Annotated in this window: 56 protein-coding genes and 1 pseudogene (1 of these 57 running past the window's edge); 26 read left to right on the top strand and 31 right to left on the bottom strand. The window is 66.2% G+C overall.

Annotated features, from left to right (window positions below):
• The 3 genes from ACAW63_RS22005 to ccoN form a co-directional block, all read right to left on the bottom strand.
• On the bottom strand, window positions 1-313 hold the 5' portion of the coding sequence (locus ACAW63_RS22005) for a CBS domain-containing protein (protein WP_371228762.1). The gene continues 827 nt to the left of window position 1, outside the view; only the first 313 of its 1,140 coding nucleotides appear in the window; the start codon lies at window positions 311-313; its stop codon lies beyond the left edge, outside the window.
• A 93-nt stretch (window positions 314-406) separates the two neighbouring features.
• Entirely contained in the window at window positions 407-613 is a 207-nt protein-coding gene (locus tag ACAW63_RS22000) for a hypothetical protein (RefSeq protein WP_371228760.1), read from the bottom strand.
• An 11-nt stretch (window positions 614-624) separates the two neighbouring features.
• Window positions 625-2,058, bottom strand: coding sequence for a cytochrome-c oxidase, cbb3-type subunit I (gene ccoN, locus ACAW63_RS21995; RefSeq protein WP_371228757.1), 1,434 nt, complete (start codon window positions 2,056-2,058; stop codon window positions 625-627).
• A 374-nt stretch (window positions 2,059-2,432) separates the two neighbouring features.
• Between ccoN and ACAW63_RS21990 the strand changes: the two genes are divergently transcribed.
• Both ACAW63_RS21990 and ACAW63_RS21985 read left to right on the top strand, forming a co-directional pair.
• A complete protein-coding gene (locus ACAW63_RS21990) occupies window positions 2,433-2,825 on the top strand; it encodes a DUF6306 domain-containing protein (RefSeq protein WP_371228754.1) in 393 nt (130 codons plus the stop codon).
• Between the two features lie 48 nt (window positions 2,826-2,873).
• Window positions 2,874-3,296 (top strand): hypothetical protein, encoded by a 423-nt coding sequence (locus tag ACAW63_RS21985; RefSeq protein WP_371228751.1) that lies wholly within the window; start codon window positions 2,874-2,876, stop codon window positions 3,294-3,296.
• Window positions 3,297-3,405: 109 nt separating this feature from the next.
• Here ACAW63_RS21985 and ACAW63_RS21980 read toward each other — a convergent pair whose 3' ends face one another.
• From ACAW63_RS21980 to ACAW63_RS21955, 6 genes and pseudogenes are all read right to left on the bottom strand, one after another.
• On the bottom strand, window positions 3,406-3,663 hold the full coding sequence (locus tag ACAW63_RS21980) for a bacteriocin immunity protein (RefSeq protein ID WP_371228748.1): 258 nt from the start codon (window positions 3,661-3,663) through the stop codon (window positions 3,406-3,408).
• 69 nt (window positions 3,664-3,732) lie between these two features.
• The gene (locus tag ACAW63_RS21975) at window positions 3,733-3,963 is read right to left on the bottom strand and encodes a hypothetical protein (protein ID WP_371228746.1); all 231 of its coding nucleotides are present in this window, start codon (window positions 3,961-3,963) and stop codon (window positions 3,733-3,735) included.
• Window positions 3,964-4,505: 542 nt separating this feature from the next.
• Window positions 4,506-4,760 carry a bacteriocin immunity protein gene (locus ACAW63_RS21970; protein WP_371228743.1) on the bottom strand — a complete coding sequence of 85 codons (255 nt, stop codon included), beginning with the start codon at window positions 4,758-4,760 and terminating at the stop codon, window positions 4,506-4,508.
• Window positions 4,761-4,765: 5 nt separating this feature from the next.
• Window positions 4,766-5,104, bottom strand: coding sequence for an HNH endonuclease signature motif containing protein (locus ACAW63_RS21965; RefSeq protein ID WP_371228741.1), 339 nt, complete (start codon window positions 5,102-5,104; stop codon window positions 4,766-4,768).
• Window positions 5,105-5,223: 119 nt separating this feature from the next.
• Window positions 5,224-5,538 (bottom strand): annotated as a pseudogene (locus tag ACAW63_RS21960) (S-type pyocin domain-containing protein); the annotation flags it as partial.
• A gap of 904 nt (window positions 5,539-6,442) precedes the next feature.
• Window positions 6,443-7,351, bottom strand: a complete 909-nt coding sequence (locus tag ACAW63_RS21955; RefSeq protein WP_371234751.1) for a LysR substrate-binding domain-containing protein — start codon at window positions 7,349-7,351, stop codon at window positions 6,443-6,445.
• Window positions 7,352-7,475: 124 nt separating this feature from the next.
• Between ACAW63_RS21955 and ACAW63_RS21950 the strand changes: the two genes are divergently transcribed.
• Window positions 7,476-8,426: a DMT family transporter gene (locus tag ACAW63_RS21950; RefSeq protein ID WP_275611325.1), complete on the top strand. Its 951-nt coding sequence runs from the start codon at window positions 7,476-7,478 to the stop codon at window positions 8,424-8,426.
• Window position 8,427: 1 nt separating this feature from the next.
• Here ACAW63_RS21950 and ACAW63_RS21945 read toward each other — a convergent pair whose 3' ends face one another.
• Window positions 8,428-9,126 carry an MOSC domain-containing protein gene (locus tag ACAW63_RS21945; protein ID WP_331318667.1) on the bottom strand — a complete coding sequence of 233 codons (699 nt, stop codon included), beginning with the start codon at window positions 9,124-9,126 and terminating at the stop codon, window positions 8,428-8,430.
• 124 nt (window positions 9,127-9,250) lie between these two features.
• On the opposite strand from ACAW63_RS21945, the gene ACAW63_RS21940 reads away from it, so the two are divergent.
• Window positions 9,251-9,490, top strand: a complete 240-nt coding sequence (locus tag ACAW63_RS21940) for a cytoplasmic protein (RefSeq protein WP_331318665.1) — start codon at window positions 9,251-9,253, stop codon at window positions 9,488-9,490.
• A 250-nt stretch (window positions 9,491-9,740) separates the two neighbouring features.
• Here ACAW63_RS21940 and ACAW63_RS21935 read toward each other — a convergent pair whose 3' ends face one another.
• Window positions 9,741-10,742: a zinc-dependent alcohol dehydrogenase family protein gene (locus ACAW63_RS21935; RefSeq protein ID WP_371228738.1), complete on the bottom strand. Its 1,002-nt coding sequence runs from the start codon at window positions 10,740-10,742 to the stop codon at window positions 9,741-9,743.
• A 105-nt stretch (window positions 10,743-10,847) separates the two neighbouring features.
• Here ACAW63_RS21935 and ACAW63_RS21930 point away from each other — a divergent pair, with 105 nt between their 5' ends.
• A complete protein-coding gene (locus ACAW63_RS21930) occupies window positions 10,848-11,762 on the top strand; it encodes a LysR family transcriptional regulator (RefSeq protein WP_371228735.1) in 915 nt (304 codons plus the stop codon).
• Between the two features lie 10 nt (window positions 11,763-11,772).
• On the opposite strand, the gene ACAW63_RS21925 is transcribed toward ACAW63_RS21930, so the two are convergent.
• Both ACAW63_RS21925 and ACAW63_RS21920 read right to left on the bottom strand, forming a co-directional pair.
• Window positions 11,773-12,633, bottom strand: coding sequence for a hypothetical protein (locus ACAW63_RS21925; RefSeq protein WP_371228732.1), 861 nt, complete (start codon window positions 12,631-12,633; stop codon window positions 11,773-11,775).
• A 545-nt stretch (window positions 12,634-13,178) separates the two neighbouring features.
• A complete protein-coding gene (locus ACAW63_RS21920) occupies window positions 13,179-14,189 on the bottom strand; it encodes an ABC transporter substrate-binding protein (RefSeq protein WP_371228729.1) in 1,011 nt (336 codons plus the stop codon).
• A 249-nt stretch (window positions 14,190-14,438) separates the two neighbouring features.
• Between ACAW63_RS21920 and ACAW63_RS21915 the strand changes: the two genes are divergently transcribed.
• The 5 genes from ACAW63_RS21915 (at window position 14,439) to ACAW63_RS21895 (ending at window position 20,958) form a co-directional block, all read left to right on the top strand.
• Window positions 14,439-15,890 (top strand): amino acid permease, encoded by a 1,452-nt coding sequence (locus tag ACAW63_RS21915; protein WP_371228727.1) that lies wholly within the window; start codon window positions 14,439-14,441, stop codon window positions 15,888-15,890.
• A gap of 235 nt (window positions 15,891-16,125) precedes the next feature.
• Window positions 16,126-16,899, top strand: coding sequence for a trehalose-phosphatase (gene otsB, locus ACAW63_RS21910; RefSeq protein WP_371228725.1), 774 nt, complete (start codon window positions 16,126-16,128; stop codon window positions 16,897-16,899).
• Complete coding sequence (locus tag ACAW63_RS21905; protein ID WP_371228723.1) at window positions 16,899-18,698, top strand: glycoside hydrolase family 15 protein; 1,800 nt, start codon at window positions 16,899-16,901, stop codon at window positions 18,696-18,698. Before otsB ends, ACAW63_RS21905 begins: the two co-directional genes overlap by 1 nt.
• Window positions 18,680-20,092: an alpha,alpha-trehalose-phosphate synthase (UDP-forming) gene (gene otsA, locus ACAW63_RS21900; RefSeq protein WP_371228720.1), complete on the top strand. Its 1,413-nt coding sequence runs from the start codon at window positions 18,680-18,682 to the stop codon at window positions 20,090-20,092. The genes ACAW63_RS21905 and otsA overlap by 19 nt, the downstream gene beginning before the upstream one ends.
• Window positions 20,093-20,748: 656 nt before the next feature.
• Window positions 20,749-20,958, top strand: a complete 210-nt coding sequence (locus ACAW63_RS21895; RefSeq protein WP_015477564.1) for a cold-shock protein — start codon at window positions 20,749-20,751, stop codon at window positions 20,956-20,958.
• A 77-nt stretch (window positions 20,959-21,035) separates the two neighbouring features.
• On the opposite strand, the gene ACAW63_RS21890 is transcribed toward ACAW63_RS21895, so the two are convergent.
• The 5 genes from ACAW63_RS21890 to ACAW63_RS21870 form a co-directional block, all read right to left on the bottom strand.
• On the bottom strand, window positions 21,036-21,347 hold the full coding sequence (locus ACAW63_RS21890; RefSeq protein ID WP_371228717.1) for a cupin domain-containing protein: 312 nt from the start codon (window positions 21,345-21,347) through the stop codon (window positions 21,036-21,038).
• 83 nt (window positions 21,348-21,430) lie between these two features.
• Window positions 21,431-22,471, bottom strand: a complete 1,041-nt coding sequence (locus ACAW63_RS21885) for an alpha/beta fold hydrolase (RefSeq protein WP_371228714.1) — start codon at window positions 22,469-22,471, stop codon at window positions 21,431-21,433.
• Between the two features lie 140 nt (window positions 22,472-22,611).
• Complete coding sequence (locus ACAW63_RS21880) at window positions 22,612-22,842, bottom strand: DUF2798 domain-containing protein (RefSeq protein ID WP_371228712.1); 231 nt, start codon at window positions 22,840-22,842, stop codon at window positions 22,612-22,614.
• Window positions 22,839-23,429, bottom strand: coding sequence for a flavodoxin family protein (locus tag ACAW63_RS21875; protein WP_371228709.1), 591 nt, complete (start codon window positions 23,427-23,429; stop codon window positions 22,839-22,841). The genes ACAW63_RS21880 and ACAW63_RS21875 overlap by 4 nt, the downstream gene beginning before the upstream one ends.
• A 296-nt stretch (window positions 23,430-23,725) precedes the next feature.
• Window positions 23,726-24,586, bottom strand: coding sequence for a LysR substrate-binding domain-containing protein (locus tag ACAW63_RS21870; RefSeq protein ID WP_331318651.1), 861 nt, complete (start codon window positions 24,584-24,586; stop codon window positions 23,726-23,728).
• 133 nt (window positions 24,587-24,719) lie between these two features.
• On the opposite strand from ACAW63_RS21870, the gene ACAW63_RS21865 reads away from it, so the two are divergent.
• The 4 genes from ACAW63_RS21865 to ACAW63_RS21850 are packed head-to-tail and all read left to right on the top strand — an operon-like array spanning window position 24,720 to window position 28,887.
• Window positions 24,720-25,772 carry an agmatine/peptidylarginine deiminase gene (locus ACAW63_RS21865; protein ID WP_371228706.1) on the top strand — a complete coding sequence of 351 codons (1,053 nt, stop codon included), beginning with the start codon at window positions 24,720-24,722 and terminating at the stop codon, window positions 25,770-25,772.
• The gene (aguB, locus tag ACAW63_RS21860; RefSeq protein WP_371228704.1) at window positions 25,772-26,680 is read left to right on the top strand and encodes an N-carbamoylputrescine amidase; all 909 of its coding nucleotides are present in this window, start codon (window positions 25,772-25,774) and stop codon (window positions 26,678-26,680) included. Before ACAW63_RS21865 ends, aguB begins: the two co-directional genes overlap by 1 nt.
• Before the next feature lie 2 nt (window positions 26,681-26,682).
• On the top strand, window positions 26,683-27,777 hold the full coding sequence (locus ACAW63_RS21855) for an extracellular solute-binding protein (protein WP_371228701.1): 1,095 nt from the start codon (window positions 26,683-26,685) through the stop codon (window positions 27,775-27,777).
• A 9-nt stretch (window positions 27,778-27,786) separates the two neighbouring features.
• Window positions 27,787-28,887, top strand: a complete 1,101-nt coding sequence (locus ACAW63_RS21850) for an agmatine/peptidylarginine deiminase (RefSeq protein ID WP_371228698.1) — start codon at window positions 27,787-27,789, stop codon at window positions 28,885-28,887.
• 177 nt (window positions 28,888-29,064) lie between these two features.
• Here the strand turns inward: ACAW63_RS21850 and ACAW63_RS21845 are convergent, their stop codons facing one another.
• From ACAW63_RS21845 to ACAW63_RS21835, 3 genes are all read right to left on the bottom strand, one after another.
• Complete coding sequence (locus ACAW63_RS21845; RefSeq protein ID WP_371228695.1) at window positions 29,065-29,823, bottom strand: NAD-dependent deacetylase; 759 nt, start codon at window positions 29,821-29,823, stop codon at window positions 29,065-29,067.
• Entirely contained in the window at window positions 29,820-31,343 is a 1,524-nt protein-coding gene (locus ACAW63_RS21840) for a diguanylate cyclase (RefSeq protein WP_371228692.1), read from the bottom strand. Before ACAW63_RS21840 ends, ACAW63_RS21845 begins: the two co-directional genes overlap by 4 nt.
• A gap of 112 nt (window positions 31,344-31,455) precedes the next feature.
• Window positions 31,456-32,649 (bottom strand): GGDEF domain-containing protein, encoded by a 1,194-nt coding sequence (locus tag ACAW63_RS21835; RefSeq protein WP_371228690.1) that lies wholly within the window; start codon window positions 32,647-32,649, stop codon window positions 31,456-31,458.
• Between the two features lie 202 nt (window positions 32,650-32,851).
• On the opposite strand from ACAW63_RS21835, the gene ACAW63_RS21830 reads away from it, so the two are divergent.
• Window positions 32,852-33,472: an FMN-binding negative transcriptional regulator gene (locus ACAW63_RS21830; RefSeq protein WP_371234748.1), complete on the top strand. Its 621-nt coding sequence runs from the start codon at window positions 32,852-32,854 to the stop codon at window positions 33,470-33,472.
• A 284-nt stretch (window positions 33,473-33,756) separates the two neighbouring features.
• On the opposite strand, the gene ACAW63_RS21825 is transcribed toward ACAW63_RS21830, so the two are convergent.
• The 3 genes from ACAW63_RS21825 to ACAW63_RS21815 all read right to left on the bottom strand — a co-directional run bounded on the left by ACAW63_RS21825 (window position 33,757) and on the right by ACAW63_RS21815 (window position 37,305).
• Complete coding sequence (locus ACAW63_RS21825) at window positions 33,757-34,158, bottom strand: hypothetical protein (RefSeq protein ID WP_371228688.1); 402 nt, start codon at window positions 34,156-34,158, stop codon at window positions 33,757-33,759.
• A 138-nt stretch (window positions 34,159-34,296) separates the two neighbouring features.
• Complete coding sequence (locus ACAW63_RS21820) at window positions 34,297-36,300, bottom strand: U32 family peptidase (RefSeq protein WP_371228685.1); 2,004 nt, start codon at window positions 36,298-36,300, stop codon at window positions 34,297-34,299.
• Window positions 36,301-36,417: 117 nt separating this feature from the next.
• Window positions 36,418-37,305 (bottom strand): alpha/beta fold hydrolase, encoded by an 888-nt coding sequence (locus ACAW63_RS21815; RefSeq protein ID WP_371228682.1) that lies wholly within the window; start codon window positions 37,303-37,305, stop codon window positions 36,418-36,420.
• 198 nt (window positions 37,306-37,503) lie between these two features.
• Between ACAW63_RS21815 and ACAW63_RS21810 the strand changes: the two genes are divergently transcribed.
• From ACAW63_RS21810 to ACAW63_RS21785, 6 genes are all read left to right on the top strand, one after another.
• Window positions 37,504-38,079, top strand: coding sequence for an ABATE domain-containing protein (locus tag ACAW63_RS21810; RefSeq protein ID WP_371228680.1), 576 nt, complete (start codon window positions 37,504-37,506; stop codon window positions 38,077-38,079).
• Between the two features lie 358 nt (window positions 38,080-38,437).
• Complete coding sequence (locus ACAW63_RS21805) at window positions 38,438-39,454, top strand: alpha/beta hydrolase (RefSeq protein WP_371228677.1); 1,017 nt, start codon at window positions 38,438-38,440, stop codon at window positions 39,452-39,454.
• A gap of 227 nt (window positions 39,455-39,681) precedes the next feature.
• A complete protein-coding gene (locus ACAW63_RS21800; protein WP_371228675.1) occupies window positions 39,682-40,338 on the top strand; it encodes a hydrolase in 657 nt (218 codons plus the stop codon).
• 64 nt (window positions 40,339-40,402) lie between these two features.
• Window positions 40,403-40,957 (top strand): antibiotic biosynthesis monooxygenase, encoded by a 555-nt coding sequence (locus ACAW63_RS21795; protein ID WP_371228673.1) that lies wholly within the window; start codon window positions 40,403-40,405, stop codon window positions 40,955-40,957.
• A 19-nt stretch (window positions 40,958-40,976) separates the two neighbouring features.
• On the top strand, window positions 40,977-42,815 hold the full coding sequence (locus tag ACAW63_RS21790; protein ID WP_371228671.1) for an amidohydrolase: 1,839 nt from the start codon (window positions 40,977-40,979) through the stop codon (window positions 42,813-42,815).
• Window positions 42,816-42,871: 56 nt separating this feature from the next.
• On the top strand, window positions 42,872-44,152 hold the full coding sequence (locus ACAW63_RS21785) for an OprD family porin (protein ID WP_371228669.1): 1,281 nt from the start codon (window positions 42,872-42,874) through the stop codon (window positions 44,150-44,152).
• 8 nt (window positions 44,153-44,160) lie between these two features.
• Here the strand turns inward: ACAW63_RS21785 and ACAW63_RS21780 are convergent, their stop codons facing one another.
• The 3 genes from ACAW63_RS21780 to ACAW63_RS21770 form a co-directional block, all read right to left on the bottom strand.
• Window positions 44,161-45,087 carry a LysR family transcriptional regulator gene (locus ACAW63_RS21780; protein ID WP_371228666.1) on the bottom strand — a complete coding sequence of 309 codons (927 nt, stop codon included), beginning with the start codon at window positions 45,085-45,087 and terminating at the stop codon, window positions 44,161-44,163.
• Between the two features lie 28 nt (window positions 45,088-45,115).
• Entirely contained in the window at window positions 45,116-45,643 is a 528-nt protein-coding gene (locus ACAW63_RS21775; RefSeq protein WP_371228663.1) for a cysteine hydrolase family protein, read from the bottom strand.
• A gap of 175 nt (window positions 45,644-45,818) precedes the next feature.
• Complete coding sequence (locus ACAW63_RS21770; protein WP_371228660.1) at window positions 45,819-46,577, bottom strand: SDR family NAD(P)-dependent oxidoreductase; 759 nt, start codon at window positions 46,575-46,577, stop codon at window positions 45,819-45,821.
• 116 nt (window positions 46,578-46,693) lie between these two features.
• Between ACAW63_RS21770 and ACAW63_RS21765 the strand changes: the two genes are divergently transcribed.
• Window positions 46,694-47,617 carry a LysR substrate-binding domain-containing protein gene (locus tag ACAW63_RS21765; RefSeq protein WP_371228658.1) on the top strand — a complete coding sequence of 308 codons (924 nt, stop codon included), beginning with the start codon at window positions 46,694-46,696 and terminating at the stop codon, window positions 47,615-47,617.
• Here ACAW63_RS21765 and ACAW63_RS21760 read toward each other — a convergent pair.
• Window positions 47,614-48,255: an HD domain-containing protein gene (locus ACAW63_RS21760; RefSeq protein WP_371228656.1), complete on the bottom strand. Its 642-nt coding sequence runs from the start codon at window positions 48,253-48,255 to the stop codon at window positions 47,614-47,616. The two genes, ACAW63_RS21765 and ACAW63_RS21760, sit on opposite strands and share 4 nt — an antisense overlap.
• A 259-nt stretch (window positions 48,256-48,514) precedes the next feature.
• Between ACAW63_RS21760 and ACAW63_RS21755 the strand changes: the two genes are divergently transcribed.
• From ACAW63_RS21755 to ACAW63_RS21740, 4 genes are all read left to right on the top strand, one after another.
• Entirely contained in the window at window positions 48,515-49,015 is a 501-nt protein-coding gene (locus ACAW63_RS21755) for a VOC family protein (protein ID WP_371228653.1), read from the top strand.
• A 234-nt stretch (window positions 49,016-49,249) separates the two neighbouring features.
• The gene (locus ACAW63_RS21750) at window positions 49,250-51,919 is read left to right on the top strand and encodes a peptidase C1 (RefSeq protein WP_371228651.1); all 2,670 of its coding nucleotides are present in this window, start codon (window positions 49,250-49,252) and stop codon (window positions 51,917-51,919) included.
• Window positions 51,920-51,955: 36 nt separating this feature from the next.
• The gene (locus ACAW63_RS21745) at window positions 51,956-52,117 is read left to right on the top strand and encodes a hypothetical protein (RefSeq protein WP_371228649.1); all 162 of its coding nucleotides are present in this window, start codon (window positions 51,956-51,958) and stop codon (window positions 52,115-52,117) included.
• A gap of 27 nt (window positions 52,118-52,144) precedes the next feature.
• Entirely contained in the window at window positions 52,145-52,534 is a 390-nt protein-coding gene (locus tag ACAW63_RS21740) for a VOC family protein (RefSeq protein ID WP_371228646.1), read from the top strand.
• A 13-nt stretch (window positions 52,535-52,547) separates the two neighbouring features.
• On the opposite strand, the gene ACAW63_RS21735 is transcribed toward ACAW63_RS21740, so the two are convergent.
• The 3 genes from ACAW63_RS21735 to ACAW63_RS21725 all read right to left on the bottom strand — a co-directional run bounded on the left by ACAW63_RS21735 (window position 52,548) and on the right by ACAW63_RS21725 (window position 54,710).
• Window positions 52,548-53,216: a TIGR04211 family SH3 domain-containing protein gene (locus tag ACAW63_RS21735; protein WP_371228643.1), complete on the bottom strand. Its 669-nt coding sequence runs from the start codon at window positions 53,214-53,216 to the stop codon at window positions 52,548-52,550.
• Window positions 53,217-53,462: 246 nt separating this feature from the next.
• Entirely contained in the window at window positions 53,463-53,975 is a 513-nt protein-coding gene (locus tag ACAW63_RS21730) for a thioredoxin family protein (RefSeq protein WP_371228641.1), read from the bottom strand.
• A gap of 72 nt (window positions 53,976-54,047) precedes the next feature.
• A complete protein-coding gene (locus ACAW63_RS21725) occupies window positions 54,048-54,710 on the bottom strand; it encodes a glutathione S-transferase family protein (RefSeq protein ID WP_371228638.1) in 663 nt (220 codons plus the stop codon).
• Between the last annotated feature and the right edge of the window lie 79 nt (window positions 54,711-54,789).

Raw genomic sequence — 54,789 nt, 5'->3', positions numbered from 1 at the left:
TGACCACCCCGGCGGGCAGCCACAGACCGATCAGCAGCGCCATCAGCGAGGCGCACAGGTAGCTGCCGATCACCGACCAGGGCTGGGCCAGGGCGCCGGAGGAGACGGCGAACAGCAGGATCGCCGAAGCCGCCCAGGGGCCGGCGAAATGCAGCGCTACCGAGGAGCCGAACAGCAGACCGCAGGTGACGGCGCTGAGCAGGAACGCCAGGCTGGCGCCGATTGATGCGCGCAGCCATTCGTGGGGACGGGTGTGGGGGATGTCGGGAAGGTACGCGGCGGCGCGCTGCCGCCAGCCGGTCAGGGCGGGCATTGGAAGAAGGTCCGGAAAAAAACGGGCTCTTGCGGCAAGAGCCCTGCAAAGTGCCGCGAACGGCACGCGGGAGGCCCCATCCCTGGGGGGGGGTCAGGCCTGCAGGCGATCCAGCGGGCCGGGTTCGGGCAGCGGCGCAACGATCCGCTCGCAGCGCCGGCCAGTGGCGGCGGTCATGCGTCGGGCGGCTTCCGGATCGTCGGCGAAGGGCAGCAGAGCGGCCTGCTCGAAAGTCTCGCCGCGGCAGGCACGCCAGCACGCCACGGCACAGGCCAGCAGACCAAGGAGCGTCAGCAGCATCGTCGTACTCCTCAGGCCGTGGCCGGCATGCCCTGGCGCACCGGCTTGCCACCGCGTACGGTCAGCCAGGTGTTCCAGGCCATCAGCAACATGCCGCTGGCGAAAGTGGCGCCGCCGATCAGCCGCACGATGTAGCCCGGATGACTGGCCTGCAGGGCCTCGACGAAGGCGTAGGTGAGCGTGCCGTCCTCGTTCACCGCGCGCCACATCAGGCCCTGGGTGATGCCGTTGACCCACATCGAGGCGATGTACAGCACGGTGCCGATGGTGGCCATCCAGAAGTGCGCGTTGATCAGCCCGACGCTGTGCATCTGCTCGCGGCCGTAGAGTTTCGGGATCATGTGGTAGAGCGCGCCGATGGAGATCATCGCCACCCAACCCAGGGCGCCGGCGTGGACGTGGCCGATGGTCCAGTCGGTGTAGTGCGACAGCGAGTTCACCGTCTTGATCGCCATCATCGGCCCCTCGAAGGTGGACATGCCGTAGAAGGCCAGCGACACCACGAGGAAGCGCAGGATCGGGTCGGTGCGCAACTTATGCCAGGCGCCGGACAGGGTCATCATGCCGTTGATCATGCCGCCCCAGCTCGGCGCCAGGAGGATCAGCGACATCACCATGCCCAGCGATTGCGCCCAGTCCGGCAGCGCGGTGTAGTGCAGGTGGTGCGGGCCGGCCCAGATGTACAGGGTGATGATCGCCCAGAAGTGCACGATGGACAGGCGATAGGAATAGATCGGCCGCTCGGCCTGCTTGGGCACGTAGTAGTACATCATGCCGAGGAAGCCCACCGAGAGGATGAAGCCCACCACGCTGTGGCCGTACCACCACTGGATCATCGCGTCGGTGGCGCCCGAGTAGATCGGGTAGGACTTGAGCAGCGTCACCGGCACCGCCAGGTGATTGACCACGTGGACCATCCCGGTAACCACGATGAAGGCGCCGTAGAACCAGTTGCCCACGTAGATGTGGCGCACCTTGCGCCGGGCGATGGTGCCGAAGAACAGGTAGGCGTACACCAGCCAGAGCACCGTGACCCAGAGGGCGATGGGCCACTCCATCTCGGCGTATTCCTTGGAGGTGGTGATGCCCAGCGGGTAGCTCACCAGCATCGCCACCAGGCTCGCCTGCCAGCCCCAGAACAGCAGGTTGGCCAGGCCGTCGGAGATGATCCGCACCCGGCAGGTGCGCTGCACCACGTAGAAGGAAGTGGCGAACAGCGCGCTGCCGCCGAAGGCGAAGATCACCAGGTTGGTGTGGATCGGCCGGATGCGCCCGAAGCTGGTCCAGGGCATGTCCAGGCTCAGTTGCGGCCACACTAGCTGGGCGGCGATGAATACGCCCATGAGCATGCCGAGGATGCCCCAGCCCAGGGTGGTAAGGGTGAACCGGCGAACGATGTCGTAGTTGTAGGTCGTTTCTTGATCGGGGGGTATCGCGCTGTCCATCTGGATTCCGTCGTACTTCGGTTGGCTGACGGCTCCCTGTCCGCCGAAGGGGTACCAGCGGACGGGCGAGCGTCGTGGGAGGCAATTCGCCGCAGGGGAGCCGAAACAGTCTGAACAGACGGGATGGATGCAACAAACGAATAATAATGCAGCCTAAGTGCAGTATTTTTGATATCAACGACCGCGCCTGCCACGCAAGCGCTCTGGCGCGCCTTGCTCAGGATCAAGGGTGGCGTGCGTGGCGGCGGAAATGACGAGGTAGTGCACGCGGCGGATGCATTCGAAAAAGTGCTGCGTCAGTGCAATTCAATTCATTTAAATCCACGCCTGCGGGAGGTCTAGCATGGGCCTTCGCGATCACCGAGGGACCTCCCATGTCCGCCTTCACCATCGACCTCATCGACTGGCTGCAAACCCTGATGCGCGCCGAGCGCGCCGGCGCGCGGGTCATGCTCGACAGCCTGCGGCAGACCGACGAGCCCGCCGTGCGCCGCCGCCTGGAACACCTGCACCAGGGCGAGGCGGAAAGCTGCCGGCGCCTGCGTACCTGCCTGGAGCGCCTGGGCGCGCAGCCGGACAGCGGCATCGGCGACTTCCATGCCAGCGCCATGGCCATCGACGATCTGGCGCTGCGTTTCGACTTCATCGGACGTGGCCAGCGCTGGGTCGCCCGGCAGATCCGCCAGCGCCTGCCGGAGATCGAAGCGCCCTGGCTGCGCGAGGAGCTGCTGGTGGTGCTGCGACTGCACGAGGAGGGCGAAGCCTGAGCGACGGTGGCGTATCCTGGCCCCTCGTTGACCAAGGAACGCTTGCCCATGGACGAGATGACCCGGATTCGCTTTGCCGAGATAGACCAGCATGTGCCCGCTGCGCCCGGCCTCTATGAAATCCATACCCTGGATGGCCAGGCGCTGAAGGTCGGCATTGGCAAGAACCTGCGCAAGCGCCTGGCCCAGCACTACCGTTCCCGCCAGAGCCGCCTGGTACTGAAGGTGGGCGGGGACTGGAGTAATCCCCGGGATGTCGAAAGCAAGCAGTCGATCCTCGCCAAGCACCTGTTCTTCGCCGAAGTGGAGGGCTACGACCTCAAGAGCGAGGCGGGACGGCGGGCCTTTCTCGAAGAGCGCTGCTACATCCTCTTCCGCACCACCGCCACGCGGGAGGAGGCGCGCGAGTTGGAGAGGCGCAAGGAAGCGAGCGGCGGCTTCCGCTTCGTCGGACTGACCGACTCAGCCTGAGGCCGCACCCACCGACGCCAGCAGCCAGACCAGGATGGCCAAGGCTTGCAACACGTCCTCAAAGTGGTTTGCGGCCCCCTCTGAGAATCACCTTGGTTCTTGGAGCGAATCAACCAGCCTTGAACGCTGGCAATCCGTTGGCTGCGCGCCACTCCTTCACTGTACGGGTGATACCTTCCGCCGAATTGTCAGCCCCGTCCTCTGGGTAATAGATAAGGTCTGCTCCATCCGGATGCCCCGTGACCTCGCAAAACTGTTCCAGCAGTTCCCCTAACACATCATCTGATGCGCTCTTGTTGGCCTTACGAATCTCCTCCACAAACTGCACGAACTGTTGTTCGGTGTAATCGGTTATCGTCTTGCTCATGTTTTGCCTGTGAAGATCAATATGTTTCTTGGGAACGACGAATCGCAGGCTATCTAGGTCGTATGCATATTACACATTGCATGTCAGCTGAAAGATATGGTCATTATCGTAGAACGATCTTTCGGCCAACTTTTCAATGGCTTCAATCTGTGAAAAATCAAGATCGTAACCTTCATCGCCACGCTGCAAAAATGACCAACCCATAATTGCTGCCAACTTCTCGTCACAACCCTCAGGAAGCTCAATCTCGAAAGCAAGAAGTTCAGTGCTTTTATCAAAGGCTTCAACGATATATTTCATGGCTCTACCTCGCGACTGCTATCCGCATCTTTAGTTTGCCCAACTGCTTAATGAATACACTGGCAAGATATACGCCTGCGCCAGGACTAACGCCAAAGCCTACCGATGGAATCGCATTCACTGCCAAGGCCGCAACGGCCCAGTCGAATAGTTGAAACCCATCACCGCATAACACAAGCCCGTCATCTGGCGTAATGCTTTTAACTTAATTATTTATTGGGCAATCGCGAACTTTGATAAACCTAAATCAGGTACTCTGATATCGGCTTTTGTTCCTTTTTCAGAGCCACAGAGGGAGCAATACACTCAAAATTTCCGCTTGAAGCTACCTGCGAGCAAAAAAGCCGCGATCCTGGTGAGGGAGTCGCGGAATTTTTCTTAAGTGAACAGCATTACGCCAGATGGCGGGGGTTTCTCTTCCAGCACTCAGACCTCAATCACCGAGAATCCTGGCCGCAAGCCCACGATGACCAAGCCTTGCAACACGCCCCCAAAGTGGTTTGCTGCCATCCCTTGAAAATCACCTTGGCTCTTGGAGCGAATCAGCCAGCCTTGAACCCAGGCACCCCATGGGCAGCACACCACACCTTGATAGTTGCTGTAACACCCTCTGGTGAGTCATCAGCACCGCTTTCGGGGTAATACAGCAGGTCCGAGCCGGCGGGATGAGGCACGATGAGATTGAAATGCTCAACCATCGTTCCTCGCTCATCTTCCGTTCCCGCATTCAAAATTGCATTGATGAAGGCGATGAAATCACGCTCTGTGTAATCAGACAGGTTGCTTTTCAGATTCATTAGCTTCATTTCCCTCGGTGGAGATCAATGTGGTGCTGTGGCGTTACAGCTCTCAAATTATCTAGGTCATAAACAGCGCCACCATCTTTGATTTGCTCGACATGGTGAAGCTCGAAAGAAATTCGCTTCCCTGCATGCGTACGTCTAGGGGCGCTGGGAGCCAAGCCACGCCTCATATCAGCGAGGTTGTGTGTGTTGAACTGTTCGGCAAGCTCTGCGTCGTTCGCAACAGCTTTCCAGAATGCCGCCCTAAAAGAATCGAAACTATTGAAGCTCTTGCCTCGCAACTCGTCAGCAATCCGAGTTGGAACAGGGACACCAAGCCCCTCACCAGCTCCAGCCATATACCAGACACATACTCGCCGGCTCCTGTCACCGTGCCGGGATCATGCCGGACATTCATCACGATGTAGAGCGGTGCAATCCCGGACCCAGCCGGGAACACCAGGATGAAGTCCCGATACTCTGGCGGATAGATCGGGTTGACGATGATCTTATCCGTCTGCTCTGTCGGCGGGAAAATCCAGATATGCGGAGCCTGTGGGGCTGCCTCCAGGGCAGGGATGCCGAGCGTGTCCGAGGGGGGGGCCGCAGGTATCCAGGTCAGCCCAATCCCATCGCCCAGGTCGGCAACCATTTGATTACCAACGGCGGCGAACTGGACCACAGGAATCATTTCCCAATCGCTGCGCAACTGGGTGTTGTAGCCGTAGCCTTTCAACGTGCCGTCAGGTTGCTCTTCAACACGGATACGGACACGTGTCCGCCCTCGTTCCATCGAACGAAGCTGATCTTCCGTGTAGAGCGCCCCATCACCGAGGCTGGACGGCCAGAGCATCGCCACAACACCAAGAAGCGTGCCGCCGACAACCCCACCACTGAGGAGGCTGCTGCCAACAGCGCGACCACCCGCTTCGGCAGCTATACGCCCGCCAGCCGGTGTGCCCCCGCAGAGCCCGCCACAAGACGCACCTGCACCAGGGCCTGCAAGCCCGCGCAGGGCCAGCGAGCCGAACCCTGCGGGAATGTTTCCACTGATCCTTCTGAGCGGTAGTTCTCCGCTGCCATCGACTTCACGGCCACCCAGCAGGACAAGGTTGCCATAGTCCTTGGCCGTGTCGATGGGGAAGGCCCCCTGTCTGTTGGCGTAGTCAATTTCCCTGTCGGGGAGTTTGCAGCACTTGGCAAAGACGATTCCGATCGGCGCTGGCGCAGGTGGAGTCTTCTTCAGTTCAGGAAGGGGATCAGGTCGTGCGGGCTCTTCACCTCGGTACAGCTCTGGGGGAGGGTTTGGGCGTGCCAGAAGGTTGCGCCCCGGGATAGGTCCTGGACCTCGATTGATCCTGCTCATCGGCCATCCTTGTTTGATTGGCGAGTAGCCGATGAACCTACCGTGAATGAAAAGCACTCCACTATAGGGTTTGTCTGAAACTAGAGGCGGTATCCCGACAAGCGATAGAAGCTAAACGCCATGGTAGGGGGCAACGGATCGACGGCATCCTACGCCGCCACATTGCTCTATGAACCTGGCAGGGCTTCGATAGGATCAACGTGCTGCAGGTGTGGGCGATCTGATCGGCCAGGTGGCGCAGATGAATACACAACTGGCAGACCTGACGTGCAAACGGCGCTGCGCTTGCGCGAGGAGGGCGAAGGCTGAGGTCAGCCAGCCCAGCGTCGACTCAGCCTGAGGCCGCACCCACCGACGCCAGCAGCCAGTCATGGAACAGCTGCGCCGATGGCGACAACTGGCGGTGCCGCAGCGACACCAGGTACTCGCCGCGCTCGGTCACCAGCGCGTGGTCGGTCACCCGCTGCATCTCGCCCTTGGCCACCGCCTCGTCGGCCATGAAGCTCCACGCCAGGCCGATGCCCATGCCCTGCTGCACGGCGCGATAGGCGAGGGTGAGCTGGTTGAACACCGGGTCGCTCTCCGCCGGCTGGTAGTCCTTGCCGAAGTGGCCGAACCAGTCGTGCCAGTCCAGGCAGCTCCAGGCCGAGGTGTCGAGTTGCACCAGGGGCGCGGCGGCCAGTTGCTCCAGCGTACGGATGGCGGAGACGTCGAGGTCTGGGCGCGCCACCGGGTAGACGATCTCCGGCAGCACGAACTGGCTGTTCAGCGTGGTCCAGTCGCCGGCGCCGTAGAGGATGCCGAGGTCGAAGTCCACCAGGCTGGCCTCGTCCATCTCGTTGATCGCGTGCACGTGCACGGCGATGCCCGGATGCGCCTTGTTGAACTCGATCAGCTTGGGGAACAGCCAGAACTGCGCCAGCGCGTGGGTCGCCAGCACCGACACGGCGTTGCTCTGGTGCACGTTGCGGATGCGCCGCACGCTGTGCTGCAGGCGGTCGAGCAGCATGTCCACGGTGCCCAGCAGCTCGGCGCCGGCGGCGGTGAGGGTGACACCGCGCGGCTTGCGCTCGAACAGCGGCACCTTGAGGCTCTCCTCCAGCGCGCGCATCTGCTTGCTCACCGCGCTCTGGGTGAGGAACAGCTCGGTGGCGGCCAGGGTGAAGCTGCCGCAGCGGCCGACAGCCTCGAAGGTGATCAGGGTTTCCAGTGGCGGCAGGGTACGCAGATAACGGCTGATGATGGTTCTCCGGGAAATCTTGTGACATTCCTGCTGGGAATGTCTCGGTGCGGATTTATCCTTGGTCAGACGCTAGCACAGGCGCTACCGTGGCGGCATTTCCGACTGACAGAGGTAAAGGGTGATGAAGCGCGGGGTGGTCTATGCAGGCATGGCGGGTGCTATCTGGGGCGGGGTGATCCTCGCGCCGTCGCTCGTGCCGGAATTCAACCCGCTGCTGATCAGTTCCGTGCGCTTCGCCCTGTACGGCGCCATTTCCCTGCTGATCGCGCTGCCGGTCGCCGTCGGCCTGTTTCGCCGGATCAGCCGCGAGGACCTGTCGATGCTGGTACGCCTGTCCCTGGCCGGCAACCTGCTGTACTTCGCGCTGCTCTCGGCGGCGGTGCAGTTCGCCGGGGTGGCGGCGGCCTCGCTGATCAACGGCATCATGCCGCTGGCGATCAGCTATTGCAGCCGTTCCGAGCACGACTCGCTGCCGCTGTCGCGGATGAAATTCCCGCTGGCGCTGGTGGCCCTGGGCATCCTCTGCATCAACCTCGACCCCACCGCGCTGATGGCCTCCGGGAGCACGCCGGGCGAGCGCATCCTCGGTATCGTCTGCGGTTTCTGCGGAGTGGCCTGCTGGTCCTGGTACGCCACGGCGAACGCGCGCTACCTGAAGGCCAGCCACTTCAACAGCCACGAATGGTCGACGCTGATCGGCGTGGTCACCGGCGTCATGGCCATCGTGCTGGCCGGCGTGGGCGTGCTGATTGCCCCGCAGGCGGTACCCACCGGCATCGCAGCGGAGCGCTGGATGGCCTTCCTCTGGGTGTCGCTGTTCCTCGCCGTATTCGGCTCCTGGGTGGCCAACGGCCTGTGGAACGCCGCGACCCGTCGCCTGCCGATGAGCCTGGGCGGCCAGTTGATCGTCTTCGAGACGCTGTTCGCCTGCGCTTACGCCTACCTGCACCAGCAGCGCCTGCCGAGCCCGGTGGAGGCGCTGGCCATCGTCCTGCTGACCGGTGGCGTGCTCTGGGCCATCGGCCTGCACCGTGCGCCGGCCGAGGCTCCGGCACGCGCCGTCGAGTCCTGATTCAGGCCTTCGGGCTGCCTTCGAGGCGCGGGCTCCAGTCCTCCACCGCGCCGTTCTCCAGGCGCCGCGACAGGGTGCGGCGCCAGTTCGGCGGCAGCGGCAGTTCCAGGCAGTCGCGCAGGATTTCGGCGTCCACGCGCTTGTCGAAGAGCACGGCGGAGAGTCGCTGCAACGACCAGTCGCCATGGCGCCGCTCTACCAGTTCCAGAGGTGCGCCAGCGGCGATCACCCCTTCCTCCAGCACCCGGTAATACCAGCCGGTGCGTCCGGACTCCTGCACCCGCAGGGCCATCTGTGGCAACTCGAAACGGTCGTTGAGTTTCCAGCACGGCATGCGCCCCTGGGACACCTCCAGCAGCGCCGTGCCGGCGCGCACCCGGTCGCCCAGGCAGAGGTCCGCCTCGGTCCAGCCGTGGGTGCTGAAGTTCTCGCCAAAGGCGCCGGGGCGTGTCAGCAGCGGGTGTTCGCCCAGCTCGGCGATCCACTGTGCGTAGTGCTCGCGGGGGTAGTGGTGGATGGCCTTCTCCACGCCACCGTGCACGCGCAGGTCGCCTTGCTCGTCGCTCTCCAGGCCCAGGCTGGTGACCGCCAGCGAACCCTGGCGCGGCGCCTTGGCGATGGCGCTGCGCGAGCCGGGACGGGTGAAGGGCTCGGCGCGGCCGGTGAGGAGGGTGTCGAGGGAAATACTGGGCAGGCTCATGGACGCTCCCGGTTATGGTATCGATCAAAAACTACCTGGACAAAATCGTTCAGATGGGTAGCCTTCGTCAAGGTATCGACTCGATACAAAGTGTCGCATCCAATGATTCCACCAAGGAGATCCCATGCAGAAGTACCGCCTCACCATCCAGCGACACGGTCAGTTGCTCGGCCATTTCGACTCCGACCTGCCCTGGGCGCGCGACGCCGTGCGTGCCATCGCGGACGCGCTAGGTGGACAGGGCTTCGTTCTTGAGTTGCAGGTTGCCGACGGCGAGCGCCGTCTGCTGGAAAGCTCTCCGGCCGGTATCAAGCTGCTGGCCTGCGAGCCGCTGTATCGGCCGATGGTTCTGGAGAATTTGTAGCAGCGAGCCTGCTCGCGAACCTTGGACGCGCCGGCGTTGCCGGCGAATCGCGGACGGAGTCCGCTCCTACAGGAAAAGCCATGCAACCTAGGAGCGGACTCCGTCCGCGATGCCTTCAGCTACCTGGCCACCCTGAGCTGACGCGGCACGCCGAATGCGCCCGGCGTGCCGCCCACCGGAACGGCCGCGGGGCCTCTAGTTAACGGGCACCCTGGCTCCGCTTCATCCTGCGCAGCGGGGTGTGCGATGGCTACAGGGTGACCACGACCTTGCCGAACTGCTGGTTCGATTCCAGGTAGCGGTAGGCCTCGACGATCTCGTCGAACCCGAAGCGGCGGGCGATGACCGGCCGCAGCGAGCCGTCGGCCAACCCCTCGACGATGAAGTCCTTGGCCGCCTGCAGGCGCGCCGGGTCTTCCAGCACTTCGTAGACGCGGTAGCCGCGCAGCACCAGCGAGCGGCTCAGCACCTCGAACAGCGGGAAGGGCGTCGGCTCGGGGCTCAGCCCGCCGTACTCGATGAGCATGCCGCCCTCGGCCATGGCGGCGGTCAGCGGCTCGAAGATCGGCCCACCCACCGGGTCGAACACCACTCGCGCGCCGACTTTGCCGGTGATCTCGAACAGCCGCGCGCGCAGGTCTTCCTCGTCGCTGGCGATCACCTCGGCGGCGCCCGATTGCAGCAGCGCATCGCGTTTCGCCGAACTGCGGGTTACCGCGATCGGCACCGCGCCAACGCGCCGGGCAATCTGGATGGCGGCCAGGCCGACGCTGCTGGAGGCAGCGGTGATCACGACGAAGTCACCGGCGCGCAACCCGGCGACCTGCACCAGCGCGCCGTAGGCGGTGAGGTACTGCATCCAGGTGGCGGCGGCATCGCTCCAGGTCTGCCCCGGCGGGTTCTTCACCAGGCGCGACTGCGGTACTACCAGGTGCTCGGCGTGGGTTGGCTGCTCCTGCATCGACGTGGGAGGCAGCACGCTCACCGCATCCCCTGCAGCGAAGCCGTGAACCTTGCTGCCCACCGCCTCGACGATGCCTGTGGCCTCCAGGCCGAGGCCGGAGGGCAGTCGCGGGCTTTCGATGTAACGGTCCGTGCGCAGCAGCACCTCGGCACGGTTCAGCCCCAGGGCCTTGACCCGGATGCTCACCTCGTCCGGGCCGGGTTGGCGAATTTCCAGCGGTTCGATGCGCAGGACGTCCGGCCCGCCGATCTGGTGGAAGCGAACGGCCCGTGTGGTGACTTTTTCCATGTGAGGCTCCTATACGAAAGTGATTCGACGTAAAGCCACTATCCGGCATGGAAAAAAGGCGATAAATGGCCTATGGAAATGTTGAGTCGAAATCAGGAGTTACGAATGGATCGTCTGACCAGTATGTCGGTGTTCGTTCGCGCGGTGGACCTCGGGTCCTTCGCGGCCGTGGCCGATGCCCTGGAAATGTCCGCCCCCATGGTGGGCAAGCATGTGCGCTTTCTCGAAGAGCGCCTGGGTGTCCGCTTGCTGCAGCGCAGCACGCGCCGGCAGAGCCTCACCGAGGCCGGGCGGATTTACTACGAGCGCTGTCGTGCGTTGCTCGCCGATGCCGAGGCGGCGGACATCCTCGCCGCCGGCGAGGTGGCCGAGCCGCGTGGCCGGCTGCGGGTGGCCATGCCGGTGCATTTCGGCCGGCGCTGCGTAGCGCCGGTCCTGCTGGAACTGGCACAGCGTTATCCGCACCTGGAACTGGACCTGCGCTTCAGCGACCGCCTGACCGACCTGGCGGATGAACAGATCGACCTGGCCATCCGTACCGGCGAACCGGAGCCACGGGCCGGGGTGATTGCCCGCCGTATCGGCCGGCAACGCATGGTGGTATGCGCCGCACCGGCATACCTGGCGCAACACGGCAGGCCCGCAGGCATCGCGGAACTGGCTGAGCACCACCTGCTGGTCTATCACCGCTCCGGGCGAATCAACCCGTGGCTGTTCCCCTGCGAAGGGCTGGCGCCGGTGGAGTTTGCGCCGAACTCGCGGCTGCGTTTCGACGACCTGGCGGCCATCGCCGATGCTGCGGTTCGCGGCATGGGGTTGGCGTGGTTGCCGTATTGGCTGGTGGGCGAAGCCATTATGGCCGGCGAGCTGGAAGAACTTCTTCCGCAGCAGCCTGGCTTCCTCTACGGCGTCCACGCCACCTGGCTGCAGACCACTCAGTTGCCGCGCAAAGTCCGTCTGGCCATCGATGCGCTGGTTGAGGTAATCCCCGGCCTGGTGATGCCGGGGCTTGCGGAGTAGGGCGGCTGCGTCATTTCGCCGGCGCGAGCCGCAGCACGCGGTTGCGCCCGCCCTCGGCGAGCAGGTAGCCACCCTTGCCGTCGGCGACCAGGGCCTGGGGCGCCTTGAGGAACGACAGCACGGTCTGCGGCTCGCCCTTGCCGTCCCACAGCAGCAGGCGCGCGCGGTGGGTGGAGTCTTCGCTGATCCAGATGCCGCGTGCATCGCACATGACGAAGGTGGGTTTGTTCAGGCCGCCGAGGATTTCCGGGTCGTTGCCGTCATCGCTGAGCTGACGGAGCTTGCCCTGGTTCTTCTGGGTGTAGAGCAGGCGGCCGTCGCTGCAGCGGGTGATCGATTCGGCTTCGTCGAGGCGGTCGCGCACCACGCTCAGTTCGCCGTCGCTCCAGCGGTAGCGCAGCAGTCGGCCGCTGTCGTGGCGGTCCTCGATGGCGTAGAGGAAGTCGCCGTCGTCCCACAACCCCTGCACCGAGTTGCCCTGGAACAGCGTGCTGAGCTTGCCCTCCCGCAGCATCTGCACGGGCTTGTCGTCCGCTTCCTGGCTGAACACCCAGCCGCCGTGGGCGGCGATCAGGCCGTCCGGTTTGGACAGGCCATCGATCACCACCTTGCGCTCGCCGCTGGGAGTGATGCGCAGGATGTTGCCCTGGCCGTCCTTCAGCTCCTGGCTGACCAGCAGGCCGCCGTCGGGCAGGGGCACGATGGAAGCGGCCTTCTTCACTTCGCGCTGTACTACTTCGACGCTCCAGCCATCGGCAGCCCGGACCGGGTAGAAGCTCTGCCAGAGGAAGAATCCGGCAGCAGCGGCGAGAGTCAGGGCGGTGGCGCAGAGGGCGAGGCGCAGGGCGGGGCGGCGGGCGGAGTCGGTCATGGAGGGGCGGTCGAATCGCTGTTGTGGGGAGGGCGCTGGGGATTGCCTGCCAGCCGGTACGAGCGTGCATGGTAGCCACTGTCAACGGCCATGGGATAGTGGAACCACCACAGCGGGGGAAACGGTTCGATGCTCGTACGGAAGTCCGATGCGGGAGGAGGGGGAAGGCAAATTGATAGCAATGACCTACGGTTGGTAGGTCCTTTGCTGAGGGCAACCCAAACGGCTGGTGCGGACAGGATGTCGGCAACAGCCGTTTTCCTTTATGCGCGGTGTCCGTCGGCCTGGTAGACCACCGGGGCGCTCATGGCGCGACCGCCGTGGATCCCGCTTGGCGGGCTGGCAAGCCGCGCAGCAGCCTGGACAGCCGTGGCATAGCCTCCGGCAGCTCGGCGTAGCGCCGCGGCTGCAGCGCGTGGCGCCGAGGCCGCGCGCCGCTTCGCGTACGGCGGGGCCGATCTGGTGCAGGCCGTCGCCCTGGTTCGGCACCAGGAGGTGGCTCACCGGCCCGGCGATGGAATAAAGGCCTTGCGGGAACGCCGGACTCATAGGGCGGCCTCGACCCTGGCGCGCTGCTCGGCCGGCAGCCAGCCCTGCCACACCTGCGGGTTGGCCTTGAGGAAGTCCCGTGCGGCGTCACGCGGCGGCTGGCGCGTCTCGCTCATCTTCGCCAGGGCGGCGTTGAGCAGGTCGATGGGGATGTCGACCTTCTCGAACAGCGCCACCAGCTCCGGGTACTGCTGGTGGAAGGGCGCGGAGACGCCCACCGACAGCTTTGCCGGCAGCGAGCGGCTGCCGCGTGGATTGGGGTTGTCGGGGTCGGACAGGGTCTTCCAGGCTTCGGCGTCGAACGGCGGCTCCTCCAGGCGCAGCAGCTTGTAGCGGCCCATCAGCGGGGTCGGCGACCAGTAGTAGAACAGCACCGGCTTGCCACGGCGGATCGACGAGGCGATCTCGGCGTCCATCGCCGCGCCCGAGCCGCTGCGGAAGTTCACGTAGCTGTTCCCCAGGCCATAGGCCTTGAGCTTCTGCGAATTGACGATTTCCGAGGTCCAGCCGGTGGGGCTGTTGAGGAAGCGTCCCTTGTCCGGCGATTCGGGGTCGCGGAACACCTCGTGGTAGCGCGGCAGGTCGGCCACCGAGCGCAGGTCCGGCGCCAGCGCGGCGATGCCCCGCGCCGGGTCGCCGTGGACCACGTAGTCCGGCACCCACCAGCCTTCGTCGGCGTGCTTCACGATATCGCCCAGGCCATAGACCCTGTGTTCGGCCTCGGCCTTGACCCAGGCGGGACTGCGCCCGGCCCATTCCTCGCCGATGACCTGGATGTCGTTGCGCGCCAGCGCCGCCTCCAGGGTCACGGTGCTGCCGGGCAGGGTGTCGGTGGGGTAGCCGTAACCCTTTTCCACCAGCAGGCGCAGCATCTCGGTGATCAGGCTGCCGCTCTCCCAGGTCAGTTCGCCAAAGTGGATCGGTTTGCGCTCCTCGGCGGTGACGCCCTGGCCCAGCAGGCCGAGGGCGAGCAGCGCGGTGCCCAGCCAGCGTGTGATCGTGTGCATGTGCGGGTCCTTGTCGTGCTCAGAAGTCAGTTGTCAGCCTTCTAGCGTAGATGGTCCGTCCCGACCCGACCGGCGAGGACCTCCAGCGCGGCCTCGCTCCGAAGGCTGCGTCAATGGACGGAATGCGCCCTCGAAAAAGTTCGAGGCTTGCATCGGCCTGCGCCTGCCTCAGATCAGCCTGACGCCTTCTCCCGGGGATTAGAACGGAATCAACGACCCGGCAGGGCCAGTTTCGGAAGGAGTCGAATCATGAAACATCTACCTCACGTGGAGGGCGGCGCGGGCGACGGCAAGGTCGGACTGTTTGGCCTCACTTCACTGATCGTCGGCAGCGCCATCGGTTCGGGCATCTTCGCCTTGCCCGCTACGCTCACGGGCGGCGCTGGCGCCCTCGGCATTCTCTGCGGTTGGGCCATCGTGGCCTTCGGGATGCTCTCGCTGGTCTCGGTCTACCGCAACCTCACACTGCGCCAGCCCAGCATCGATGACGGCATCTACGGTTGGTCAAAGGCCGGCTTCGGGCATATCGCAGGCTTCATCGGCGCCTACGGTCACGGTGCCGGCGACGCCATCGGCAACGCTTCCTACCTGGTGGTGATCTTCAGTGCCCTGGGCGCCTTCGGAGTGTTTTCCTACTTCGGCGATGGCACCACCTGGCCTGCGATCTTCGCTGCTTCCGCACTGCTGTGGGTGATCAACGCGCTGGTGCTGCGCGGAGTGAAAACCAGCACCATGGTTAACAACATCGCCACCGTGGCCAAGGTGGTGCCCATTGTGCTGTTCATCGGCCTGGCTCTCTACCACTTCGACAGCCGTGTGTTCATGACCGACTTCCGAGGCCAGAGCCACGGTACCTCGATCTTCGAGCAGAGCAAGACGGTGCTGCTGGCTGCCATGTGGACGCTGATCGGCCTGGAGTCGGGCACCATCTACGCTACCCGCGCACGCAAGCTGTCCGACGTGGCCAAGGCGTCCACCCTCGGTGCGATCATCGTCTCGCTGCTGCTGGTGGGTACCTCGGTACTGGCGCTGGGCATCCTGCCCGCCGCACAGATCACCCAGCTGCACCAGCCGTCCATGGCCGGCCTGATGGCTGCGATGGTCGGGCCCTGGGGCGGTACCTTGATCAACCTCTGCCTGATCGTCTCGGTGGTCGGCGCACTGATCGCCTGGGTCGCCCTGAGCGCCGAGGAAGTGATGCTCTCCGGCCGTGGCAAGAGCGCCACCGGCTGGCTCGGTCGGCTCAACGCCAATGGCGCGCCGCGCAATGCCATGTGGCTCACCACCGGTATTGCCCAGGCGATGATGCTGGTCGCCGGCTTCAGCCATGCGGGTTACCTCGCGCTGCTGTCGTTCTCCACTTCGCTGGCGCTGATTCCTTACCTGCTGTCGTCGATGTACTCGTTCAAGAGCGCCTGCATCGGCCGTGGCTATGAGGGTGACCAGGCCCATGGCCGCTATTGGGAAATGGCGCTGTCGGCCTTCGCCGTGTGTTTCGTGCTGTTCATGCTCTATGGCGCCGGCCTGAAATACGTGCTGCTGGCCGCAGTGGTCTGGGCCGTGGGCCTGCCGCTGTTCATCCTCGGCAAGCGCGAGCAGCGGGAAAAACTCAGCGCCGTGGAATGGATCCTCTGCCTCGTCGTGATCGCCATGGCCGTGGCCGGCCTGCTCGGTCTGTGGAGCGGTCACCTGGTCCTCTGACGTATCGCCAAAGCCTCGGCCCAGGCTGGCCGGGGCAGCTTCAAGGCCGCCCCAGGGCGGCCTTCTGCCATGCACCGTTCGGGCCATTTCCGGTCGACCCCCTGGTTCATGCGTGTTACGGTCCATTGACTCCTTCAACCGTCCGTTGTGGCTTCGCAGGCGCAACGGCACGAGCTGCAACCGGAGAAAATGGCTTATGTCACGTCCCCTGCAACGAGGACCTGTCGACACGGCCATGACCCCGCTCAGCGAGGTCTCAGCCACTGCGCTACTGCAACTCTGGCTTGGCCAGCACACGCAGACCGCCGTGTTCCTGGATGTCGACGGAACCCTTCTGGACATCGCCGAAACCCCCGACGCGGTGCACGTCTCGCCCGGGCTGGTCGATGCGCTCAGCGAGCTGCATCGACGCCTCGACGGTGCCCTGGCCCTGATCAGTGGGCGCCCGGTCGAAGAGCTCGACCGGCTCTTTCATCCTCTGCGCCTGCCCGCCAGCGGCGGTCACGGCGCCCACTGGCGCGAAACCGGCGACAGCCCGTTGCGCCGTACCACCAAGGACCTGTCCGCCTGCGTGCGCGTGCAGCTCAACGCGCTGGCCTGCGCCCACGCCGGCGTACTGGCCGAAGACAAGGGCAGCAGCTTCGCCCTGCATTACCGCGCCGCGCCCGACAGCGCGGCGGCACTGCTCAAGGCACTGGAGGCGCTGCTCGATGCGCCACACGGCGCGGGACTGCGCCTGCTGGGGGGCAAGCAGGTCTACGAAATCGTCACCGAAGGCGTGGACAAGGCCGGCGCCGTCCAGCGCCTGATGACCACACCGGCCTTCGCCGGGCGCCGTCCACTGTTCATCGGCGACGACCTCACCGACCAACCCGCCCTGGCCCTGATGCCCAGCCTGCAAGGGCTGGGGCTCTCGGTCGGGCGCATGCTGCCGGGGGCGAGTGCCGTCTTCGCCGATGCGGCGGCGGTTCGTACTGCACTTATCACGGCGGCCGGAGGAAACGATTGATGACTGAACGGCACGAAGGAGCACTGGAACTGGGCCTGATCGGCAACTGCCGCGTGGCTGCCCTGGTGAATCCACAAGGGCGGCTGGTGTGGTGGTGCTACCCCAACTTCGATGGCGACCCGGCGTTCTCCCGGCTGCTGGCCGGTGATGAGGAAAAGGGCTTCGCCGACGTGCTGCTCGACGGCCAGGTCAGCCATACGTCCGAGTACCAGCGCAACACCGCAATTATCACCACAATTCTGCGTGACGACAGCGGCGGAGCAGTGCGCATCACCGACTTCGCCCCACGCTTTCTGCAGTACGGCCGGGTGTTCCGCCCGGCCCAGCTGTGCCGGCTGATCGAACCGCTGGAAGGGCTGCCCAAGGTCACCCTGCGCGTGCGCCCGACCCATGGCTATGGCAAGCCGCGCCGCAGCGTGGCGGGCTCCAGCCACATCCGCTACCTGGACGGCGACGAGCCGATCCGCCTGACCACGGACGCGCCGTTGTCCTACCTGCTCAACGAAACCCGCTTCGCCCTGCGCCACCCGTTGAGCATGGTGATCGGCATGGACGAGCCGCTGGACAACGCCCCCGGCGACGTCGTCCGCGAATTCCTCAAGCGTACCCAGGGGCACTGGCACGACTGGGTGCGAGGCCTGGCAATCTCCTTCGAGTGGCAGCAGGTGGTGATCCGCTCGGCCATCACCCTCAAACTGTGCAACTTCGAGGAGACCGGCGCGATCATCGCCGCCGCCACCACCTCCATCCCCGAGGCGCCCGGTTCCCAGCGCAACTGGGACTACCGCTACTGCTGGCTGCGCGATGCGTACTTCGTGATCCTCGCCCTCAATCGCCTGGGCGCCACGCGCACCATGGAGGGCTACATCGACTTCATCACCACCGTGGCCAGCGGCGACGCCGAACTCAAGCCGCTGTACGGGATCATCCCCGACATGGACCTGACCGAGCGCGACGAGCCGAACCTGGCCGGTTTCCTCGGCCACGCCCCGGTGCGCGTCGGCAACCAGGCGGTGGAGCAGAACCAGCACGATGTGTTCGGCTCCGTGGTGCTCGCGGTACTGCAGAGCTTCGTCGACGACCGCCTGCCCAGCCCGAGCAGCGACGGCATGCTGCAACTGCTCGAGTCCCTCGCCGACAAGGCCGTGCACGCTGCCTTCGAGCCCGATGCGGGCATCTGGGAATACCGTGGCCGGCAGCGCATCCACACCCATTCCGCGCTGCTCTGCTGGGTCGCCTGCGACCGCGTCGGACGCATCGCCCGACGCCTGGGCCGGGCCGAGGCGGGCGCGGCCTGGATGGAGAAGGCCGGCAACCTGCGCGAGCGCATCCTCGCCGAGGCCTGGAGCGAGAAGAAGCAATGCTTCACCGGCGCCTTCGGTCATGACGACCTCGACGCCAGCGTGCTGCTGATGAACGAACTGGGCATCATCGAAGCCGACGACCCGCGCTTCATCGCCACCGTCGAATGCATCGGCCGCGAACTCAACGTCAACGGCCACCTGCTGCGCTACGCCGCGCCGGATGACTTCGGCGTGCCGGAAACCGCCTTCCTGGTGGTCAAGTTCTGGTACCTCGACGCGCTCGCGGCCATCGGTCGCCGCGACGAGGCCCGTGCGTTGTTCGAGGAACTGATCGCCGCGCGCAACCGCTACGGCCTGCTCTCCGAAGACCTGCATCCGCACACGGGCGAGCTCTGGGGCAACATCCCGCAGACCTACTCCATGGCTGGTCTGATCAACTCAGCCATGCGTCTGTCCATCGGCTGGGAGGAAGGTCTATGCCGCGCCTCGTGGTGATTTCCAACCGGGTCATGGTGCCCGATGAACACCACCCGGCCGCACCCGGTGGCCTCGCCGTCGCGGTGGAGGCCGCCATGCGCGAGCGCGAAGGCATCTGGTTCGGCTGGAGCGGACAGGTTGCCGAAGAACCGGGCCCGCTGACCATCATCGAACGTGGCAACCTCACCTACATGCTGACCGACCTGCCCCCGCAGGACTTCGATGAGTACTACAACGGTTTCGCCAACCGCGTGCTCTGGCCCATCCTGCACTACCGCGTCGACCTCGCCGAATTCAGCGAAGCCGACTTCGGCGGCTACCGGCGCGTCAACGAGTTCTTCGCCGAGCGCCTGAGCCCGCTGCTGGAGCCGGACGACGTGCTCTGGGTGCATGACTATCACCTCATTCCGCTCGCCCTGGCCTTGCGCGCCCGCGGCCACGCCAACCGCATCGGTTTCTTCCTGCACATCCCCATGCCGCCGGCTGATCTGCTCACCGCGCTCCCGCATCATGCCGAGCTGATCCGCGCGCTCACCGAATACAACCTCATCGGCTTCCAGACCGAAAACGACGCCAGCAACTTCGCCCGCTACCTCACCCGCGTAGTCGGCGCCGCCACACCCGACGGTCGCCGCTATCACCTGGAGGATCAGCACTTTCGCGTTGGCGTGTTCCCGGTGGGTGTGGACGCCGACGGCTTCCGCCAGCTGGCCGAGGAAGCCTCGCACAGCGAGGCCGCCGACGAATTGCGCGAAAGCCTGGGTGGCCGCGCGCTGATGGTCGGGGTGGACCGTCTCGACTATTCCAAGGGCATCGTCAATCGACTGGACGGTTACGAACGCTTCCTGGAACGCTACCCGGAGTGGCACAACGGCGTGACCTGCCTGCAGATATCCCCCGGAAGCCGCCAGGGCATCCCCGAATACGCTGATATCGACGCCGCCGTCAGCGCGCGGGTAGGGCACATCAACGGTCGCTTTGGCGCCGTGTCCTGGGTGCCGCTGCGCTACGTGGCACGCAATCACCGCCGTGAGGACGTCGCCATGGTCATGCGCCACGCCCGCATCGGTCTGGTGACGCCCTTGCGCGACGGCATGAACCTGGTGGCCAAGGAGTTCGTCGCCGCGCAGGACCCGGACGACCCTGGCGTGCTGATCCTCTCCCAGTTCGCCGGCGCCGCCGCCGAGCTGGGTGGCGCGCTGATCATCAACCCCCACGACCGCGATGCCCTGGCCGACGCCATCGACACCGCCCTGCGCATGCCCCTGAGCGAACGCCGGGCGCGGCATCGGGACATGTACGCGGTGTTGCAGGCCAATGACATACGGTTCTGGGGGCCGAGCTTCATCGATGCGCTGACCAGGCCGGGGAGGGCGCTGAACTGGTTGTCGAACCATTACCTCGGGCATTGAGGTGGGGTGATTGGCCGGTAGGAGCACGGTCGTGCCTGCGATTTTCCCTCTCCCCGGCCCTGGCTGCGCGCCCCGCTCCGAAGGGAGAGGGAGCTGCCCGTGCCGGCTGACGTCAAGGTTTCATCCTGCGCCGTACGGTCCCCTCTCCCGCTTGCGGGAGAGGGTTAGGGAGAGGGGCTTTCGGGCTCGTAGGAGCGGATTGCTCGCGAACCGCACTTTGTCGTTCGCGGACTTGGGGTTCGTGCGCCGAAGCGACACTGGACACCCAAACAAAGATCAAAAGCATCGCCGGCAGAGTCCGCTCCTGCGAAAGCCCCTCCCCGAGGGAGCGGGCCAGGCCTTCGAACCTCCGGCAAAACAATCGAAAATCCACCACTCGACAGGCGTAAAAGCCCCTAAAACCGGGCCTTTGCCCATGCCCGAACCCCGTTCAGAACCCTCGACCGCCCGTCAAATACCCCCACAGGAGTGAAAAAAAGCTACCAATTCCCTGCGCCCCATGTATTCTGCTCGCGCTGCCTGCCCGGTAAAGCGCCGCGACTTGATGTTCTGTCTACACGATGTTCCATCTCCTCGGCACCTCTTCACTACGCATTCAGCTCATGGTCGGTCGGTATTCGGCTGGCCTTTAGCAATCTATATCTGGAGACAACATCATGTCCGATCGTCAAAACGGCACCGTCAAGTGGTTCAACGCTGAGAAGGGCTTCGGCTTCATCACCCCGGAAAGCGGCCCGGACGTATTCGTTCACTTCCGTCAGATCGAAGGCAACGGCTACAAGTCCCTCGACGAAGGCCAGAAGGTCAGCTTCATCGTGACCGCCGGCCAGAAAGGCCCGCAGGCCGAGCAAGTTCGCGCCGTCTAATCGACGCCACTTGTGGAAAAAGCCCCGCTGATGCGGGGCTTTTTCATTTCTGCGGCCGGACCCCGTCGGGGGCTGGATCAGACACTGCCTTCGCTTTCGATCACCAGGATGCGCGCCTCGCCCCGGGGATGGGCCACATGCTCGGTACCGATCGAGGCGTAGAAGATATCTCCGCTCTCCAGCATGACCCGATGTTCGCCATCCTCGTCGCGGTAATGCATCTCCACCTGACCGTCGAGCACCGCAAACACCTCTTCGCCGTCGTTGATGTGCCACTTGTAGGGCTGGTCGGTCCAGTGCAGGCGGGTGGTGATTCCATTCATGTTGGCGATGTCCAGCGCGCCCCAGGGGCGGTTCGCCGTGAAGCACTTGCTGCGAATGATCTTCAAGGTGGTGTGACTCCATCGATTGTTTGCCGATGCTACGTGAGTGGGCGGCAGGACGGTACATCAGAAGAGTCGATCTCTCGCGGCTACCAGGCCGCCACCTCCACCACCGCCTTGACGAATGCTTCCGGCGCTTCCTGCGGCAGGTTGTGCCCGATCCCTCCGGTCAATGTCCGGTGCTCGTACTTGCCGGTGAACTTCGCCGCATAAGCCTTGGGCGGCGGGTGGAAGGCGCCGTTGGCGTCACCTTCCAGGGTGATGGTAGGCACGCCGATGGGCGGAGCTTTGGCGAGTTTCTGTTCCAGTTCGTCGTATTGCGGCTCACCCTCGGCCAGGGCCTGGCGCCAGCGGTAGTTGTGCAGGGTAATGGCGACGTGGTCGGGATTTTCGAAGGCCTTGGCGCTGCGCTCGAAGGTGGCGTCGTCGAAGTTCCACTTCGGCGAGGCCTGTTTCCAGATGAGTCGGGTGAAGTCGTGGGTGTTCTTCGCGTAGCCGGCGGCGCCGCGTTCGGTGGCGAAGTAGAACTGGTACCACCAGAGGAATTCGGCTTCCGGCGGCAAGGGCTGCTTGCCGGCCTGCTGGTTGCCGATCAGGTAGCCGCTCACGGCCACCAGTGCCTTGCAGCGTTCCGGCCAGAGGGCGGCGATGATGTCGGCGGTGCGCGCGCCCCAGTCGAAGCCGGCGAGCACGGCCTTGTCGATCTTCAGCGCGTCCATCAGGGCGATGATGTCGCTGGCTACCGCCGCCGGTTGGCCGTTGCGCAGGGTCTTGTCGGAGAGGAAGCGCGTGCTGCCGTAGCCGCGCAGCCAGGGCACTATGACCCGGAAGCCATGGGCCGCCAGTGCCGGGGCCACGTCGACGAAGCTGTAGATGTCGTAGGGCCAGCCGTGCAGCAGGATGACCACCGGTCCGTCCGCCGGTCCGTCCTCGGCGTAGCCGACGCTGAGCAGGCCGGCGTCGATCTGTTTGAGCGCCTTGAATTGGGTATGTCCGCCGGCCTTGGTCGCCGGCGCGGTCTTGCTCGGTTCGCTGGTGGCTTGCGCCACATTGGGCAGTTGCGACGCCGCCAGTGCCACGGCAGCCAGGCGCATCAGGTGGCGGCGGCTGCTATCGAAGTGTTCCGACATGATTCATCCCCGGGTTGGAGTGGGCCCGGATAAGCGTAGGCGAGCCGACGGAACCGGGCGTATTTGGTGATCCCTGCACCCGGTGCCGCCCGCTGTCGTTGCGACTGGAGATGATGGGTATCGCTACGCTCCACGCCATCCTACGGACCGGGCTGAACCAGCTTCTCCACCAGCCGTCGTGTCAGCGGGGCGATGACCAGCACCAGCGGGAGGGCCACGCACCAGCTGGTGAACCAGGCGCCCAGCCACAGCCGGGCGAAGCCGGGGGCAAGGCCGATGGCGCGGAAGGTGGAGAGGCCGGAGACCAGCAGGGTCATCACGCCGGAGAGGATCAGGGCGAACAGCAACGGACTGTAGCGGCGGGCGATCATGCGTGGGCCTCCTGCGTGGCTTCCAGGTGCGGCTGGTGCAGGCGGGCGAGGGTTTCGGCGAAGTGCTGGCCGAACATCCGCGCGGTCTTCAGGTCGCCGGGGGCGAAGTCCTGGGCGGTCTTGTCGGCCTGGGCCATCAGCCCGGACCAGGAGCCGAGGCGGTTGGCGGCCTCGTCATGGGGCACGCCCAGGTGCTGCTCGGGGAGGATCGGATTGCCGGCCCAGAGCATGCCGTGCTGCATGCAGAAGGTGAACAGCGAGATCAGCGTGGACTGCTTGTCGCCCGCCGGCAGCGCCGAGACGGTGAAGCCGGCGGCGAGGCGGCCGCGCAGTTTCTGCTGGCGCCAGAGCGGGCCGGTGGCGTCCATCAGGGCCTTCAGCGGCGTCGAAACGCCGCCCAGGTAGGTGGGGCAGCCGAGGATCAGGCCGTGATAGGCGAGCAGGGCCTCCGGGCGCTCGATCAGGTCCTGGGCCTTGAGCAGGTGGACTTCGCAGCCGGGCACGAGGCGGGCGCCGCTGGCGATGGTCTGGGCGATCCGCTCGGTGCGGCCGCTGGCGCTGTGGTAGAGGATGGCGAGGGTCTTCATGGTTTCTCCGTGGGCTCACGCAAGGGGAAGGGCGCGTCCGGGGTGCTCGGAGCGGGCTTGGTGTAACCCTACGAGTTCAAGTGAACTTGAGGTCAAGGGGAGAATTGCGGGGGACGTCGAGGTGGGGGAAAGGTTTGATCGTTTGGGATTGGGGCGTGCCCTCACCCTAACCCTCTCCCGGAGGGAGAGGGGACCGTGAGGTGCAGGATGAGACAGTGGCGTCAACCGGGGTGGACTGCTCCCTCTCCCTCTGGGAGAGGGCTGGGGTGAGGGGCTCTTGATCTACCCGCTCAACCTCAAACCAACCCCAACGCCCCCTCCAGCCACGCGCAGAACTGCCCAGCCTGCGTGGTCCGCTCACTCTGCTGGTGCACCAGCAATGACCAGTTCGGCCCGCGCACGGTCTGCTCGCACAGCGGCGTCAGCAGGTCGCTCTTCCGCGCATCGCCCGCCAGCAACTGGCTGACCAGCGCGATACCCAGACCCTGGCTGGCGGCATCCAGCAGCAAACCGGGGTCGGAGAAGTTCAGCCCCGCGCTGCGCTGGCCGATGTCGGCGCCGCCCTGTAGTTGCCAATGCGCCCAGTCCATTTCCCGCTCGCCGTGCAGGGTGGTGCGCGCGGTCTGTGGCTGGTCGAGCAGGCGCGGATGGCAGGCGGGGTAGAGGCGGTCTTCCAGCAGCACGCGGAAGCGGCATTCGGCCTGGGCCGTGAGGTCGTCGCGCACGGCGATGTCGATGGTCTGGGTGGCCATGTCCGGGGTTTCGCTGGTGGTCAGCAGCCACAGGTCGATCTGCGGATGGCGCGCGTGGAAGTCGCCCAGGCGCGGCACCAGCCAGTGGCGGGCGAAGGCCGGGGTGGTGTTGACCACCAGCTGGTTGGGCTTGCGGTACTGGTCCAGGCGACGGATGCCCACGGCCAGTTGTTGCAGCAGCGACTGGGTGGTGCTGAGCAGGTCGAAGCCGGCGTCGGTGAGGGCGACCTTGCGCCCGGAGCGGTAGAACAGCGGTTGCTCGACGAAGCTTTCCAGGCTGCGGATTTGCTGGCTGATGGCGGATTGGGTGAGGTGCAGTTCCTCCGCCGCCTTGTGGAAGCTGCCCAGCCGGGCCGCGGCTTCGAAGCCGCGCAGGGTGTTCAGGGGAGGCCAGTGTTTGAGCATGATCGATAAGTTCTACTGATCAGATTTACGCAAAATCTATCGTTTGTTGTCGCGGATTCACAGGCCTAGGATGGTTTCAGGCGCCGCTGAACCCTTTTCCTTCGATAAAAATTCCTAACCAAAGGCTTTGTGTATGCATCTCAACGATATGCAGAACGGCTGGCGCATGCCTGCCGAATGGGTACCTCACGCGGCGACCTGGATGGCGTTCCCGCATAACCGCCCGCTCTGGGAGGGCGGCTGGCGGGTGACCCTGGAGCAGGTGCAGGAAGACTTCGCACGGGTGGCCAATGCCATTGCCCGCTTCGAGCCGGTGAAGCTGGTGGTCGACCCCTCCGCCGTGGCTCGCGCCGCCGAGCTGTGCGGGCCGAACGTCGAGCTGGTGTCGCTGCCCATCGACGACAGCTGGTGCCGCGACTCCGGGCCGACCTTCGTCTGCCATCCGCAACACGGCGTGGCTGGGGTGAGCTGGCGCTTCAACGCCTGGGGCGGCAAGTCGGTGCACACGCTGGACGAGGGCCTGGGCCGCCGCGTGCTCAATCACCTGGAGCTGGACTGCTTCGGCACGCCGCTGTCCAACGAGGGCGGCGCGATCCATGTGGATGGCGAGGGCACGCTGATCACCACCGAATCGGTACTGCTCAACCCCAACCGCAACCCCGGCGTGAGCAAGCGCGAGATGGAGGAAATCTTCGCCCGCCTGCTGGGCGTGAGCAAGACCATCTGGCTGCCGGGCGACCCGCAGTACGTCACCGGCGACATGACCGACGGCCACGTCGATGGCGTCTGCGCCTTCGTCCGTCCCGGCGTGCTGCTGGTGGATGCCACCCGCGATGCCTCCAGCGCTTACGCCGAGGTGGCGAAGGAGAACCGCCGCGCCCTGGAGCTGGCCACCGATGCCAAGGGCCGTTCCTTCGAGTTGATCGAACTGTTCGAAGCCAGCGCGGCGGTGGATCCGGAGGCGGAAGTCTTCTGCGCCTCCTACACCAACTTCTACCTGGCCAATGGCGCGGTGATCATGCCGGCCTACGGCATCGCCGCCGACGACGAAGCCGCCGCCACCCTGGCCCGCGCCTTCCCCGGCCGCGAGGTGGTGCCGGTGCGCATCAACCACCTGGCCCACGGCGGCGGCGGGGTGCACTGCATCACCCAGCAGCAGCCGGCCTGGCCGCTGGAGGGCGTGTGATGAGCAGGCTGAGCGTTGCGGTGCTGCAGTTCTCCTGCAGCTGGGACCTGCCGGCCAACCTCGACGAGGCCGAACGCCGCGTGCGCGAGGCGGCCGCTGCCGGGGCGCAGCTGATCCTGCTGCCTGAGCTGTTCGCCACGCCGTACTTCTGCATCGAGCAGGACCACGACCACCTGGCGCTGGCCCAGCCCTACGAGGACAGCCCGATCCTGCGGCGCTTCGCCAGGCTAGCTGCGGAACTCGAAGTCGTGCTGCCGCTGAGCTGGTTCGAGCGCGCCGGCAACGCCTACTTCAACTCGCTGACTGTGGCCGACGCCGACGGCCGCCTGCTCGGGGTGTACCGCAAGACGCACATCCCTAACGCCATCGGTTACCAGGAGAAGGAGTACTTCAGCCCCGGCGATACCGGTTTCCGTGTCTGGGATACCGCCGTCGGCCGCATCGGCGTGGGCATCTGCTGGGACCAGTGGTTCCCCGAGACGGCGCGCTGCCTGGCGCTGCAAGGTGCGGAGCTGCTGCTGTTCCCCACCGCCATCGGTTCCGAGCCGGGGGCTGCGCATCTGGATTCCCGCGACCACTGGCAGACCGCCCAGCGCGGCCACGCCGCCGCCAACCTGCTGCCGGTGCTGGCGGCCAACCGTATCGGCGAGGAAGTGGCGCCGAGCGATGAACGACTGCGCATGCGCTTCTACGGCTCGTCCTTCATCACCGACCACAAGGGTGCGCTGGTTGCCGAAGCCGGGCGCAACGAGGCGGCGGTGCTGGTGCGTGAACTGGACCTGGGCCTGGCGCGCGAGGAGCGCCTGACCTGGGGCGTGTTCCGCGACCGTCGCCCGGAAATGTACGGCCCGCTGCTCGGCCTCGACGGCCGGCACCTTCATTCACGCTGGCAAGGCCAGGGAGTCTGACCATGAAATCGATGCTGATCGGCGCGCTGGGCCTGTCCCTGGCCTGCGCCCTGCAACCCGCGGCGGCGGAGGAAAAGGTCCTGCGCCTGTTCAACTGGGCGGACTACTTCGCCCCCGACACCCTGACCGGTTTTACCCAGGAGACCGGGATCAAGGTGATCTACGACGTGATGGACGGCAGCGAGACGCTGGAGGCCAAGATGATGGCCGGGCACAGCGGCTATGACCTGGTCTTCCCCGGCGACACCGTGGCCGAACGGTTGATGCGCGCCGGCGCGCTGCAGAAGCTGGATGCCAGCAAGCTCCAGCACCTGGGCGATATCGAGCCGGGCCTGCAGAACCTGCAGACCCGCTATCCGTACTCGCGGCATGCGGTGGTGCCCTACACCTGGGGCAGCATCGGCCTGACCTTCAACCGCGCCAAGATCGACCAGCGCATGGCCGACGCGCCGGTGAACAGCCTCGACCTGCTGTTCAAGCCGGAGCTGGCCAAGCGCTTCGCCGACTGCGGCATCTCGCTGATCGACTCGCCGGACGAGGTGCTCGCCGTGGTGCTCAACTACCTTGGTCGCGATCCGCGCAGCGGCAAGCCCCAGGACTTGGCGGACGCGCTGGCGGTGCTCAACGGTATTCGCCCGTACATCCGCAAGTTCCAGTCGCAGCCGGTCACCCAGCTGGTCAATGGCGACCTGTGTCTGTCGCTGGGCTACAGCGGCGATGTCATCCAGTCGCAGCGCGCCGCCGACGAGGCCGGCAAGAAGGAGCGCTTCGAGTACCGCGTGCCGCGCGAGGGCACCTCGGTGTGGATGGACACCATGGCGATCCCCGTCGACGCGCCGCACCCGGAGTACGCCTACGCACTGATCAACTACCTGATGCGCCCGCAGGTGATGGCGGCGATCAGCAACGCCACCGGCTACCCGACGTCCAACGCCAAGGCGCGGACGATGGTTGACGCCAGCATGCGCAACAATCCGGACATCTATCTTGATGAGAAGGCCTATGCGCGGCTGTTCCCCGGCAAGGACATCCCGCAGCGCGACATGCGTGCGCGGATGCGTACCTGGACAAGCTTCAAGACCGGCACCGGCAGCTAAGGAGAGAACATGTTGACTCGCAGGAACCTGCTTGGCGCTGGCATGACGCTGGCGACGGGGCTCGGCTTGGGGCTGGGGCGGGTCGCCCTGGCCACGGAGCGCTGGTACATGCCCGACGAGCACCGCAAGCAGGAGCGGGTGTTCGTTGCCTACGCCGCGAGTGCCGATGTCTGGGAGGACTTCGCGCCCGCGGTGAACGCCACGGTGGCGCGGCTGGCCCGCGCCATTGCCGAGTTCCAGCCGGTGACGGTGCTCTGCCGGCCGGCGCAGCTGGCCGAGGCGAAGCGCGCGTGCGCGGCGGAGGGCGTCGATTTCATGGCCATGCCGCTGGATGACATCTGGGTTCGTGACTACGGCGGCTGCTACCTGGTGAACGACGCCGGTGGGCTGGCCCTGGCCGACTTCAACTTCAACGGCTGGGGCGGCAAGCAGCACGCCCGGCGCGACGGCGAAGTGGCGGCGACCCTGGCCGAGGAGCTGGAAGCGCGGCATATCGTCAGCGCGCTGTGTGGCGAGGGCGGCGGCATCGAGGTGGACGGCCATGGCACGGCCATCCTCACCGAGAGCTGCTGGGTCAACGACAACCGCAATCCCGGCTGGACGCGTCCGCGCATCGAGGCGGAGCTGAAGCAACGCCTGGGGCTGCGCAAGATCATCTGGCTGCCGGGCATCCGCGGCAAGGACATCACCGACGCCCACGTGGACTTCTATGCGCGCTTCGTCGAGCCGGGCGTGGTTGTGGTCAACCTGGACAACGACCCGCAGTCCTACGACTACGCGGTGACCCGTCGCCACCTGGACATCCTCAAGGGTGCCACCGACGCCGATGGCCGGCCGCTGAAGCTGCACAGTCTGCCGCCGCCAACGAAGCCCAAGCCCAGCCAGTACAACCGCGACAATCCGGATTTCGCTGCCGGTTACATCAACTACCTGCCGGTGAACGGCGGGGTGATCGCGCCGAAATTCGGCGATGCGGCGGCGGATGAGCGCTGTCATGCGCTGCTCGGCGAGCTGTACCCGGACCGCGAGATCGTGCAACTGGATATCGACCCTATCGCCGCGGGCGGGGGTGGCATCCATTGTGTGACGTCGCATTTGCCGGCGGTGTAGTGCCTGTGCGCGGGCTTGCTCCTATGAAGTGCGCATTGACGTGGACCTGTAGGAGCAAGCTTGCTCGCGAACCTGTTCCTGCGCCGGCCTTGCCGGCGGCTCGCGGACAAGGTCCGCTCCTACGAAGAGCACGCCGGCGTGAAGCTGTAGGCGCGAGCTCCATTCAGCGACCCGGCTCTAGCCGAACGCTGCTTCCACGAGTGCCGGCAGGGCGACGCCCGCCGCGCTGGCGAGGGCGAAGTCGCGTTCGCCGTGCAGCGGCCCTGGCGCGGGGTTGATGTGCAGCACGGTGGCGCCGGCGCGCCAGGCGGCCTGCGGGATTTGCGCAGCCGGGTAGACCACGCCGGAGGTGCCCACCGAGATCAGCAGGTCGCAACTCTCCGCGGCTTCGAACGCGTGGTTCATGGCATTCATCGGCAGGCTTTCACCGAACCACACCACGCCAGGGCGCAGCGGCCCACCGCAATGGACACAGGCCGGCGGGGTGACATGGCGGCCGGCCTCGGGCTCGTCGGAGATTGGCAGCGGCGCCTCCGGCTCGCGCTGACAGGTGAAGCAGCGCGGGCGTTCGAGCTGGCCGTGGAGGTGGATGACCGATGGGCTGCCGGCGCGCTCGTGGAGGTCGTCGACGTTCTGGGTCACCAGGGTCAGTTGCGGCACCTTGCCGGCCAGCGCGGCGATGGCCAGGTGCGCGGGATTGGGCCGTGCGCGATGCACGAGGCTGCGCCGCCACTGGTACCAGCCCCAGACCAGCGCCGGGTCGGCGCGGAAGGCTTCGGCGGTCGCCAGCCGGGAGGCTTCGAAGCGCGCCCAGAGGCCGGTAAGGCGGTCGCGGAAGGTAGGGATGCCGCTTTCGGCGGACACCCCGGCACCCGTGAAGACCACCACATGGCGGGAGTTGCGCAGGGCATCGAGCAGGGCGGGGGCGAAGGTCATTGCTCTGATCCGGGGACGCCGGGTGCGCAGTCCAGGCGGTTGCGGCCGGCGGCCTTGGCGCGATACAGGGCCTGGTCGGCCGCACTGATCAGGGCGGCGGCGGAGGCCTCCGAGCCGGCGGGCAGGGCGGCGATGCCGATGCTGGCGGTCACCCGGCCGAACGGACTGCCAACGTGGGTCAGGTTGCTCTGCCAGAGGTGTTGCAGGATCTGTTCGGCCACGGACTGCGCTCCGGCACTGTCGGTGTTGGGCAGGATCACCGCGAGCTCTTCGCCGCCGTAGCGCGCCGTCAGGTCGCCGGGGCGCCGCACGTTGTCGGCCAGCAGTTGGCCGACGCTGCGCAGGCAGTCGTCGCCGGCGGGGTGGCCGTAGGTGTCGTTGAAGCGCTTGAAGTAGTCGACGTCGATCAGCAGCAGGGCCAGTGGGGTCCGTTCGCGCTGGGCGCGGCGCAGTTCGGAGGATAGGCGGTCGTCGAAGCTGCGGCGGTTCTGCAGGCCGGTGAGCGGGTCGCGGGAGGCCAGCACTTCGAGCTGGCGGTTGGCCTTGAGCAGTTCTTCGCGGGCGGCCACCAGCAGGGTTTCGGTGCCGATGCGGCGCTTGATCGCGAGGATCATCAGGCAGCCGATGATCACGATCACCAGCAGCAGGCCGAAGGCGATGCCTACCGTGCGCAGGGCGTCGGCGCGCCAGGAGGCCAGCGCTTCGTCCTTGCCCAGGGCGACGGTGGTCACCAGCGGGTAGCGCTCGTTCTTGCGGAAGGCGTAGATGCGTTCGATGCCGTCCAGCGAGGAGTTGAAGGAGGCGGTGCCGACCTGGGCGTGGTCCAGGTAGCCGCTGAAGATAGGCGAGTGCGACAGCACACGGCCCATGTCGCCCTGGCGGAACGGGTAACGCACCAGCACCTGGCCATTGACGGTGGTGACGCCGATGGCGCCATGGCGACCGATGTCGATCTTGCCGAACAGCTGGAGAAAGTTTTCCACGCCAAGGGTTACGGAGATGACGCCGGCGAAGCTGCCGTCGGGTTGGTTGTAGCGGCGGCTGATGGTGATCACCCACTTGCCGGTGGAGCGGCTGCGGATCGGTTCGCCGATGTAGGCGTCGGTCGACGGGTTGTCGCGATGGTGAATGAAGAAGGAGCGGTCGGCGCTGGTGGCGTCGGGCGGAACCTGACCATTGGAGGTCATCAGCCAGTGACCGTGGGCGTCGTAGACGACGATGCTGTCGAGCTGGCTGAGCAGGGATTGCTGGTGCTGCGCCAATAGGCGCAGGCGCTGCAGTTGCTCGGGGCCGGTGCCGTCGGCTTCCAGGCGCTCGGCGACGCCCAGGAGCAGCATGGAGCTCTGGGTGATGATGCCTTCGACGTAGGTGTCCAGCGCCTGGGCCAGGTTCAGGTTGTGGGTGTAGGCCTTGGCGAGGGTCCGTTCGCGGGCGGCCCACAGCTCCCAGGCGGTGGCCGCCGCCACGGTCAGGCCGATGATCGACAGCAGGAGAACGGCAAGGCGGATGTCGCGTTTCACACGGGCCTCGTTGAGTTGGTATCGATGGCGTCACCACCAGACGCTGGGTGCGGGGTCCGCCTGCCAGCCGATCGAGGGGCGCCGGCCGGGTTCGTCGGGTCGGTTGCCTTCGTCAGTCCGTTGGCGGACTGTCGAGTTGCACGCGGTTGCGTCCGTCCTGCTTGGCGCAGTAAAGGCGCTGGTCGCATCGCGCGAGCAGGTCGAGCGGTTGGTTCAGGCCCTCCTCATTGGCCATCGCGGCACCGAGGCTGATGGTGAGGTGCCGCAGGGCGTCGGGTCGGTGCAGGTGTTCGATGTTCAGGCTGGCCACCTGCTCGCGCAGGCGTTCGGCTACACGGCGCAGGTCGTCGACGCTGCCGGTTTCGAGCAGTACGACGAATTCCTCACCACCATAACGATAGACGCTGGCACGCCCCCCGCGCAGGCTGCCGACCAGGGATTCGGCCACGCGACACAGGCAGCGGTCGCCGGTCTGGTGGCCGAAATGGTCGTTGTAGGGCTTGAAGTAGTCAATATCCACCAGCAACAGGGCGAAGGGGCGGCCATGGGCGCGCATGCCCTCCCAACTGGCCCTGAGCTGGGCGTCCAGGGCGCGGCGGTTGCCGACGCCGGTCAGTGCGTCGGTGCTGGCCAGTTCCTGCAGGCGCAGGTTGAGCGAGGCCAGTTCGGAGCGCTGGCGGCGTTCTTCCTGGTCGGCGAGGAAGGCCTGTCGCACGCCCCTGATATTGGTCCAGCTGATGAACAGGCTGAACAGCGCCACCGGCAGGTAGACCAGGGTGAAGGTCAGCACTGGCTTGGCGGCGCCATCGTGGATCAGCCAGACGTTGTAGAGGATGATCGCCGAGATGATTGCGGAGATCAGCGCAATGCCCTTGAACGAATAGCGCACCCCCAGGTTGCCGAGCAGGATGAAGACCACCGAGGCGTAGAGGAAGAAGGGGACGTCGGGCGAGGCGCTGCGCTTGAGGAGCTCGAACCAGGCGAGGGTGGAAATGATGTCGTGCACCGGCATCAGCAGGTCCATCGCCAGCACGCTGCGGCTGAAGCGGAACACCAGGAGGATGTTGAACAGGCCGATCAGGCTCAGGCCGGCGCGCAGCAGCAGCGATTCCTTTGCCATGTCCGGGATCAGCAGGGCATCGGCCAGCACGTAGGAATCGTAGGCCGCCATGGCGATGAAGTTGATCGCCAGCAGGAAGCGCCGGTAATGCCGGATCACATAGGCCTTGTAGGCGACACGCAGGCTGGGCGGCATCTTGCCCTGGAACTGCCGGGAAGGCTCGGCGGGAAACTCGGGTGCGGTCATCGGGGGGAGCCTGTGTCTGCCGTCCTGGGCGAATGCTGGCTAATGGCTAGAGTAGGGGGCGGCACGACTGCCGTCCAGCGCATCCGCGCAAGGAGAGGCTGTGGTGCGGGCGAATTGGCTCCGTTACCTGGCCTGTTAATGGATCTTTATGGGGTGCCAATGCGGCGGCATCATGGCGGTATTCCCTGATTTCGAGGCCATCATGTACGTACCCGCGCACTTTGAGGAAAACCGACCTGACGAACTGCACCGGTTGATCCGCGAACACCCCCTGGGCATTCTTGTGACCGGCCATGCCGGTGTGCTGGACGCCAATCACCTGCCCTTCGAACTGGAGCTGGCAGGGGACGCGCCGCTGCTGCGTGCCCACGTCGCGCGCAACAACCCGGTGTGGCGGGAGGCAGATGGCGAAGAGGTGCTGGTGATATTCCGTGGCGATCACGCCTATGTCTCGCCCAACTGGTACCCGAGCAAGCACGAGGAGCACCGCCAGGTGCCGACCTGGAACTACCAGGTGGTGCATGTGCGCGGCCGGCTGAAGGTGATGGACGAGGAGCGCTTCGTGCGCGGCGTGGTCGGACGTCTGACGCGCACCCATGAGGCGGGCGAGGAGCGGCCATGGAAGATGAGCGACTCCGCGCCGGAGTTCATCAGCGGGATGTTGGCGAACATCGTCGGCATCGAGGTGGAGATCGGCGAGATCGTCGGCAAGTCCAAGCTCAGCCAGAACAAGGAGGACCGGGACCGGCAGGGGGCGGCCGGGGAGTTGGAACTGCGCGGAGTTGGCGAGTTGGCCGGGGCGATGAGGGCGGCGAAGGAGTAGCGTCGCCTGTTTCTGTGGCCGGCCTGGCGGCCGGATCGCGGATAAGATCCGCTACTGCAAGAGCGTGCGCCCGACAAGCGAGTTCGTCAGGAACGTAGGGCGTACAACGTTAGACGTTGTACGCCGTTTGACCTTGGTTTCCGGCTGCACGGACTTCGACCAGGCACCTGTCACCCGGCGCTTCGAACTCGACCCATTTGCCAACCGGCGACCGTCGTATATCGGCGTACAACCGCGAACGGTTGTACGCCCTACGTGGCTGGTTCGGCGCGAGGGAAGCGGACTCAGATCCCGCCCAGCAGGTCATGGGAATCCAGCAGGCGCCAGGCGATTTCCGGGTTCTTCTCCATACACCGGCGGATCGCGGCGGGAATGGCCTGGCGGGTCTTGCGGCAGAGGCCGGGCTGATCGTCGAAGTCGAACTCGATGCCGCGCATCGTCCGTACCTCGTTGAAGCCGGGGGCGATGTGCAGGCGGATGCCGAGCTGCTCGAAGAGTTTCTGCTGCATGCGCTGCAGGTCGGCCAGGTCCTTCAGGTTTTCCAGGCGTTCGAGCAGGCGCTGCTCCTCGTGCCGGGTCAGCAGCAGGATGCGCAGGTCGGCGTCGGGACTCTCCAGCAGCCGCTCGCGGTGGCAGTCGCAGGCACCGGGCGGGCATTGCTGGCGGAGCGGAGGCGTGGCAGTCATGTTCCCGATCATAGCGGGGGATCGGGAAATTGCGCATGGGGTCTTGCTTTTCGTAGGGGCGAGCTTGCTCGCGAACCGCCTAACACCGAATCGACGGCGAAGAGCATTCGCGAGCAAGCTCGCTCCTACAAAAGAACCTCAGTGCGCCGGCTTGCGAATGGTCTTGAGCAGGTCTTCCGGGCTGATCTGGCCGACGATGTTGCTCACGCCGTCACTGCCGGGCGTCGGCAAACCGAGGATGTGGCCCTTGATCTTGCCGATCACATGCATCTCGCACGGCTTGCAGTCGAACTTCAGGGTCAGCACTTCGTCGCCGTGGATCAGTTGCATCGGCTGCACCTTGGTGCGTACGCCGGTGACGCCCTTGGCCTGTTTCGGGCACAGGTTGAAGGAGAAGCGCAGGCAATGCTTGGTGATCATCACCGGTACTTCGCCGGTTTCCTCGTGGGCCTCGAAGGCGGCGTCGATCAGTTGCACGCCGTGGCGGTGGTAGAAGTTGCGGGCCTTCTGGTTGTACACGTTGTAGAGGAAGGACAGGTGCGATTCCGGGTACACCGGCGGCGGGTTGCTCTCGGCCTTGCGGCCGCCCCGCGGGTGGGCCTGCACGCGGGCTTCGGTAAGCGCCTCGATGGCTTCGCGACGCAGCGCCTTGAGCTGGGAGTTGGGGATGAAGAACGCCTGCGGCGCGTCCAGCTCGATGCTGTCGGCGTGGTACTGGGTGGTGCCGAGCTGGCCGAGCAGGTCGTGCAACTGGTCCAGTGCCTGCTCCGGCTTGTTGGCGACGCCGAACGGGCCGTCCAGGGCGACGCTGGCGGTGACGCCTTCCTCGCTGGTGGCGATCAGTTCCAGGCGTTCCTCGCGCAGCCTGGCAACCCACGACAGGCCGACGCGGCGCTCGGCGGAGGTCTTGAGCAGGGCCTGCTGCCAGTTGTGGTCGAGGTTGCGCGACAGCGGGTGGTTCGGGCGCAGGCGGTAGAGGCCTTCGGGCATCTCGTTGGGTTCGACGCGGTAGCGGTAGCGCTTCTCGCCGTCCTCCTCGAACTCACCCTTGGGCTCGGCGATGTTGGCGCGGAAACCGACCACTTCGCGCTTCACCAGCACGTTGAGGCCATCACCGTTGGACAGCGGGTCCTTGGTCACCACCATCAGGTCGCGCTTGCCGACTTTCTCCACGGTGCCCACCGGCAGGCCGGTGAAGGTCGGCGAGTCGAAGGCGCCGATGTCGATCTTGCGCTCGCTGACGAAATAGTCGGTGCTGCCACGGTGGAAGGTTTTGTCCGGGTCCGGCACGAAGAAGTGGTCGGTGCGGCCGCTGGAGGCGCGGGCCAGGTCCGGGCGCTCGGCCAGGATGCCGTCCAGGCGCTGGCGGTAATAGGCGGTGATGTTCTTCACGTAGCCCATGTCCTTGTAGCGCCCTTCGATCTTGAAGGAGCGCACGCCGGCGTCCACCAGGGCGCTGAGGTTGGCGCTCTGGTTGTTGTCCTTCATCGACAGCAGGTGCTTCTCGAAGGCCACCACGCGGCCCTGGTCATCCTTCAGGGTGTAGGGCAGGCGGCAGGCCTGGGAGCAGTCGCCGCGGTTGGCGCTGCGGCCGGTCTGAGCGTGGGAGATGTTGCACTGGCCGGAGAAGGCCACGCACAGCGCGCCGTGGATGAAGAACTCGATGGCCGCGTCGGTTTCATCCGCGATGGCGCGGATTTCCTGCAAGTTCAGCTCACGGGCCAATACCAGCTGGGAGAAGCCGGCCTGATCGAGGAACTTCGCCCGCTCCAGGGTGCGGATGTCGGTCTGGGTGCTGGCGTGCAGCTCGATCGGCGGGATGTCCAGTTCCATGATGCCCAGGTCCTGCACGATCAGCGCGTCGACGCCGGCGTCGTAGAGCTGGTGGATCAGCGCGCGGGCCGGCTCCAGCTCGTTGTCGTGGAGGATGGTGTTGATCGTGGTGAACACCCGCGCGTGGTAGCGGTGGGCGAACTCCACCAGCTGGGCGATATCGCTCACTTCGTTGCAGGCATTGTGCCGCGCGCCGAAGCTCGGGCCGCCGATGTAGACGGCATCGGCGCCATGCAGGATGGCCTCGCGGGCGATGGCCACATCGCGGGCGGGACTGAGCAGTTCCAGATGGTGTTTGGGCAGGGACATGGTTTCTTCTTTATCAGGCGTGGCACGGGCAATCGCGCATTGTACCGGCCAAACGCCGCGCCGGCACCCGCGGCGTGCCGGGCGGCGTGGCGGTTGGTCGCCTGAAGGGCGGGGCACCTAGCCCAGGGCGCTGCCGATCACTTCGTGGATGCGCTGGGCGATGTACTCGACGTGGGTTTCCAGGGCGAAGTGGCCGGTGTCCAGCAATTCGATCACCGCGTTGGGGTTGTCGCGGGCGAAGGCTTCGGCGCCCGGCGGGATGAAGATCGGGTCGTGCTTGCCCCAGATGATCAGCGCCGGTAGCCGGGTGGCGCGGAAGAACGCCTGGAAGTCGGGGTAGAGCTTCAGGTTGTCCTGGTAGTCGTAGAACAGGTCGAGCTGGATGTCCTTGTTGCCCGGACGCTCGATCAGCAGGGCGTCGAGGGTGTAGGTCTCGGGGGCGATCAGGCTCGGGTCCGACGCGCCCTCGACGTAGTGCAGGCGGACACCTTCTCGGGTCAGCAGGGCGTCGTGCACCACCTGGCGGTTGGCCGCGGAAGGATTGGCCCAGTAGGTGCGGATCGGCGCCCAGACATCGCCGAGGCCTTCCAGGTAGGCATTGCCGTTCTGCGAGATCAGCGCGGTGACCCGTTCCGGGTGCGCCAGTGCCAGGCGCAGGCCGGTGGGGGCGCCGTAGTCGAAGACATACAGGGCGTAGCGTTCCAGGCCCAGGGCATCGACGAAGGCGCCGAGGGTGGTGGCGAGGTTGGCGAAGCTGTAGCGGTAGCTGCGTTCGGCCGGCACTTCGGTGTAGCCGAAGCCGGGCAGGTCAGGGGCGATGACGTGGAAGCGCTCGGCCAGCAGCGGAATCAGGTTGCGGAACTGGTGCGAGGAACTGGGGAAGCCGTGGAGCAGCAGGAGTACGGGCGAGCCCGGCTGGCCGGCCTCGCGGTAGAACACACGGACGCCGTCGGCGTCGGCGAAGCGGTAATGGATGGCGGTGTCGGTGTGGGCGATGGCGTTCATGTCGAGATCCTTCTGTAACTGGTTAAAAGTTTTTTATGGGTTACTTCGAGGGCAAATCTGGACTCTTCATTGTAACCTGTCAAATGTATTTATAGAGGTTACATGATCAGGCGGACGAACGGTCGTTCCGAGGTGATGTAACTTGCTAAATGGATATGAAGGGTTACCATGGGTGCATTCCCGCCAGGAGCCGCCACCATGAGCGCACCGACCCTCGAACCCTTCGTGATCGCCGATCACCCCGCGCTGGACATGATCAACACCGTTGCGGTGGTGGACGGGCAACTGGTGGATTTCTGGCAGTCCGACGCCGACGTGCTGGCCTGGCTCGAGCGCATGGAGCTCCGGCGCGACGGCGCCGGCCGGTTCGCCAAGGGGGCGTTGCTGGACGCCGCCCGAACCTTGCGCGAGGCGGTGCGTGAATTGGTGCTCAAGCGCAAAGGCGGGTTGCGCGGCGACCCTTCGGCGCTTAACCACTTCCTGCTGCAGGCGGCCAGCCATCCGCGGCTGGTCTGGGAAGGCGCCGACGCGCCGCGCCTGGAGCGGGTCGGCGAGCACGCATCGCCTGAGCAACTGCTCGCGCCCCTGTCGGAACTTGCCGCCGCGCTGCTGGCGGAAGGGGATTTCAACCTGGTGCGCAAGTGCGAGCATCCCGATTGCGTGCTGTGGTTCTACGACCGCACCAAGTCGCATCGCCGGCGCTGGTGCAGCATGGCGGCGTGCGGCAACCGGCATAAGGTCGCCGAGCACCGCAAGCGGCAGCGCGGGGAGTAGGGCGTACAACCGTTCGCGGTTGTACGCCGATTCGCCTTGGACCTTTCTGCCTGCATGGCCAGGTCCGGAGTGGTCTGAAGACGCGGTTCATGGCCAATTCCGGCGGAGTCCTTGGCCATGGTCAAGCGGCGTATAACGCCGAGCGTTATACGCCCTGCGGCACTTGCGATTCCGGTGTGCGTGGATAGTCGACGCGTTTCGGAACAGGTGCAGGCTGACTCCGAAAACTTCCCCCTCAGACCCCTTTGCAAAACTGCAAAACGTCCCTGCAAACCTGTCTATTCCGCGTTTCCCGAGCCTGGCCGAAGATGCACTCGCACTTCGGAACTCCACATCCCCACTGCTCAGGAACGGAATCATGACCACCCAGAAAACCCTGCTCGCCGCCACCCTCGCACTGACCCTCGGCAACGCCTTCGCCGCCGGCAACCCCACCGTCGAACACAACACCCAGGCCTTCCTCGAGGCGCTGGAAGCCGGCAACGGCAAGCCGCTGGAAACCCTCTCGCCGAAAGACGCCCGTGCGGTGCTCACCGGCGCGCAGCAGTCGGTGAAGGTCGACCTTTCCGGCACCCAGGTCAGCGAGAAGAGCATCACCACCGAGGTCGGCGCGATCAAGCTGACCATCGTTCGCCCGGCCCATGCCAAGGGCACGTTGCCGGTCTTCATGTACTTCCATGGCGGCGGCTGGGTGCTGGGCGACTACCCGACCCACGCCAGCCTGATCCACGACCTGGTGCTGAACTCCGGCGCGGCGGCGGTCTACGTCGACTACACGCCGTCCCCCGAGGCGCATTACCCGACCGCGATCAACCAGGCCTACGCCGCGACGAAATGGGTCGCCGAGCACGGCAAGGAAATCGGCGTCGACGGCAAGCGCCTGGCGGTGGCCGGCAACAGCGTCGGCGGCAACATGGCCGCGGTGGTCGCGCTGATGGCCAAGGACAAGGGCACGCCCAAGCTGCGCTTCCAGGCCCTGTTGTGGCCGGTGACCGACGCCAGCTTCGAGACCGGCTCCTACAACCAGTTCGCCCAGGGACACTTCCTCACCAAGCCGATGATGCAGTGGTTCTGGGACAACTACACCACCGATCCGAAGCAGCGCGCCGAGATCTACGCGTCGCCCCTGCGGGCCACCAGGGATCAGCTCAAGGGCCTGCCGCCGGCGCTGGTCCAGACCGCCGAATCCGATGTGCTGCGCGACGAGGGCGAGGCCTATGCCCGCAAGCTCGATGCCGCCGGCGTAGCGGTCACCTCGGTGCGTTACAACGGAATGATCCACGACTACGGGCTGCTCAACGTGGTCAGCCAGGTGCCGGCCGTGCAGGCCGCCCTGCGCCAGGCCGGCGAAGAGCTGAAGGTGCACCTGAAATAAGGCCGCAAGGCCGTTCCGCAACTCCCCTCCGGTGCTGCGCAGCCCAGGCGTGGCGCGGCCTGGAGAGGGGCTTGCAGAACTGCAAAGTAGCCCTGCAAGGCTGTCTGTTCCGCAGCTTCGGGTGATCGGCAAAGATGGCTCCACGGTTCGCTACCACCCTCGAATCCGCCGGACCCGACCGATACCAAGACCTACCCCCACTCACGCAACGCAGAAGGAAACTCATCATGACCGCAATCGCCAAAGCTGCTCCGGGAAAGACCCTGCTGAACCCGGCCGACCACACCCTGATCATGATCGACCACCAGTCGCAGATGTCCTTCGCGACCAAGTCCATCGACGCGGTAACCCTGCGCAACAACGCGGCGCTGGTGGCCAAGGCGGCGAAGGAATTCAACGTCTCCACCATCCTCACCACCGTTGCCGAGAAGAGCTTCTCCGGCCCGATCTTCGACGAGATCAAGTCGGTCTTCCCCGAGCACAACGTCATCGACCGCACCAGCATGAACACCTGGGAAGACCCGCGCATCGCCGTCGAGGTGAACAAGCACGGCAAGCAGAAGATCGTCCTCGCCGGCCTCTGGACCTCGGTGTGCATCGTCGGCCCGGCGCTCTCGGCCATCGACCAGGGCTTCGAGGTGTACGTGATCGCCGACGCCTGTGGCGACGTGTCCACCGAGGCTCACGAGATGGCCCTGCAGCGCATGATCCAGCTGGGCGCCCGTCCCATGACGTCCCTGCAATACCTGCTCGAACTGCAACGCGACTGGGCCCGGGGCGAGACCTACGACCAGACCGTGAAGACCTCCATCGCCCACGGCGGCGCCTACGGTCTTGGCCTGATCTACGCCAAGACCATGTTCAACGCCAGCGAAGGCCACTGATCTAGCCTTTGGTAACGCGCCCTCCCTCGCTTCGGCGGGGGAGGCAAACCCAGGAGGGAGCCCCATGAACAGCCCAGTCAACCAAGAGTCCGTAACGCTGATCATCCGCCACCGCGCCAAGCCCGGTCGTGCGGCGGACTATGAAGCCATCCTGCGCGAACTGACCCGCGCCGCCAGCGAGTTTCCCGGACACCTGGGCGTGGACGTGATGCACCAGGGCGACGACTTCACTTCCGTGCTGCGTTTTGCCAGCGCCAGCCAGCTGCAGGTGTGGCTGGACTCCGCGCAGCGCCGCGAGCTGATCGAACGCGCATCGCCGCTGCTGACCGACGGCGACCAGCAGGAATTGCACCGCGATCACGAGTTCTGGTTCATCCCCCAGGAAAGCGCCCAGCGGCAGCCGCCGCGCTGGAAGCAGGCGGCGGTCTCCTACCTGGTGATCCTGCCGCTGGTGATGCTGGTGCCGCAGCTCTGGCAACCGCTGTTCTCCCGGATACCGCTGCTGGGCGGCTTCGTGCCGGCCAACATGCTGATCACCATCACCATCGTGCTGCTGGTGGTCTACGTTTTCATGCCACGGGCCACGCGCCTGTTCTCCGCCTGGCTCAACGCCCGCTGATTGAAAGAGGACCTGCCTCATGAATGCCGACCTGATCCTGACCAACGGCCGCTTCCACACGGTCGATCGCGAGAAGCCCAACGCCACCGCCGTGGCCATCGCCGATGGCAAGTTCATCGCCGTGGGCACCGACGCCGAGGCCATGGCCCTGCGTGGCGGCGCCACCCGTGTCATCGACCTGAAAGGGCGCACGGTGATTCCCGGCCTCAACGACTCGCACCTGCACCTGATCCGTGGCGGTTTGAACTACAACCTGGAGCTGCGCTGGGAAGGCGTGCCGTCCTTGGCCGACGCCCTGCGCATGCTCAAGGAACAGGCCCTGCGCACCCCCTCGCCGCAATGGGTGCGGGTGGTGGGCGGCTGGAACGAATTCCAGTTCGCCGAGCGTCGCATGCCGACGATCGAAGAGTTGAACCAGGCGGCGCCGGACACTCCGGTATTCGTCCTCCACCTGTATGACCGCGCACTGCTCAACCGCGCCGCGCTGCGCGTGGTCGGTTACACCAGGGACACCCCGAACCCGCCCGGCGGCGAGATCGTCCGCGACAGCAACGGCGAACCCACCGGCATGCTGGTGGCGCGGCCCAACGCGATGATCCTCTACGCGACCCTGGCCAAGGGCCCGAAGCTGCCGTTCGAGTACCAGGTCAACTCCACCCGCCAGTTCATGCGCGAGCTGAACCGCCTGGGCGTTACCAGCGCCATCGACGCCGGCGGCGGCTTCCAGAACTACCCGGACGACTACCAGGTGATCCAGCAACTGGAGAAGGACGACCAGCTCACCGTGCGCATCGCCTATAACCTGTTCACCCAGAAGCCCAAGGAAGAGCTGGCCGACTTCAGGAACTGGACCAGCAGCGTCACCTACGGCCAGGGCAGCGACTTCCTGCGCCACAACGGCGCCGGCGAGATGCTGGTGTTCTCCGCCGCAGACTTCGAGGACTTCCTCGAACCGCGCCCGGACCTGCCGCCGAACATGGAGGCGGACCTGGAGCCGGTGGTGCGCCACCTGGTCGAACAGCGCTGGCCGTTCCGCCTGCACGCCACCTATGACGAGTCCATCTCGCGCATGCTCGACGTGTTCGAGAAGGTCAACCTGGACGTGCCGTTCAACGGCCTGCACTGGTTCTTCGACCACTGCGAAACCATCTCGCCGAAGAACATCGAGCGCGTCCGCGCTCTGGGCGGCGGCATCGCCATCCAGGACCGCATGGCCTTCCAGGGCGAATACTTCGTCGACCGCTACGGCAAGCAGGCCGCCCAGGCCACGCCGCCGATCAAGCGCATGCTGTCCGAGGGCGTGCCGGTGGGCGCCGGCACCGACGCCACCCGCGTCTCCAGCTACAACCCCTGGACCTCGCTGTACTGGATGGTCAGCGGCAAGACCGTGGGCGGCATGGAGCTGTACCCCGAGGGCCTGTCCCGCACCACCGCGCTGGAGCTGTACACCCACGGCAGCGCCTGGTTCTCCAACGAGCAGGGCAGGAAGGGCATGATCAAGGTGGGCCAGATGGCTGACCTCGCCGTGCTCTCGGCGGACTTCTTCAGCGTGCCGGAAGAGGAGATCAAGCTCATCGAGTCGGTGCTGACCGTGGTCGACGGCCGGGTGGTGTTCGGCAGCGGCGACTTCGAGCGCCAGGCCCCGACCGCGATTCCGGTGCTGCCGGACTGGTCGCCGGTGGCCAAGGTGCCGGGGCACTGGCGCCCGCAGGCGCCGCTGCAACAGGCCGTGCACCAGTGCGCCGGCTCCTGCGGCGTGCATGGCCACAGCCACGAGCGGGCGCGCCAGTCGAGCGTGCCGGTGAGCGACTTCCAGGGCTTCTGGGGCGCCTTCGGCTGTTCCTGCTTCGCCTTCTGAAAAAATGCGCGGGCCGCATGGCCCGCGCTTTCTTTTGCCTGGACGGAGAACCCGCCATGTTCCGCACCGCTCTCCGTTCCGCATGCATTCCGCTGCTGGCATTGACGAGCGCGACCGCCGGCGCCGCCCCCCACGACGGCCTGCTGGAGGGCGCCAACTGGTCGCTGCTCAGCCGTAACTATTTCCTGCAGACCGACTACCGCACCCAGCCTTCGCCGAGCGGGCAGAGCTATCGCCAGGAGTGGGCGCAAGGCTTCATCGCCAACCTGGAGTCCGGTTTCACCCAGGGGACGATCGGCGTGGGCGTCGATGCCCACGCCTTCCAGGGCCTCAAGCTCGACAGCGGACGCGGCCGTGCCGGCACCGGCCTGTTACCCCTGGACGCCGACGGGCGCGCGGACGATGACTACTCCTCCGCCGGCGGCGCGCTGAAGCTCGACCTGTCGCAGACCACCCTGAAGTTCGGCGAAATGACCGTGGAGACCCCGGTGTTCGATACCGGCGACAAGCGCCTGCAACCCGAGTACGCCACCGGCACCCTGGTTGATTCCCGCGAGCTGGATGGCGTGCGCTTCCAGGCCGGGCGCTTCACCGCCTTCAAGAACCAGGACGCCAGCACCGGCCGGGATGATTTCGACGGCTATGGCGCCACCACCCGCGACAGTGCGCTGAGCTTCGCCGGTGCGGATTTCACCCCGTCCGACAGCTATGGCGGCTCGCTGTTCGCCGGCCAGCTCGATGACACCTGGCGGCAGTACTACCTGAACCTGCATTACCTCGACGGCGGCCTGTGGCTGGACGGCAACCTCTACCGCACCGGCGACGAGGGGCAGGCCAATGCCGGCGCCATCGACACTACCGCCTGGAGCCTGGCGGCGCGCTATCGCCTGGGTACGCAGAGCCTGATGCTGGGCTACCAGAAGATCGAGGGCGACACGCCGTTCGACTTCGTCGGCGGCGATTCCATCTACCTTGCCAATTCGATCAAGTACGCCGACTTCAACGGACCCGGCGAGCGCTCCTGGCAGGCGCGCTACGACTTGGACCTGGGGGTGCTCGGCGTGCCGGGCCTGAGCTTCATGACCCGCTATGTGCGCGGCAGCGGCATCGATGGCAGCCATGTGCCATCCGATGGCGCCTATGCCGGGCAGTACGGTGACGGCGGACGCCACTGGGAGCGCGACAGCGACCTGCGCTACGTGGTCCAGGCCGGCCCGGCCAGGGACCTGTCGCTGCACCTGTCGCAGGTCAGCCACCGTGGCAACGACGAGCAGCCCGGCGCCGACATCGATCGCGTCTACGTGATCATTGAGTACCCCCTCAAGGGCGTGCTCTAGCCCAAACCCTAGCGGTGGGTCGGCTCGAACGGCGCACAGCCGATGTCGCGGCAGGCCAGGTTCTCGCCGCTGAACTGCGCCGCGTCCTGGTCGAAGATGTCGCGCAGCCAGTCGCTCACCGCCTGGAAGCGGCCGATGCGGCCGGCGTCGCGGTGGCTTAGCAGCCAGATTTCCCGCGCCACCACCGGACCGGTGAGACGCACCAGGCCGTTGCGCTCGCCGAGGATGCACGGCAGCAGGGCCATGCCCAGGCCGGTTTCGCAGGCGTGGGTGAGGGTGGTCACGCTGCTGGCGCGCAACGCGTAGCTGGCATTGGGCGCGAAGTGGCGCAGCCACTGCATTTCCGGGGTGTCGTCGAGTTCCTCGCCATAGGCCAGCCAGGGTTGCTGCGGCCAGTCCTGCGGCGGCAGCTCGGCGAGCGCCGTGGCGGCGTACACCGAGAAGCCGATGTCGGCGACCTTGCGCATCACCAGCGCGGCGTCCTCCTGCGGGCGCGCCAGGCGCAGGGCGAAGTCGGCCTCGCGGCGGGTGAAGGACAGCGCGCGGTTGGCCGGGACCAGTTGCAGCTGCAGGTTGGGATAGGTGCGCGACAGCTTCGGCATGTGCTGCACCAGCCAGTGGCTGAACAGGAAGTCGATGGCCGTCAGGCGCACCGAACCGGTGATGGCGCTGGCCTCGTTTCGCGTTTCCAGCAGCATGCTCTGCACGTCGCCGAGGATGCGTTCGCCATAGGCGAGGAAGGCCGTTCCGGCGTCGGTGGGCTTGTAGCCGGCGTTGTCGCGGATGAACAGGCGGGTCTGCAACGCCGACTCGGCCGCCACCAGGCGCCGGCTCATGGTCGAGGGGTCGACCCCGAGCGCGCGGCCGGCGGCGCTCAGGCTGCCGTGGCGGGCCAGGGCGAGCAGGATCGGGATGTCGTTCCAGTCGAAATTCATGGCGCTCTCCTCGTGGCCCGGCTTGCCATCAGAAGCGTACGTCGGCGGCGGGGACGACCCTGGCGCGCTGGCCGAAGCTGCTGATGCTGCCCAGCACGGCGTTGTGGTGGGCGCTGATCTGCGCGGCGCTGAGCACGGCATTGTCCACAGTGGAGTGGGCATCGCGCACCAGGGTCACCGCGTAGCCCTGGGCGAGGGCGCGGCGGGTGGTGGTGTCGACGCAGTAGTCGCTCTGCAGGCCGCAGATCACCAGGTGTTCGATGCCGCGCGCTTGCAGCAGGTCGGCGAGTTCGGTGCGCAGGAAGGAGTCCGGGGTGGTCTTGCGTACCCTGAGGTCATCGGCGCCGGTCAGCAGGCGTGGCTCCAGTTGCCAGGCCTCGCTCTGGTAGGGCATGTCGCTGTCTTCGTGCTGGATCAGTACCACCGGCACTCCGGCATCGCGGGCGGCGCGGCTCATGTCGTTGATGCGCTGCAGCACGTTGTCGATATCGTGGCAGGCATATTCGCCGGAGCAGAGGACGGACTGGACATCGATGATCAGCAGGGCGGTGCTCATGGCGGGAATCCTGGTGTAGGAAAAGACGACGCGAAGGATGGTAGCCGCCTGCGCCGGCCGGGCCAATGCCGGCAACCGCTCTGCTGTGTGGCGTGGTGCAGAAAATCGAGGGGAAAACTGGAACCTTTGGAATCCGCCGCTTCCGCGAAAAGGCGGAAGCGGCGGCTGCGCGGGCTCAGAGGAACATGCCGCCCGAGGCTTCGACGCGCTGGCCATTGATCCAGCGGCTGCCCTCGGCGAACAGCGCGGCGATGGCGCCGCCGATGTCGTCCGGCAGGCCGACGCGGCCCAGGGCGGTGTTGCTGGCGATCTGCCGGTTGATCTCGGCGTTGTCGCGCACCAGGCCGCCGCCGAAGTCGGTCTCGATGGCGCCCGGGGCGATGATGTTCACGCCGATGCCGCGCGCGCCCAGTTCCTTGGCCTGGTACCTGGTCAGCACTTCCATCGCGCCCTTCATGGCGGCGTAGGCGCCGTAGCCGGGCAGGGCGAAGCGGGTCAGGCCGGTGGAGACGTTGAGGATGCGCCCGCCGTCGGCGATCAGCGGCAGCAGTTTCTGGGTGAGGAAGAACGGGCCCTTGAGCTGGATGTTCACCAATTGATCGAACTGTGCCTCGGTGGTCTCGGCGAAGGCGGCGTGGATGCCGATGCCGGCGTTGTTCAGCAGGAAGTCGAAGCGGTCGCGGCCGAAGGTGTCGCGCAGGCCGTCGCCGACCTGCTGAACGAAGGCGTCGAAGCTGGCGCTGTCGGCCACGTCCAGCGGCAGCATCAGGGCGCGGCCGCCACGTTGTTCGATCTCGGCGGCCACCGCCCGGGCTTCGTCGGCCTGGCTGCGGTAGGTGCCGATGATGTCCACGCCGGCAGCGGCGAGGTGCAGGGCGGCGTTGCGGCCGAGGCCACGGCTGGCGCCGGTGATGAGGGCGATCTTGCGGGTCATGGCGAAGCTCCGGTTGGGGTGGGGATGGAGAGAGCTTATTGTTCGTGGTGGTGGTGATAAATCTGCTAGATTCGGAAATACTGGTCGGTATATCCGAACAATGGTGACCTGCCGCCATGATCCGTCCCGAGCTGTTGCGCACCTTCGTCCGCGTCACCGAACTGGCCAGCTTCACCCAGGCCGGCGAGCAGCTCGGCCTGCCGCGCTCCACGGTGTCCGAGCATATCCAGACCCTCGAAGCCCTGCTCGGCGCGCGGCTGCTGCAACGCACCACGCGCAAGGTCACGGTGACCCAGGACGGCCTGGTGCTCTACGAGCGCAGCAAGGACATGCTGGCCCAGCTGGATGAGCTGCAGGGCCTGTTCCGACAGCAGGACGAGGCGCTGGTCGGACGCCTGCGGGTGGACATGCCGACGGTGATGGCGCGCAAGCTGGTGATGCCGCGCCTGGGCGAATTCCTCGCGCGGCATCCGGCGCTGGAGCTGGAGGTGAGCTGCACCGACCGCCGCGTCGACCTGGTGCGCGAGGGTTTCGATTGCGTGGTGCGCGTCGGTGCGGTGAGCGATCCGTCGGTGGTCGCGCGCACGCTCGGGCGGTTTCCCCAGGTCACTTGCGCCAGCCCGTCCTATCTCGCCGCGCATGGCGTGCCGGAAACCCTTGACGATCTCGCCGGGCATCGGCTGATCCATTACGTGAATGTGCTGGGTTCGCGCCCTTCGGGCTTCGAGTACCTGCAGCACGGCCAGACACGTTACCTGCCGATGGGCGGCGCGCTCTCGGTGAATAGCGCCGAGGCCTACGAAAGCGCAGCCATGGGAGGACTGGGGATCATCCAGGTACCGATCCATGGCGTGCTGGATGACCTGGAGGCGGGCCGGCTGGTGCAGGTGCTGCGCGATGTGCCACTGCCGCCGATGGACATTTCCCTGCTCTACGCCCACCGGAGCCTGCCGCAGCGGGTGCGGGTGTTCATGCACTGGCTGACGCAACTGCTGGGCGAGCCCGGTGTGCTGGGCCCGCCCGTGTCCGCACGGGCCTAGCTGCCCCAGGCCGAGCCGAGGATCACGTCGCAGAAGTTGCCGCGCACGAAGTCCGGGTCCTTCATCGCCAGCACGTCGGCCTTGACGTTGCCGAAGGTGGTCTGCGGCTTGTCTTTGATGCCGTCGTAGAAGGCTTGCAGGATGTCCTGCTTGAACTGGCCGCCGCGCGGGTGGGCGGCGACCACGGCGTCGCGCTGCGCCTCGGGGAACTGGTCGTGGGCGATGCCCAGCACGTCCATTTCCACGCCGGCGGTGACCAGGGCGATCTCCGCCTTCATGTGCTGCGGAATGCCCGGCGTGGTGTGCAGGGCGATGGCCGTCCAGACGGTATCGATGTCGTCCTGCCCGATGCCGTGGCTGCGCAGGAATTCAGCGGCGCAGTCGGCGCCGTCCACTTCGAAGCGTTCGCACCGGCTGCAGTAGCGCGGCATCAGGCCCATGTCGTGGAACATGGCGCCGGCGTAGAGCAGTTCGGCGTCATAGGCGAGGCCCTTGCGGGCGCCGGTCAGCGCGCCCCAGTAGTAGACGCGCGAGGAGTGGTGGAAGAGCAGAGGGGTGGCGTTGTCGCGGACCATTTCGGTGATGGCGTGGGCGAGGGTGCTGTCGGGGACTTTCACGCCGTCGAGGTCGAGGCTCATGGTGGATCTCCAGGGTTGTGGCTGGGGACGGCGGGGCCCTCGCCGTGTGCTGTCCATTGGAAATCCGTGGCGGCGCAGCGGCAATCGGCGAGAGGGAGCGAATCAGGACAGGCTGCGTTCGTTTGCTGCCAGCGCCTGCCATTCGACCGGTTGTCCGGAGCCTGGCGAAGCAGCGCCTAGACTTGTCGACTTCGCATACCGCCAAGCGACCAATACACACGCCGGCCATATCGGCCGTGCGAGGACCAGGAGCATCGCCATGCCCATCTTGCAACGCATCAACCCCTGCCTGTGGTTCGACTACCAGGCCGAGGAGGCCGCGAAGTTCTACACCGGCATCTTCCCCAATTCGCGTATCGGCCAGGTCGCCTACTACAGCGAGGCAGGCCGCGAGCACCACGGCAAGGAGCCCGGCTCGGTGCTGACCGTGGCCTTCGAACTGGACGGCCAGAGCTTCGTCGCGCTCAACGGCGGTCCGGTGTTCACCTTCAACGAGGCGGTTTCGCTGATGGTCTGTTGCGACAGCCAGGCGGAGATCGACCATTACTGGGACAGGCTGTCCGCGGGCGGCCCGGTGGAAGCACAGATGTGCGGCTGGCTGAAGGACCGTTTCGGGCTGTCCTGGCAGATCGTCCCGCGCCACCTGGGTGAGATGGTGGCCGATCCCGACCCGGTGCGGGCCACGCGCACCATGCAGGCGGTATTCACCATGAAGAAGCTCGACATGGCCGCGCTGGAGCGCGCCCACGCGGGCAGCTGACGCGTCCGTCCGGGCGCCGCCGGAGGCGCTGGGAGCGAGGCTATAGTTCAAGGCGGGGTCGCGCGGCGCCAGGCCGCCAGGGAGGCGCGCGTGGCCTCGCGGGAACCGGGGTAGAAGCTCCGGAGCATGCTGCTCTCGTGGAACGGTGTGGCCGTTGTTGTCGGTCGGTGGGTATTCGCTGAGCACGTGCCGTGTTGCAGCGAACTCCATCGACGGATAGCGGGAGACGGCATCATGAAGACGCTGTTGGTAAAGGGACATCGGGGCAGCGAGGTCGGCGACCTGCGCCGCCGGCTGGCCAAGGTACTGGGTGGCGACGCCGCGCAGTTTCCCGGACTTGCCAGGGGCGATCTGTTCGACGCCCAGACTGAAGCCGCGGTGCGCCATTGGCAGGCTGGCGTCGGAGTGATTGCCGATGGCGTGGTCGGCGCCTGTTGCCTGAACCTGTTGGGGTTGTTGCCGCTCAAGGGCCTGGATATCCAGCTGGCCCAGGTGCAGCAGCTGTTCCCGGCGACCAAGCCGTCCAACATCCGCCGCTACCTGCCCTACGTCGCCGCCGCGCTGGAGGCCGCCGGCCTCACCGAGCGTCCGTTGCTGCTGACGGCGTTGGGCACCATACGCGCGGAAACCGAAGGCTTCATGCCGATCTCGGAGTTCCCTTCACAGTTCAATACGCCCTCAGGGCGACCGCCCTTCAGCGCCTACGACGGACGCAAGGACCTGGGCAACGACCAGCCGGGCGATGGCGCGGCCTTCCGTGGCCGTGGCTACGTGCAACTGACCGGGCGGGCGGACTACCGGAAGTACGGCACGGCGATCGGCGTGGACCTCGTCGAACTGCCCGACCTTGCCAATGCGCCGGAAGTCGCTGCGGCCCTGCTGGCGCTGTTCCTCGCCAAGGGCGCGACGCAGCTGCGCGCAAAGCTGCCGGCGGGCCTGGTCGGCAAGCCCCGGGACTTCCTCGCCGCGCGCAAGCGGGTGAACGGTACCAGTGACGGACTGGAGCTTTTCGCCAGCGTGTTCGAGATCGCCGCGCGGATTCTTCCGCCCCCTGCCGGCAAGGGCAAAGCCAAGGCCAGGGCCGCCGCGAGGCCGCGCCTCAACGCCAGCAAGGACCCGCTGGACCTGCGCGACCGCGCCTACCTGCCGCCGGCGGCCAGCCTGCCGGACAGATTCCCCAGCGATACCCAGGTGGCGCGCTACCTGGGCGACTACACCCGGGCCGGGATGATCCTCGACCAGGGCCAGGAGGGGGCCTGCACCGGCTTCGGGCTGGCCTGCGTGATCAACTACCTGCGCTGGTCCAAGGCGGGCAACCCGGAGGGCGGGTTCGAGTCCGTCAGCCCGCGCATGCTCTATGACTTCGCCCGGCGCTATGACGAATACGCCGGCGAGGACTACGAAGGCTCCAGCTGCCGTGGCGCGCTCAAGGGCTGGTTCCACCATGGTGTCTGCCTGGAGCAGGACTGGCCCTACACCGCCCAGGGCATCACCCAGCCGCAATTCGGCTATGCCGCTCGCGCCATTCGCAACACCCTGGGGGTCTACTACCGCATCGACGTGCAGTCCATCACCGACCTGCAGGCGGCCATCCAGGAAGTCGGCGCGATCTACGTCTCCGCCTACACCCACGAGGGCTGGAACCAGTTGCCCGGCACGCCGGGTCCTGGCGCCGCGGCGAAGAAGAAAGCCGCGGCGCCCAGCCATGAAAGCCTTCAGCGGATTCCCTACGCGGGGCGTCCATCGCAAACCGATGGCCATGCCTTCGCCCTGGTCGGCTTCAATACCGACGGCTTCATCGTACAGAACTCCTGGGGGCCGGACTGGGGCAGCGGCGGCTTCGCCATCCTCGGCTACGCCGACTGGCTGGCCAATGCCATGGATGCCTGGGTGGCGGCGCTGGGCGTGCCCGGCGTGGTGCTCGGCCAACTGGCCGCCGGCAGCCAGGTGGGCATGGTGGTGGCGGGGGCGAACAAGGCGCTCTGGTGGGACGAGGCCACCGCCTACGAGCACAGCGTGGTGCTCGGCAACGATGGGCGGGTGAGGCGCTACCTGACTCAGGACGAGCTGACCCGCACGCTGCTGTTCCAGGCCTGCGCCTTGCCGGACCAGTGGCTGCGCGCCCAGCCGGGCGCCACCAAGCGGCTGGTGATCTACTGCCATGGCGGCCTCAACAGCGAGGAGGCCGCCATCACCCGCGCCCGCGCCATGGGGCGCTTCTTCATCGGCAACGGTTGCTACCCGTTGTTCATGGTCTGGAAGACCGGCGTGCTGGAGGCCATCGGCGACATCATCAGCGATCGCCTCCGTCGCGAGCCGGCACTGGCCGGCGGAGTGCGCGAGGCGCTGACCGACGTCACCGACGCGGTGCTGGAAACCACCGTTGGCCGCCCACTGGCGCGGCCCATCTGGAGCGAGATGAAGGAGAACGCCGAGTTCGCCAGCCTGCCCACGCGCGGCGGCGATCTGCTGGTGAGTGCCTTGCAGAACCTCAAGCGTACCTGGGGCGAGCAGCTTCAAATCCATCTGATCGGCCACTCCGCCGGAGCGATCTTCCTCGGCTGGCTGGTCGACGTGATGGCCGCGCGCGGGGTGGACGACCGGATCGCCTCTATCCACCTCTACGCGCCGGCCTGCACGGTGCAGTTCGCCAACCGCCACTACGCGCCCCACGCGCGGCTGATGAAGAGCCTGTACCTGGACATCCTCTCCGACCGCGCCGAGCGTGACGACAACACCGCCGCGCTTTATCGCAAGTCGCTGCTCTACCTGGTGTCCAATGCCCTGGAAGGCGACCAGCGCACGCCCATCCTCGGCCTGGCCAACGTGCTGGACCGGAACTATCGCGGCTGGGACGGCTCCTCCGCTACCGGCGCGGCGCTGAGCGACTGGCGGCAGGCGTAGCTCGGCGCGGGGCTTACGCTGGGCAAGCAGATCCAGGTGCTGGACCAGCCGAAGGTGCTTACCTGCCGCAGCCCGCGGGTGGAGATTGCCGCCGCCCATGGCTGCTTCGACAACGCCGTCGATATCCTGACCCGCACCCTGACGCGCATCACCGGCGGCGCGTTGGCGATGCCGGTGGATGACCTGCGCGGCTTCTGACAGCGCGACCGGAACGAGGACTCAGCGATGTTCAGCCACATCACCGTCGGCACCGCGGACCTGCAGCGGGCCATCGCGTTCTACCTGCGAGTCCTCGAACCCCTGGGCATCGGCCTGCTGGCGCACCGCCACAACCCGGAGCGGGCGGTGTTCACCCATCCGGACAGCGATATCGCCTTCTGCGTCTATGTGCCCATCGACGGCCGCCCGGCCAGCGTCGGCAACGGCAGCCTGGTGGCCTTCGAGGCGCGCACCCGTGTGCAGGTGGATGCCTTCCATCGGCGCGCGCTGGAACTGGGTGGAGTCGACGAGGGCGGGCCGGGGCTGCGCCCGGACTACTCGCCGACTTATTACGGCGCCTATGTGCGCGACCTGGACGGCAACAAGCTGTGTTGCGTCTGCCACCTGGCGGAATGACGCGGCGCTGGCTTCAGATCCACTGATCGTTACGCTTGCGGCGCACGCGCAGCAGGGTCGGCAGGATCAGCCCGGCCAGCAGGCCGGCGCCGGCGATGCTGCCGCCATAGGCCATGTAGTGCATCAGCACGCGCTTGTTCTCGTCGCCCAGCTGCGCCTGTACCGAACGCAGGTCGGAGCGCGCCTGGCTCAGCTCGTTGTTCAACGAGGTGCGCGCCGCCTGCAGTTCGTCGATCAGTTTCTTGCGCGCGTCCAGGGTTTCCTGCATGCCCTGCACGCGGGTCTTCCAGCTGTCGTTGATGCCGTCGAGCTGGCTGCTCAGCTCGGCCACCTTCTGTTCCAGCTGCGGCAGGCGCTCGGCCTGGCCGGGTTTGTCCTGCAGCTCGCGGCTGGGAATCCACACCGTGCTGCCGCTCTCGCTGCGCACCTGGCTGTAGTCGCCCTGGGTGCTCAGCAGCTCGACCTTCTGCCCGGAGACGAGGGTGCCGACGATGCGGTAGCCATCGGTGGGGCCGCTGCGCACGTAGGTGGTCAGGCTGTCGTTCACCCAGCGGACGTTACCGGGCGCCTCCTCGGCCCGGGCCGGCAGCGTGGCCACCAGCAGGGCACCGAGCAGGCAGGCGCCCAGGGCACGGGTCTGGAGGGGGGTAACACGGGGAGCGAGCGGGCGAGATAGGGACATGGTTGATCTTCACGTGGCGATAGGAACAGACCCGGCGAGCGGGAGCGAAATCGCCGGCCCGGAAATTGTTATGAACAGGGCGGGAAATGACGCGATTCAGCGTCAAATGGCGAAGTGCCATGCAACCCGCCCAGGTGGGCCGACAGCTGACAGACAGCCGATGGGCGGCAGGAGTTCACTGGTGGGCGGCGCGGGGGATGGGCGGCTGTCCGCGAGTGGGACAGCCGGGAGGTTGGTGGCAGGGGATCAGGCGCGGCCTTCGGCGGCTTCGATGATGTCCAGCAGGTCGGTCAGGGTGTCTTCCAGGTACTGCCCGGCGCGGTAGTCCGGTTTCAGCGCATCGCCGCCGGCGACCACCACTTGCGGGCGTTCGATGAAGCGGCCGACCAGCTCGAAGCGTTCATCCAGCACGGCCACCACCGGGATCGGGATACGCTCCAATGCCAGGCGCTCGCGCAGGTCGTCCTCGGCGCGGCCCCTGGTGATCACCGCCAGGTCGATGCGCGGCTGGGCACGCTGCAGGAAGTCCATCACGGTGACGTTGATCTGGCAGTCCGGGCACCACATTTCCCCGGCCACCAGCAGGTGGTAACGCCGCGAGACGGCTTGCAGGCGCTGGCGGGTGGCGGCGCTGATGGCCTCGGGCGCGGCCAGCCTGTCCTGCACCTTGCGCACCCCGGCGATCTCGTCCGGCAGTCCGTGGGCGACGAAGGCAGCGAAGCCTTCGCCGATGGAGAAGAGTTCCTCGTAGGAGGCCATGGGTGTTTCTCTTGCAAACGGGGGAACCGGCATCCCAGCAGAATTGCCGGAGGAGGGCAACCGCGCCGGCCGTCAGTCCCGATTCGGTGCGCCGAGCGGGAACAGCGGACGGTAGGGGCGGGCCTCGTCGACGGCGCGGGCGAACGAAGGGCGCGCCAGCAGGCGTGAGCGGTACGCCCGCAGCACCGGATAGGCGTCGCTGACGCGATGGGTCCAGTCGGCGTAGAACAGGGCCGGCGCGGCCGCGCAATCGGCGAGGGTGAAGTCGTCGCCGTTCGCCCAGGCTTCGTTGGCGCTCAGGTGGTCTTCCAGCCAGCGGTAGGCGAGTTCGAGCCGTTGGCTGGCGACCGTGAGGCCATCCTGGCGCTTGCCCGCATCGCCGGTCAGGGCGCCGGAGACGGCATGCTGCACCGGGCTCATCACGTGAAGGTCGAAGAAGCGGTCGAGGAAGCGTACCTGCAGGGCGGCCATCGGCTCATCGGGCAGCCAGCGCTGCGCGCCACCCTGGGTGAGCTGCAGGTACTCGATGATGATGCTCGACTCGGCGATGCTGCGCTCACCGTCCAGCAGCACGGGGAACTTGGCCAGCGGCCACAGGCGCAGCCATTCCTTCGAGTGTTCGGGGGTGTCCTGCCCAAGGCAGCGGAATTCGAAGGGCGTGTCGTTCTCGTAGAGGGCGATCAGGACTTTCTGGGTGTACGAGGAAAACGGATGACCAAAAAGCACGAGGGACATGACGGGCCACCTGCAGGTGTGCTGCGCGCTGTTCGCGGGGTGGTTTCACCCTAGTTGGCCGCGGGGCTCGCGGCAAGCC

This window comes from Pseudomonas sp. QE6, assembly GCF_041379005.1.
Lineage (GTDB): Bacteria > Pseudomonadota > Gammaproteobacteria > Pseudomonadales > Pseudomonadaceae > Pseudomonas.
Note: the sequence above shows the minus strand (reverse complement) of the source record. Positions and strands in the feature narration are given on the sequence as shown.

Coding starts and splice junctions, on each gene's coding strand:
- ACAW63_RS21875 (WP_371228709.1), bottom strand. CDS start 23,429: ATGAAGACCCTCGCCATCCTCTACCACAGCGCCAGCGGCCGCACCGAG.
- ACAW63_RS21780 (WP_371228666.1), bottom strand. CDS start 45,087: ATGAATTTCGACTGGAACGACATCCCGATCCTGCTCGCCCTGGCCCGC.
- ACAW63_RS21870 (WP_331318651.1), bottom strand. CDS start 24,586: ATGCTCAAACACTGGCCTCCCCTGAACACCCTGCGCGGCTTCGAAGCC.
- ACAW63_RS21880 (WP_371228712.1), bottom strand. CDS start 22,842: ATGATCGCCCGCCGCTACAGTCCGTTGCTGTTCGCCCTGATCCTCTCC.
- ACAW63_RS21905 (WP_371228723.1), top strand. CDS start 16,899: ATGACTGAACGGCACGAAGGAGCACTGGAACTGGGCCTGATCGGCAAC.
- ACAW63_RS21855 (WP_371228701.1), top strand. CDS start 26,683: ATGAAATCGATGCTGATCGGCGCGCTGGGCCTGTCCCTGGCCTGCGCC.
- ACAW63_RS21865 (WP_371228706.1), top strand. CDS start 24,720: ATGCATCTCAACGATATGCAGAACGGCTGGCGCATGCCTGCCGAATGG.
- ACAW63_RS21775 (WP_371228663.1), bottom strand. CDS start 45,643: ATGAGCACCGCCCTGCTGATCATCGATGTCCAGTCCGTCCTCTGCTCC.
- ACAW63_RS21945 (WP_331318667.1), bottom strand. CDS start 9,126: ATGAGCCTGCCCAGTATTTCCCTCGACACCCTCCTCACCGGCCGCGCC.
- ACAW63_RS21950 (WP_275611325.1), top strand. CDS start 7,476: ATGAAGCGCGGGGTGGTCTATGCAGGCATGGCGGGTGCTATCTGGGGC.
- ACAW63_RS21970 (WP_371228743.1), bottom strand. CDS start 4,760: ATGAATCTGAAAAGCAACCTGTCTGATTACACAGAGCGTGATTTCATC.
- ACAW63_RS21790 (WP_371228671.1), top strand. CDS start 40,977: ATGAATGCCGACCTGATCCTGACCAACGGCCGCTTCCACACGGTCGAT.
- ACAW63_RS21800 (WP_371228675.1), top strand. CDS start 39,682: ATGACCGCAATCGCCAAAGCTGCTCCGGGAAAGACCCTGCTGAACCCG.
- ACAW63_RS22000 (WP_371228760.1), bottom strand. CDS start 613: ATGCTGCTGACGCTCCTTGGTCTGCTGGCCTGTGCCGTGGCGTGCTGG.
- ACAW63_RS21785 (WP_371228669.1), top strand. CDS start 42,872: ATGTTCCGCACCGCTCTCCGTTCCGCATGCATTCCGCTGCTGGCATTG.
- ACAW63_RS21740 (WP_371228646.1), top strand. CDS start 52,145: ATGTTCAGCCACATCACCGTCGGCACCGCGGACCTGCAGCGGGCCATC.
- ACAW63_RS21920 (WP_371228729.1), bottom strand. CDS start 14,189: ATGCACACGATCACACGCTGGCTGGGCACCGCGCTGCTCGCCCTCGGC.
- ACAW63_RS21980 (WP_371228748.1), bottom strand. CDS start 3,663: ATGAGCAAGACGATAACCGATTACACCGAACAACAGTTCGTGCAGTTT.
- aguB (WP_371228704.1), top strand. CDS start 25,772: ATGAGCAGGCTGAGCGTTGCGGTGCTGCAGTTCTCCTGCAGCTGGGAC.
- ACAW63_RS21770 (WP_371228660.1), bottom strand. CDS start 46,577: ATGACCCGCAAGATCGCCCTCATCACCGGCGCCAGCCGTGGCCTCGGC.
- ACAW63_RS21930 (WP_371228735.1), top strand. CDS start 10,848: ATGGATCGTCTGACCAGTATGTCGGTGTTCGTTCGCGCGGTGGACCTC.
- ACAW63_RS21965 (WP_371228741.1), bottom strand. CDS start 5,104: ATGGCTGGAGCTGGTGAGGGGCTTGGTGTCCCTGTTCCAACTCGGATT.
- ACAW63_RS21815 (WP_371228682.1), bottom strand. CDS start 37,305: ATGAACGCCATCGCCCACACCGACACCGCCATCCATTACCGCTTCGCC.
- ACAW63_RS21830 (WP_371234748.1), top strand. CDS start 32,852: ATGTACGTACCCGCGCACTTTGAGGAAAACCGACCTGACGAACTGCAC.
- ACAW63_RS21810 (WP_371228680.1), top strand. CDS start 37,504: ATGAGCGCACCGACCCTCGAACCCTTCGTGATCGCCGATCACCCCGCG.
- ACAW63_RS21755 (WP_371228653.1), top strand. CDS start 48,515: ATGCCCATCTTGCAACGCATCAACCCCTGCCTGTGGTTCGACTACCAG.
- ACAW63_RS21765 (WP_371228658.1), top strand. CDS start 46,694: ATGATCCGTCCCGAGCTGTTGCGCACCTTCGTCCGCGTCACCGAACTG.
- ACAW63_RS21820 (WP_371228685.1), bottom strand. CDS start 36,300: ATGTCCCTGCCCAAACACCATCTGGAACTGCTCAGTCCCGCCCGCGAT.
- otsA (WP_371228720.1), top strand. CDS start 18,680: ATGCCGCGCCTCGTGGTGATTTCCAACCGGGTCATGGTGCCCGATGAA.
- ACAW63_RS21940 (WP_331318665.1), top strand. CDS start 9,251: ATGCAGAAGTACCGCCTCACCATCCAGCGACACGGTCAGTTGCTCGGC.
- ACAW63_RS21730 (WP_371228641.1), bottom strand. CDS start 53,975: ATGGCCTCCTACGAGGAACTCTTCTCCATCGGCGAAGGCTTCGCTGCC.
- ACAW63_RS21885 (WP_371228714.1), bottom strand. CDS start 22,471: ATGTCGGAACACTTCGATAGCAGCCGCCGCCACCTGATGCGCCTGGCT.
- ACAW63_RS21760 (WP_371228656.1), bottom strand. CDS start 48,255: ATGAGCCTCGACCTCGACGGCGTGAAAGTCCCCGACAGCACCCTCGCC.
- ACAW63_RS21735 (WP_371228643.1), bottom strand. CDS start 53,216: ATGTCCCTATCTCGCCCGCTCGCTCCCCGTGTTACCCCCCTCCAGACC.
- ACAW63_RS21935 (WP_371228738.1), bottom strand. CDS start 10,742: ATGGAAAAAGTCACCACACGGGCCGTTCGCTTCCACCAGATCGGCGGG.
- ACAW63_RS21985 (WP_371228751.1), top strand. CDS start 2,874: ATGGACGAGATGACCCGGATTCGCTTTGCCGAGATAGACCAGCATGTG.
- ACAW63_RS21925 (WP_371228732.1), bottom strand. CDS start 12,633: ATGACCGACTCCGCCCGCCGCCCCGCCCTGCGCCTCGCCCTCTGCGCC.
- ACAW63_RS21845 (WP_371228695.1), bottom strand. CDS start 29,823: ATGACCTTCGCCCCCGCCCTGCTCGATGCCCTGCGCAACTCCCGCCAT.
- ACAW63_RS21975 (WP_371228746.1), bottom strand. CDS start 3,963: ATGAAATATATCGTTGAAGCCTTTGATAAAAGCACTGAACTTCTTGCT.
- ACAW63_RS21750 (WP_371228651.1), top strand. CDS start 49,250: ATGAAGACGCTGTTGGTAAAGGGACATCGGGGCAGCGAGGTCGGCGAC.
- ACAW63_RS21725 (WP_371228638.1), bottom strand. CDS start 54,710: ATGTCCCTCGTGCTTTTTGGTCATCCGTTTTCCTCGTACACCCAGAAA.
- ACAW63_RS21805 (WP_371228677.1), top strand. CDS start 38,438: ATGACCACCCAGAAAACCCTGCTCGCCGCCACCCTCGCACTGACCCTC.
- ACAW63_RS21915 (WP_371228727.1), top strand. CDS start 14,439: ATGAAACATCTACCTCACGTGGAGGGCGGCGCGGGCGACGGCAAGGTC.
- ACAW63_RS21835 (WP_371228690.1), bottom strand. CDS start 32,649: ATGACCGCACCCGAGTTTCCCGCCGAGCCTTCCCGGCAGTTCCAGGGC.
- ACAW63_RS21795 (WP_371228673.1), top strand. CDS start 40,403: ATGAACAGCCCAGTCAACCAAGAGTCCGTAACGCTGATCATCCGCCAC.
- ACAW63_RS21850 (WP_371228698.1), top strand. CDS start 27,787: ATGTTGACTCGCAGGAACCTGCTTGGCGCTGGCATGACGCTGGCGACG.
- otsB (WP_371228725.1), top strand. CDS start 16,126: ATGACCCCGCTCAGCGAGGTCTCAGCCACTGCGCTACTGCAACTCTGG.
- ACAW63_RS21990 (WP_371228754.1), top strand. CDS start 2,433: ATGTCCGCCTTCACCATCGACCTCATCGACTGGCTGCAAACCCTGATG.
- ccoN (WP_371228757.1), bottom strand. CDS start 2,058: ATGGACAGCGCGATACCCCCCGATCAAGAAACGACCTACAACTACGAC.
- ACAW63_RS21895 (WP_015477564.1), top strand. CDS start 20,749: ATGTCCGATCGTCAAAACGGCACCGTCAAGTGGTTCAACGCTGAGAAG.
- ACAW63_RS21825 (WP_371228688.1), bottom strand. CDS start 34,158: ATGACTGCCACGCCTCCGCTCCGCCAGCAATGCCCGCCCGGTGCCTGC.